The sequence below is a fragment of the Rhizobium sp. C104 genome (assembly GCF_022354505.1).
GTDB lineage: Bacteria > Pseudomonadota > Alphaproteobacteria > Rhizobiales > Rhizobiaceae > Rhizobium > Rhizobium redzepovicii.
In genome coordinates this window covers 2,501-60,171 of record NZ_CP092348.1, presented here as the reverse complement: position 1 = coordinate 60,171, position 57,671 = coordinate 2,501, and the positions used below count along the sequence as shown (strand labels likewise).

At 60.2% G+C, this 57,671-nt stretch carries 46 protein-coding genes, 1 tRNA gene, 2 rRNA genes and 2 pseudogenes (1 of these 51 cut by a window edge); 25 read left to right on the top strand and 26 right to left on the bottom strand.

The window, feature by feature from the left end; all coding sequences use genetic code 11:
- The 3 genes in view from MF410_RS01370 to MF410_RS01360 are tightly spaced (at most 53 nt apart) and all read left to right on the top strand, a layout consistent with a single transcriptional unit that may run on beyond the window.
- Positions 1 to 87: the end of a LysR family transcriptional regulator gene (locus MF410_RS01370; RefSeq protein WP_097629146.1), read on the top strand. Its footprint begins 822 nt before the window's first position; 87 of the gene's 909 nt are visible here — the last part of the coding sequence; its start codon lies beyond the left edge, outside the window; its stop codon occupies positions 85 to 87.
- Between the two features lie 39 nt (positions 88 to 126).
- Positions 127 to 441 carry a hypothetical protein gene (locus tag MF410_RS01365; protein ID WP_097629147.1) on the top strand — a complete coding sequence of 105 codons (315 nt, stop codon included), beginning with the start codon at positions 127 to 129 and terminating at the stop codon, positions 439 to 441.
- 53 nt (positions 442 to 494) lie between these two features.
- A complete protein-coding gene (locus MF410_RS01360; RefSeq protein WP_097629148.1) occupies positions 495 to 1,112 on the top strand; it encodes a DNA-3-methyladenine glycosylase in 618 nt (205 codons plus the stop codon).
- Between the two features lie 60 nt (positions 1,113 to 1,172).
- Here the strand turns inward: MF410_RS01360 and MF410_RS01355 are convergent, their stop codons facing one another.
- From MF410_RS01355 to MF410_RS01345, 3 genes are read right to left on the bottom strand one after another with little or no spacing between them, the layout of a single operon-like run.
- Positions 1,173 to 2,714 (bottom strand): DHA2 family efflux MFS transporter permease subunit, encoded by a 1,542-nt coding sequence (locus tag MF410_RS01355; protein WP_097629149.1) that lies wholly within the window; start codon positions 2,712 to 2,714, stop codon positions 1,173 to 1,175.
- Complete coding sequence (locus MF410_RS01350) at positions 2,707 to 3,930, bottom strand: HlyD family secretion protein (protein WP_097629150.1); 1,224 nt, start codon at positions 3,928 to 3,930, stop codon at positions 2,707 to 2,709. The genes MF410_RS01355 and MF410_RS01350 overlap by 8 nt, the downstream gene beginning before the upstream one ends.
- Positions 3,923 to 4,387 (bottom strand): MarR family transcriptional regulator, encoded by a 465-nt coding sequence (locus MF410_RS01345; protein WP_003590495.1) that lies wholly within the window; start codon positions 4,385 to 4,387, stop codon positions 3,923 to 3,925. The genes MF410_RS01350 and MF410_RS01345 overlap by 8 nt, the downstream gene beginning before the upstream one ends.
- Before the next feature lie 244 nt (positions 4,388 to 4,631).
- On the opposite strand from MF410_RS01345, the gene MF410_RS01340 reads away from it, so the two are divergent.
- The 3 genes from MF410_RS01340 to MF410_RS01330 all read left to right on the top strand — a co-directional run bounded on the left by MF410_RS01340 (position 4,632) and on the right by MF410_RS01330 (position 10,797).
- A complete protein-coding gene (locus MF410_RS01340; protein WP_097629151.1) occupies positions 4,632 to 6,176 on the top strand; it encodes a cation:proton antiporter in 1,545 nt (514 codons plus the stop codon).
- A gap of 260 nt (positions 6,177 to 6,436) precedes the next feature.
- On the top strand, positions 6,437 to 7,615 hold the full coding sequence (locus tag MF410_RS01335; protein WP_097629152.1) for an efflux RND transporter periplasmic adaptor subunit: 1,179 nt from the start codon (positions 6,437 to 6,439) through the stop codon (positions 7,613 to 7,615).
- Positions 7,612 to 10,797, top strand: a complete 3,186-nt coding sequence (locus tag MF410_RS01330) for a multidrug efflux RND transporter permease subunit (RefSeq protein ID WP_097629153.1) — start codon at positions 7,612 to 7,614, stop codon at positions 10,795 to 10,797. Before MF410_RS01335 ends, MF410_RS01330 begins: the two co-directional genes overlap by 4 nt.
- 32 nt (positions 10,798 to 10,829) lie before the next feature.
- On the opposite strand, the gene MF410_RS01325 is transcribed toward MF410_RS01330, so the two are convergent.
- A complete protein-coding gene (locus tag MF410_RS01325; protein WP_172643269.1) occupies positions 10,830 to 11,606 on the bottom strand; it encodes a metallophosphoesterase family protein in 777 nt (258 codons plus the stop codon).
- A gap of 261 nt (positions 11,607 to 11,867) precedes the next feature.
- On the opposite strand from MF410_RS01325, the pseudogene MF410_RS01320 reads away from it, so the two are divergent.
- Positions 11,868 to 12,994: pseudogene (locus MF410_RS01320) on the top strand (monooxygenase).
- Between the two features lie 68 nt (positions 12,995 to 13,062).
- Here MF410_RS01320 and MF410_RS01315 read toward each other — a convergent pair.
- Together MF410_RS01315 and MF410_RS01310 are read right to left on the bottom strand one after the other, a co-directional pair.
- Entirely contained in the window at positions 13,063 to 13,527 is a 465-nt protein-coding gene (locus MF410_RS01315) for an Rrf2 family transcriptional regulator (protein WP_003590486.1), read from the bottom strand.
- Positions 13,528 to 13,728: 201 nt separating this feature from the next.
- The gene (locus MF410_RS01310) at positions 13,729 to 14,517 is read right to left on the bottom strand and encodes an SDR family oxidoreductase (RefSeq protein ID WP_097629155.1); all 789 of its coding nucleotides are present in this window, start codon (positions 14,515 to 14,517) and stop codon (positions 13,729 to 13,731) included.
- A 143-nt stretch (positions 14,518 to 14,660) separates the two neighbouring features.
- Here MF410_RS01310 and MF410_RS01305 point away from each other — a divergent pair, with 143 nt between their 5' ends.
- On the top strand, positions 14,661 to 15,431 hold the full coding sequence (locus MF410_RS01305) for a TIM barrel protein (RefSeq protein WP_097629156.1): 771 nt from the start codon (positions 14,661 to 14,663) through the stop codon (positions 15,429 to 15,431).
- Here the strand turns inward: MF410_RS01305 and MF410_RS01300 are convergent.
- Positions 15,428 to 15,964 carry a hypothetical protein gene (locus MF410_RS01300; RefSeq protein WP_097629157.1) on the bottom strand — a complete coding sequence of 179 codons (537 nt, stop codon included), beginning with the start codon at positions 15,962 to 15,964 and terminating at the stop codon, positions 15,428 to 15,430. The two genes, MF410_RS01305 and MF410_RS01300, sit on opposite strands and share 4 nt — an antisense overlap.
- Positions 15,965 to 16,054: 90 nt before the next feature.
- Here MF410_RS01300 and MF410_RS01295 point away from each other — a divergent pair, with 90 nt between their 5' ends.
- Positions 16,055 to 16,528 carry a cupin domain-containing protein gene (locus MF410_RS01295; RefSeq protein ID WP_097629158.1) on the top strand — a complete coding sequence of 158 codons (474 nt, stop codon included), beginning with the start codon at positions 16,055 to 16,057 and terminating at the stop codon, positions 16,526 to 16,528.
- A 16-nt stretch (positions 16,529 to 16,544) separates the two neighbouring features.
- Here the strand turns inward: MF410_RS01295 and MF410_RS01290 are convergent, their stop codons facing one another.
- The 5 genes from MF410_RS01290 to MF410_RS01270 form a co-directional block, all read right to left on the bottom strand.
- Positions 16,545 to 17,654 (bottom strand): sn-glycerol-3-phosphate import ATP-binding protein UgpC, encoded by a 1,110-nt coding sequence (locus tag MF410_RS01290; RefSeq protein ID WP_239620094.1) that lies wholly within the window; start codon positions 17,652 to 17,654, stop codon positions 16,545 to 16,547.
- 12 nt (positions 17,655 to 17,666) lie between these two features.
- Positions 17,667 to 18,581 (bottom strand): ABC transporter permease subunit, encoded by a 915-nt coding sequence (locus MF410_RS01285; protein WP_097629160.1) that lies wholly within the window; start codon positions 18,579 to 18,581, stop codon positions 17,667 to 17,669.
- Between the two features lie 10 nt (positions 18,582 to 18,591).
- Entirely contained in the window at positions 18,592 to 19,476 is an 885-nt protein-coding gene (locus MF410_RS01280; RefSeq protein ID WP_012485023.1) for a sugar ABC transporter permease, read from the bottom strand.
- Positions 19,477 to 19,604: 128 nt separating this feature from the next.
- Positions 19,605 to 20,960 (bottom strand): extracellular solute-binding protein, encoded by a 1,356-nt coding sequence (locus tag MF410_RS01275; protein WP_097629161.1) that lies wholly within the window; start codon positions 20,958 to 20,960, stop codon positions 19,605 to 19,607.
- A gap of 364 nt (positions 20,961 to 21,324) precedes the next feature.
- The gene (locus MF410_RS01270; protein WP_097629162.1) at positions 21,325 to 22,530 is read right to left on the bottom strand and encodes an ROK family transcriptional regulator; all 1,206 of its coding nucleotides are present in this window, start codon (positions 22,528 to 22,530) and stop codon (positions 21,325 to 21,327) included.
- 197 nt (positions 22,531 to 22,727) lie between these two features.
- On the opposite strand from MF410_RS01270, the gene MF410_RS01265 reads away from it, so the two are divergent.
- From MF410_RS01265 to ugpC, 6 genes are all read left to right on the top strand, one after another.
- Positions 22,728 to 23,966 (top strand): extracellular solute-binding protein, encoded by a 1,239-nt coding sequence (locus MF410_RS01265; protein WP_097629163.1) that lies wholly within the window; start codon positions 22,728 to 22,730, stop codon positions 23,964 to 23,966.
- Between the two features lie 74 nt (positions 23,967 to 24,040).
- On the top strand, positions 24,041 to 24,925 hold the full coding sequence (locus MF410_RS01260) for a sugar ABC transporter permease (RefSeq protein WP_097629164.1): 885 nt from the start codon (positions 24,041 to 24,043) through the stop codon (positions 24,923 to 24,925).
- Positions 24,925 to 25,770 carry a carbohydrate ABC transporter permease gene (locus MF410_RS01255; RefSeq protein WP_097629165.1) on the top strand — a complete coding sequence of 282 codons (846 nt, stop codon included), beginning with the start codon at positions 24,925 to 24,927 and terminating at the stop codon, positions 25,768 to 25,770. Before MF410_RS01260 ends, MF410_RS01255 begins: the two co-directional genes overlap by 1 nt.
- Entirely contained in the window at positions 25,767 to 26,789 is a 1,023-nt protein-coding gene (locus MF410_RS01250; protein ID WP_097629166.1) for an aminotransferase, read from the top strand. The genes MF410_RS01255 and MF410_RS01250 overlap by 4 nt, the downstream gene beginning before the upstream one ends.
- Entirely contained in the window at positions 26,790 to 27,719 is a 930-nt protein-coding gene (locus tag MF410_RS01245) for a PfkB family carbohydrate kinase (RefSeq protein ID WP_097629167.1), read from the top strand.
- A complete protein-coding gene (gene ugpC, locus MF410_RS01240) occupies positions 27,716 to 28,795 on the top strand; it encodes a sn-glycerol-3-phosphate ABC transporter ATP-binding protein UgpC (RefSeq protein ID WP_097629168.1) in 1,080 nt (359 codons plus the stop codon). The genes MF410_RS01245 and ugpC overlap by 4 nt, the downstream gene beginning before the upstream one ends.
- Positions 28,796 to 28,823: 28 nt before the next feature.
- Here the strand turns inward: ugpC and MF410_RS01235 are convergent, their stop codons facing one another.
- The 5 genes from MF410_RS01235 to MF410_RS01215 form a co-directional block, all read right to left on the bottom strand.
- Entirely contained in the window at positions 28,824 to 29,651 is an 828-nt protein-coding gene (locus tag MF410_RS01235; RefSeq protein WP_097629169.1) for a glycoside hydrolase family 16 protein, read from the bottom strand.
- A gap of 54 nt (positions 29,652 to 29,705) precedes the next feature.
- Complete coding sequence (locus MF410_RS01230; protein WP_097629170.1) at positions 29,706 to 31,187, bottom strand: lipopolysaccharide biosynthesis protein; 1,482 nt, start codon at positions 31,185 to 31,187, stop codon at positions 29,706 to 29,708.
- Between the two features lie 78 nt (positions 31,188 to 31,265).
- Complete coding sequence (locus MF410_RS01225) at positions 31,266 to 32,510, bottom strand: glycosyltransferase family 4 protein (protein ID WP_097629171.1); 1,245 nt, start codon at positions 32,508 to 32,510, stop codon at positions 31,266 to 31,268.
- Positions 32,507 to 33,853, bottom strand: coding sequence for a glycosyltransferase family 4 protein (locus tag MF410_RS01220; RefSeq protein ID WP_097629172.1), 1,347 nt, complete (start codon positions 33,851 to 33,853; stop codon positions 32,507 to 32,509). Before MF410_RS01220 ends, MF410_RS01225 begins: the two co-directional genes overlap by 4 nt.
- Positions 33,853 to 34,590 carry a Crp/Fnr family transcriptional regulator gene (locus tag MF410_RS01215; RefSeq protein WP_097629173.1) on the bottom strand — a complete coding sequence of 246 codons (738 nt, stop codon included), beginning with the start codon at positions 34,588 to 34,590 and terminating at the stop codon, positions 33,853 to 33,855. Before MF410_RS01215 ends, MF410_RS01220 begins: the two co-directional genes overlap by 1 nt.
- A 469-nt stretch (positions 34,591 to 35,059) precedes the next feature.
- Here MF410_RS01215 and MF410_RS01210 point away from each other — a divergent pair, with 469 nt between their 5' ends.
- The 5 genes and pseudogenes from MF410_RS01210 (at position 35,060) to MF410_RS01190 (ending at position 41,584) form a co-directional block, all read left to right on the top strand.
- Positions 35,060 to 35,761, top strand: a complete 702-nt coding sequence (locus MF410_RS01210; RefSeq protein ID WP_097629174.1) for a sugar transferase — start codon at positions 35,060 to 35,062, stop codon at positions 35,759 to 35,761.
- 116 nt (positions 35,762 to 35,877) lie between these two features.
- Positions 35,878 to 37,638 (top strand): annotated as a pseudogene (locus MF410_RS01205) (Wzz/FepE/Etk N-terminal domain-containing protein); the annotation flags it as partial.
- 3 nt (positions 37,639 to 37,641) lie between these two features.
- On the top strand, positions 37,642 to 38,604 hold the full coding sequence (locus tag MF410_RS01200; protein ID WP_097629176.1) for a glycosyltransferase: 963 nt from the start codon (positions 37,642 to 37,644) through the stop codon (positions 38,602 to 38,604).
- 4 nt (positions 38,605 to 38,608) lie between these two features.
- The gene (locus MF410_RS01195) at positions 38,609 to 39,988 is read left to right on the top strand and encodes a polysaccharide biosynthesis/export family protein (RefSeq protein ID WP_097629177.1); all 1,380 of its coding nucleotides are present in this window, start codon (positions 38,609 to 38,611) and stop codon (positions 39,986 to 39,988) included.
- Positions 39,989 to 40,114: 126 nt separating this feature from the next.
- The gene (locus MF410_RS01190) at positions 40,115 to 41,584 is read left to right on the top strand and encodes a hypothetical protein (protein ID WP_097629178.1); all 1,470 of its coding nucleotides are present in this window, start codon (positions 40,115 to 40,117) and stop codon (positions 41,582 to 41,584) included.
- Between the two features lie 188 nt (positions 41,585 to 41,772).
- On the opposite strand, the gene MF410_RS01185 is transcribed toward MF410_RS01190, so the two are convergent.
- Positions 41,773 to 42,069 (bottom strand): hypothetical protein, encoded by a 297-nt coding sequence (locus MF410_RS01185; protein WP_097629179.1) that lies wholly within the window; start codon positions 42,067 to 42,069, stop codon positions 41,773 to 41,775.
- The gene (locus MF410_RS01180) at positions 42,063 to 42,308 is read right to left on the bottom strand and encodes a hypothetical protein (protein ID WP_165503929.1); all 246 of its coding nucleotides are present in this window, start codon (positions 42,306 to 42,308) and stop codon (positions 42,063 to 42,065) included. Before MF410_RS01180 ends, MF410_RS01185 begins: the two co-directional genes overlap by 7 nt.
- Before the next feature lie 69 nt (positions 42,309 to 42,377).
- Here MF410_RS01180 and MF410_RS01175 point away from each other — a divergent pair, with 69 nt between their 5' ends.
- Together MF410_RS01175 and MF410_RS01170 are read left to right on the top strand one after the other, a co-directional pair.
- A complete protein-coding gene (locus MF410_RS01175; RefSeq protein WP_097629181.1) occupies positions 42,378 to 43,289 on the top strand; it encodes a glycosyltransferase in 912 nt (303 codons plus the stop codon).
- 129 nt (positions 43,290 to 43,418) lie between these two features.
- Complete coding sequence (locus MF410_RS01170) at positions 43,419 to 44,441, top strand: glycosyltransferase family 2 protein (RefSeq protein WP_097629182.1); 1,023 nt, start codon at positions 43,419 to 43,421, stop codon at positions 44,439 to 44,441.
- Positions 44,442 to 44,520: 79 nt separating this feature from the next.
- Here the strand turns inward: MF410_RS01170 and MF410_RS01165 are convergent, their stop codons facing one another.
- Positions 44,521 to 45,273 carry a Crp/Fnr family transcriptional regulator gene (locus tag MF410_RS01165; RefSeq protein WP_097629183.1) on the bottom strand — a complete coding sequence of 251 codons (753 nt, stop codon included), beginning with the start codon at positions 45,271 to 45,273 and terminating at the stop codon, positions 44,521 to 44,523.
- A gap of 454 nt (positions 45,274 to 45,727) precedes the next feature.
- Here MF410_RS01165 and MF410_RS01160 point away from each other — a divergent pair, with 454 nt between their 5' ends.
- On the top strand, positions 45,728 to 46,378 hold the full coding sequence (locus MF410_RS01160) for a sugar transferase (RefSeq protein WP_097629184.1): 651 nt from the start codon (positions 45,728 to 45,730) through the stop codon (positions 46,376 to 46,378).
- Positions 46,379 to 46,409: 31 nt separating this feature from the next.
- Here MF410_RS01160 and MF410_RS01155 read toward each other — a convergent pair whose 3' ends face one another.
- Both MF410_RS01155 and MF410_RS01150 read right to left on the bottom strand, forming a co-directional pair.
- Positions 46,410 to 46,709 (bottom strand): hypothetical protein, encoded by a 300-nt coding sequence (locus MF410_RS01155; RefSeq protein WP_097629185.1) that lies wholly within the window; start codon positions 46,707 to 46,709, stop codon positions 46,410 to 46,412.
- Between the two features lie 372 nt (positions 46,710 to 47,081).
- A complete protein-coding gene (locus MF410_RS01150; RefSeq protein WP_097629201.1) occupies positions 47,082 to 48,191 on the bottom strand; it encodes an acyltransferase in 1,110 nt (369 codons plus the stop codon).
- A 252-nt stretch (positions 48,192 to 48,443) separates the two neighbouring features.
- On the opposite strand from MF410_RS01150, the gene MF410_RS01145 reads away from it, so the two are divergent.
- The gene (locus MF410_RS01145) at positions 48,444 to 50,762 is read left to right on the top strand and encodes a membrane-bound PQQ-dependent dehydrogenase, glucose/quinate/shikimate family (RefSeq protein ID WP_097629186.1); all 2,319 of its coding nucleotides are present in this window, start codon (positions 48,444 to 48,446) and stop codon (positions 50,760 to 50,762) included.
- A gap of 57 nt (positions 50,763 to 50,819) precedes the next feature.
- A complete protein-coding gene (locus MF410_RS01140) occupies positions 50,820 to 52,616 on the top strand; it encodes an adenylate/guanylate cyclase domain-containing protein (protein ID WP_097629187.1) in 1,797 nt (598 codons plus the stop codon).
- Positions 52,617 to 52,671: 55 nt separating this feature from the next.
- On the opposite strand, the gene MF410_RS01135 is transcribed toward MF410_RS01140, so the two are convergent.
- The 4 genes from MF410_RS01135 to MF410_RS01120 form a co-directional block, all read right to left on the bottom strand.
- Positions 52,672 to 53,697 (bottom strand): DUF808 domain-containing protein, encoded by a 1,026-nt coding sequence (locus tag MF410_RS01135; RefSeq protein ID WP_097629188.1) that lies wholly within the window; start codon positions 53,695 to 53,697, stop codon positions 52,672 to 52,674.
- 272 nt (positions 53,698 to 53,969) lie between these two features.
- A tRNA-Met gene (locus tag MF410_RS01130) sits at positions 53,970 to 54,046 on the bottom strand.
- A 127-nt stretch (positions 54,047 to 54,173) separates the two neighbouring features.
- A 5S ribosomal RNA gene (gene rrf, locus MF410_RS01125) occupies positions 54,174 to 54,288 on the bottom strand.
- Between the two features lie 191 nt (positions 54,289 to 54,479).
- Positions 54,480 to 57,280: ribosomal RNA gene (locus MF410_RS01120) — 23S ribosomal RNA — on the bottom strand.
- Positions 57,281 to 57,671: the final 391 nt, after the last annotated feature.

Genomic DNA, 57,671 nt, shown 5'->3' with positions numbered 1-57,671 from the left:
CGCCAGCTTTCGCCGCGCGTGCGCGTCTTCATCGACTGGCTGGTAAAGGTCTTCGCTCGACAAAATTCCGAAAACGCGCTTCACTAAAATGCGCCTTGCTAATATGAGCGCCCGCGGAGAACGGCCATGGCACTCAACGATATCACCGTCTACCAGACGGAAGACGGCTTCGTCGTCGAATTCGGCGGCGAAGGCGAAGACAGCATTGCCGTGACGCTGCGCAGCACGCCTGAGCTGACGTCGGAAAACGCCGTCCTGCGTGCCAAGGCCCTGCTTGCCGCAGCGATCGAACCTGCCCATGGCGACGGCGCGCGCAGCAAGGACCCCGCTTTGCTCGAGGAAGAGCTGGAGGAGGGCCTGGAAGACTCCTTCCCAGCGAGCGACCCGGTCTCGGTCACATCATCCTCGATCCCGATGCGCGATCCGAGCGCCGGCCGCTGACCCCTGTCGCGCAAACAGATGAAACGGTTTTGGGATGACGATAGGCGCGTTGAATGTTATCTGCGTCTGATATGACCGATGGTGGAACGATATCAGGTGGGATCGGCACCGGCACGCTCACCGGCGAAAGCCTCAGGAAGTTTTTCGAGCGCGATGCGATCACCGTCTCTCGCGACCTGCTCGGCTGCCATCTGACCGTGGACGGCGTCGGCGGACGCATCACCGAGACCGAAGCTTATTTCCCCGATGACGAGGCTTCGCACAGCTTCCGCGGCCCGACCAAGCGCAACCTCGCCATGTACGGCAAGCCGGGCAACGTCTATATCTACCGCATCTACGGCATGTACTGGTGCCTGAATTTCGTCTGCCATCCGGGCTCGGCTGCACTCATCCGCGCCCTGGAGCCAGAAACGGGAATTCCTGTGATGATCGAGCGGCGCGGCACCGATATGCTGACGTCGCTCTGCAGTGGTCCCGGCAAGCTCTGCCAGGCACTCGGCATCGATATCGAGATCAATGACAGGCTGCTCGATCGCCCGCCCTATGCGATCACGCCGTCCGCACCGGTGCCGATCGTCTCGGGAAAACGCATCGGCATCACCAAAAATGCCGAAGCACTATGGCGCTTCGGCATTCAGGGATCGCGTTATCTCAGCAAGCCGTTCCGCTAGAGCATGATGCCGAAAAGCGTGACGCAGTTTTCCGTCCAGAAGTGCGGCAACGCCTGGAGTTCATTCCATCACGGCGCTGTGGTCGACGGCAGGTGCTGCCTTCGGTTTGCGTAGCAATAGCACCAGCGGGATGACTGCAAGCGACATCAGCATCAGCAGCTTGAAATCGTCCATATAGGCAATGATCGTCGCTTGCAGGGTGATGACCTCGTTGAGCGAGGCGCGGCCGGCCGCAGTCACCGGGCTGAGCCCCTGCGCAGCCACCGCATTGAAAGCGTGATTGAACGGCGTCACATAGGCCGCGATCGATTCATGATTGCTCTGCGTGTTCTCGACGATCAGCGCCGAGACGATCGAGATGCCGACCGCCGAGCCGATGTTTCGCGACAAGTTGTAGAGACCGGTGCCGTCGCCGCGCATATGGGGGGGCAGCGTGGAAAAAGCGATCGTAGTCAGCGGCACGAACAGAAAGCCGAGACCGGCGCCCTGGATGAAGCCGACCGAGACGATCGTCCATTGCGAGACGTCGGGTGTCCAGCCGGTCATGTCATACATCGCCCATGCGGTGAGCCCGAGGCCCAGCGCCAGCAAGGCGCGCGTATCGACCTTGCCGACCAGCCGCCCGACGATGAACATGCAGAGCATGGTGCCGAGCCCGCGCGGCCCCATGACGATGCCGGCGGTAATGACGGGATAGCCCATCAGCGTCTGCAGATAGGGCGTCATCAGCGCCAGCGAGGCGAGATAGGTAATACCGATCACGAAGATGAAGACCATGCTGATCGAAAAATTTTGGTCGAGGAACAGCTTCGGATTGACGAAGGGTTTCTCCGCCGTCAGCGTATGCACCAGAAGCAGATAGAAGGCGGCGGCGCAGATGATCGCTTCCAGCATGATCTCACCGGAGGAGAACCAGTCGAGTTGCTCACCGCGGTCGAGGAAGAGCTGCAGCGAGGCGATGAACAGGCTCATCATCCCGAAACCGAACCAGTCCAGCTTGGCGAGCACATCCCTCTTCGTCTCCGAAACGAAGACGACGATACCGGCAAAGGCAAGCGCGCCGATAGGCACGTTGATGTAGAACACCCAGCGCCAGCTGATATTGTCGGTCAGCCAGCCACCGATGACGGGCCCGAGGACCGGTCCGACCATGACCGAGACGCCGAAGAGGGCCATGGCCGAGCCGCGCTCCTCGACCGTATAGATATCGAGGAGGATGCCCTGGGAAAGCGGCACCAGCGATGCGCCGAACAGCCCTTGCAGCAGGCGGAAGGCGACGATCTGATTGAGCGATTGCGCCAGGCCGCAGAGAACGGAGGCCGCCACGAAGCCGGCGATGGCAACGAGCAGCACGCGCTTGCGGCCGAACTTGGCGGCGAGGAAGCCCGACGGCGGCGTCATGATTGCCGCCGCGACGATATAGGAAGTCAGCACCCAGTTGATCTGGTCGGCAGAGGCCGACACGCTGCCCTGGATATAGGGCAGCGCGACGTTGGCGATCGTCGTGTCCAGCGCCTGCATGATGACGGCGAGAATGACGCAGGCCGTGATCGCACCGCGATTGGCAACCGGGCTCGCCGGAGAAGCAGAAGCGTTACTCATCATCCTTGCCCTGAGGCCGACCCAGAAGCTTGTTGACGAAGTCGGGCAGGCCGCGGGCATGGCCGGTCTCGACATCGACCACCGTGCTCATGCCGACGCGCAGCGGCGGCTTGCCTTCGCTGTCCTCGATGCTGACGCGCATCGGAATGCGCTGGACGACCTTCACCCAGTTGCCCGTAGTGTTTTGCGCCGGCAGCAGCGAGAAGCTGGAGCCGGAGGCCGGGCTGATGCTCTCGACCTTGCCCTTCCACATCACGCCCGGGTAGGTGTCGACATAGATTTCGGCCGTCTGGCCTGATTTGACATAGGTGAGCTCGGTTTCCTTCGGGCTGGCGGCGATCCAAAGGTGATCGGTGGCGACAAGCGAGAAGGCCTGCTGCGAAGCCTGCAGGTAGGAGCCGACCTGCAGCGCGTTGACATTGGTGACGATACCGTCGAACGGCGCCTTGACGACGCTGTGGTCGAGTTCGCGCTGGGCGTTGTCGACATTCGACTTGGCCTGCAAGTAGAGCGGGTTCTCCTCGATCGGCTGGTCGGCCGAGCCGCCGAGCTGGGCAAGCGTGGTTGCAGCTTCCGCCTTGGCGACGGCAACCTTCTGCTGCGCGGCTTCGAGATTGTGCTTGGCCTCGTCATAGGCCGACTGCGTCGCGCTGCCATTGTTGACGAGGTTCTGCTGCCGGTCGAACTGATCCTGGTAATAGGGCAGGTCGGCTTGCGCCTGCGTGATCTCGGCCAGCGACTGCTGATAGCTGGCCTTGAGGTTCATGATCTGGTTGCGCTGCACGCCGAGCTGCGCCTTGGCGCCATCGAGCGCGATCTTGAAGGAATCGGCCCTGAGGCTGAAGAGCACCTGCCCTGCCTTGACCGCCTCGTTCTCATGCACGTCGATCTTTTCGACGATGCCTGAGACATCGGTGGTGAGCCCGACCATATCGGCCTGGAGATAGGCGTTGTCGGTCGACATCACCTGGCCGCCATTGACGTAATAATAGCCGCCGACGACGAGCGCGACCGGCAGCAGGGCGAACAGGATCGGCCGCGTGAGACTGCGCCGGCGGCGGACCTTGTTGCCGCCAGGCGCAGCCACGGCAGCAGCCGGCGCTGAATTGGATGGAGGCGCTTCGGCTACCGTTTCCTGCTGTTTGGCTTGGTTTTCTTCGACAGGTGTCTTGGCATTGGCGTCGGCAACGACGCGGAGGGGGGATTGATCAGCCATCGTTCGTCTCATTCTCGTCGACCGGGCTCCGGCATGCCTGAACCAGGTTCGTCTTCATTACGGATAGGATGTGGAAAAGCTGCTCGCGCTGCTCGGCCGTAATGCTTTGCAACGCTTCTGCGCGGGTGGTGTCGCCAAGCTCGCGCATTTCGGCGAGCAGCGGGTGCGCCTCGTCGCGCATGTAGAGCAGCCAGATCCGCCGATCGGTCGGGTGCTGGCGGCGCTCGATCAGCCCACGTTCGGCGAGCTTGTCGAGGATGCGCACCAGCGTGATCGGCTCGACCTCGAGGATTTCGGCAAGGCCGCCTTGATGGATGCCTTCGTTATTCGAGAGATAGGCAAGCGTCTGCCATTGCGACCGGGTCAGCCCAAGGCACTTCGCACGTTGCTCGAACCGCTTGCGCAGCAGCCGTGCGACGTCGTGGAGAAGGAAGCCGAGGGTCGGAGTAGCGCTCATGAAGACCTGCGATCATTAATTTATAAGCATACTTATAATATCGGTAGATATATTGAGCATGCCGAGCGCGCAAGGGCACGGTCGCAGGATTTCGCAAGCGCAGCCAAAATGCCGCAGCTGCGACCGGAAGGCTCGCAATTCGCCACTCTTGTCCGTGCAAGACTTCCGTCCAGTGGCGGCAGCCCGGCTTCAGCCCTAGTTTCGGGCAGACATCGCCTCCGCCGGAGGTGCGCAGGAGGGTTCGATGGCGTTCTTCGAAAGCATGCTGACGCTGTTGCTGGTGGCGATCGTCTTCCTGCAATTCTCCAGGAAATTCCGCATCCCTTATCCAACCATGCTGGCGATCGCCGGCATCATCGTCGCCGCCGTCCCCTGGGCACCCGAGGTCGCGATCGATCCTCAGCTGGCGCTGGCGCTGCTGATCGCGCCGGTGCTTTTCGACGCCGCCTATGACCTGCCGCCGCGAACGTTGCGACGCAACTGGCTGCCGCTCTTCTCGCTCGCCGCCATCGCCGTGGTCCTGACAACCGCTGCCGTTGCCACCGTCAGCGTGACCATGGCCGGCCTGCCGCTCGCCGCAGCCGTCGCACTCGGCGCTATCGTCGCACCACCGGATGCGGCGGCGGCGACCGCCATGCTCGACCGTTTCGACCTGCCGCGCCAGACCTATGTGATCCTGAAAGGCGAGAGCCTTCTCAACGATGCCGTCGCGCTCCTGATCTTCAGCGCCGCGGTGGCGGCCGCCGCAAGCCCCGCCTTCTTCACCGGCGCCCTGGCGGAGCTGGCGCTCGCCGTGCCAGGCGGCCTCATCCTCGGTTATCTCCTTGGCCGTCTGTACATGGTGATCGGGTTGAAGCTCGCCGGCACGCTCGGCGGCACCCTGCTCGAATTCGTCGCCACCTTCGGCACCTGGATCATCGCCGAGCGGCTGCACCTTTCGGCGATTCTCGCCATCGTCGTCTATGCGATGGTGATCGCCCGCTACATGCCCGAGCGCCAGACCGCCCGCCACCGCATTCATTCCTATTCGGTCTGGGAAGCCGCGGTCTTCCTGCTCAACGTGCTCGCCTTCCTGCTGATGGGCCTGCAGGTCCGCCAGATCGTCCTCGACCTCGATCCCGGCCGGCTGAATTTCGCAATCACCCTGGCCGCCGCGGTCTTCGTCACTGTCATCGGCGTGCGCCTGGCCTGGGTGCTCCTCTATAACCGCGTGATCACCTTCCTCGCCGAGCGCGGCTACACCAGACAGGCCGTTCCCACCTTTGCGACCAGCCTGCTTGCCGGCTGGTGCGGCATGCGCGGCCTCGTGACGCTGGCGACTGCACTCGCGCTGCCGATCGACTTCCCCGATCGCGACATCATTCTGCTCAGTGCGCTGGCCGTCGTTCTCGGCACCCTCATCGTCCAGGGCCTGACGCTCGGACCGCTGATCAGCGTCCTGAAATTCGAGCCGGACACCTCGCTCGACCGCAACCTCACCAGAGCCCGGGTCGCGTTGATCGATGCGGCACTGGCCGAACTTGCCGGCGGCGAGGGTAAATCCACGCGCATCCTGCGCGACGTCTACACCTCCGAGCGCGAGATCACCGCCGACGGGAAACATCCACGCGAAGTCAGCAGCCTCGATAAGCAGCGCCGCAGCGTCATTGCCGCCAAACGCCGCAAACTGGCAGCGATGCGCCGCGCCGACGAGATCGACGACGATGTCTTTCACATGCTGGAACAGGAGCTCGACTGGGCCGAACTCGCCGTCCTGCCGCCCGGCCGCGACGAGATCGTCGAGAGCTGACGCCATCCATGAAGTTTTGATGGATTTCGCAATCCCGGCCAATTGGCATTTGCTATTTTTCGCCGCTGCCGTTTATATCCGGTTCCACAAGTTACGATTTTTCCGATGTGCATTGCGTGCCGGCCTTCCCTCCTATGGATTGAACGCCGGGGGAAATCGCGGGGGCCACGCCTTCGTTCAAAGCAGCAAAACATGAAATAACATCACCTTATCTTAGGTTCGGCGGCAGTCTATCGGCCGTCGCGATTGGAGGGACCGGTATGACTTACGTGCTTCGACGGATATTGATGCTCGGCTGCATCACCACGTTCATGCCCCTGGCCGCCATGGCACAGGGCGCACCGTCCGCCCCTCCTCCCGTCACCGTTGCCAAGCCGGTCGTTCGCGATGTCGTCGACAGCGACGAGTTCATTGGCCGCTTCGAGCCGGTCGACGAAGTCTCCGTTCGCTCGCGTGTCGGTGGATACTTGCAGGAAATCCATTTCCAGGACGGCGCATTGGTCAAGCAGGGTGACCTGCTGTTCGTCATCGACCAGAGGCCGTTCGTCACCGCGCTTAGCCAGGCGAAGGCGACGCTCGAAGCGTCGCAATCCGCTCTGGTCTTTGCCGATGCGCAGTTTAAGCGCGCACAATCGCTCACCGCGAGCGGCAGCCAGGCGGCGCAGACGCTGGACGATCGCCGCCGTGAGTTCGATTCGGCCGAGGCCAATGTCCGCGGTGCGCAGGCCGCCGCCGATCGCGCTTCTCTCGACATGGAATATACCGAGATCAAAGCGCCGCTCAGCGGCCGCATCGACCGCCGGCTGATCTCGGCCGGCAACCTTGTGCAGACTGACCAGACCGTGCTGACCACCATCGTATCGCTCGACCCGATCGATTTCTATTTCGACGTCGATGAGCGCCGCCTGCTGAATTTCGCCGACACGGCGCGCAAAATGGGTAAGGAACTTCAGCAGGGCGGCGGCGGATTGGATGTATCCGTCACCATCTCGGATCCTTCTGCCAAGCCATTCAAGGGGAAACTCGACTTCGCTGAGAACCGGGTCGACAATGAGAGCGGCACCATTCGTCTGCGCGCCCGCTTCCCCAACCCCGATCTCGTCCTTCAGCCCGGACTCTTCGGCCGCATTCAGGTTGAAGCCTCCAACACATACCAGGCCATTCTCGTCCCGGACGAAGCAATCGGCTCGGACCAGAATGAACGCGTCGTCTATGTGGTTGACGCGCAAGGAAAGGTTTCGACCAAGCCCGTGAGGCCCGGCCCGCGGCTCTACGGCTATCGTGTGATCCGCGAGGGCCTCGACGGCACCGAGACGATCATCGTCAACGGCCTGATGCGCGCCCGCCCGGGATCGACGATCACGCCTCAGATGACCAAACTGCCGCAGGAGCGCCAGGACACCCCGCCTGAAGCCGCCAATGCGGAGAACGGACAATGAGATTTGCGCACTTCTTCGTCGACCGGCCGATCTTTGCGGCCGTCATCTCGATTCTCTTTCTCGTCGTCGGCGGCATCGCATATACGCAATTGCCGGTCTCCCAATATCCGGAGATCGCGCCACCGACCATCGTCGTGCGCACCTCCTATCCCGGCGCCGATCCGCAGACGATCGCCGACACCGTTTCGACCCCACTCGAACAGCAGATCAACGGCGTCGAAGACATGCTTTACATGTCGTCCTATTCCAGCGCCGACGGCGCCATGTCGCTGACGATCACCTTCAAGCTCGGCACCGATCTCGATAAGGTCCAGGTGCTTGTCCAGAACCGTGTTTCGATCGCGCTGCCTCGCCTTCCGGAAGAGGTGCAGCGGCTCGGCGTCACCACCGACAAGAGTTCTCCGGACCTGATGATGGTGGTGCACTTGCTGTCGCCGTCGCACCGCTATGACCAGCTTTACGTCTCGAACTACGCCCGCAACCGCATCCGCGACGTCCTCGTTCGCCTTGACGGCGTCGGCGACGTGCAGCTCTTCGGCGAGCGCCAGTATTCGATGCGCATCTGGCTCGATCCGGAAAAGCTCTCGGCCTACGGCATGACCTCGGACGACGTCGTCTCCGCCTTGCGGGACCAGAACGTCCAGGTCTCCGGCGGCAAGATCGGCGCGCCGCCTGTCACCGGCAAGAACGCCTTCGAATATACGGTGCGAACGGACGGACGCTTCTCCGACGTCCGCGAGTTCCGCTACGTCATCGTCAAATCGACGGGCGCCGGCCGGCTCGTGCAGTTGCAGGATGTCGCCCGTATCGAACTCGGCGCCCAGGACTACGTCACCAACAGCTACCTCAACAACGACCCGGCGGTCGCCCTTGGCATTTTCGCCCGGCCGGGAACCAATGCACTGGATACGGCCCATCAGGTCCAGACATTGATGAAGGATATCTCCCAGAATTTCCCCGAGGGGCTGGAATATCGCATCGTCTACGACACGACCGAATTCATCTCGGATTCGATTAGCGAGGTCTATAGAACCATCGCCGAGGCCGCCATCCTGGTGGCGATCGTCGTTCTCGTCTTTCTGCAATCCTGGCGAACCGCGATCATACCGATCGTCGCCATTCCGGTCTCGCTGATCGGCACCTTCGCCATCCTGCTGGCGTTCGGCTTCTCGCTCAACATGCTCACTCTGTTCGGGCTGGTACTGGCGATCGGTATCGTCGTCGACGATGCGATCGTGGTCGTGGAAAATGTCGAGCGCAATCTGGCGCGCGGCATGACACCGAAGCAAGCTTCCCATGTGACGATGGACGAAGTCGGAACCGCCGTCATCGCCATCTCGCTGGTGCTGATCGCGGTGTTCGTGCCGACAGCCTTCATTCCCGGCATATCGGGCCAGTTCTACAGGCAGTTCGCCGTGACGATCTCGGTCACCACCGCGATATCGGCGTTGAATTCGCTGACACTGTCGCCCGCCCTCGCCGGCATATTGCTGAAAACCCACGACCACGAAACCCGGCGCGCGAATATCGCCGCACGGTTTGGCAGAGGTCTCGCGGACGGTTTCAATCGCGGCTTCGACAGGATGAGTTCCGGCTATTCATGGATCGTCCGGCATCTGGTCCGTAGTTGGGTCGGATTGACAGCCGCGATGATTGCCTTCGTCTGCCTGCTCGGAGCAACCTGGTACATGGGCACGCGCGTTCCCGCGGGCTTCATCCCGACCATGGACCAGGGTTACGCGATCGTCGTCATACAGCTTCCAGACGGCGCCTCGCTGGCGCGTACCGACGCCGTCGTCAAACAGGTGGGTGATATCGCCCGGACCGTGCCGGGTGTCGGCAACGCCGTGCAATTTGCCGGCTTCAGCGGGGCAACGTTCACCAATGCCTCGAATTCGGGCGTCGTCTTCGTGCCGTTCAAATCCTTTGCCGAACGTGAGGAAGGCGGAGAAAACGCCAACAAGATCATCGGCGAGCTTTACGGCAAACTGCAAAGCATCCAGGAAGCCTTCATCATTGCCATCCCGCCGCCGTCCGTGCGTGGCGTCGGCAACTCCGGCGGCTTCAAGATGCAGATTTCCGATCTTGAAAACGCCGACATGACGCGCGTGCTCGGCCTCGCCCGCCAGATGATGGGTGCCGCGGCCACCACCGAGGGGCTGACCGGCGTCTTTACGACATTCTCCGATGCAAGCCCGCAATACTTCCTGGCGATCGACCGTGACAAGGCACGCTTTCTGAATGTGCCGATCCCCAATATCTTCAACGCGCTTTCCATCAATCTGGGCGTCGCTTACGTCAATGATTTCAATGCGTTCGGCCGCGTCTACCAGGTTCGCGCGCAGGCCGACCGGCAATATCGCATGGACAGGGAAGACATCCTCGCCCTGAAGGTTCGATCGGCGACCGGCGCGCTGGTTCCGCTTGGAACGTTAATGGATATCCAGGATGCCAGCGGCCCGGCACTTGTCCAACGCTACAACATGTACGTCTCGGTGCCGCTTCAGGGCAATCCGACGCCTGGCACATCGACGGGCGACGCCATCGCAAAGATGGAAGCGCTGGCAGCGAAGATCCTGCCGCAGGGGACAACCTTCGAATGGACGGAACTCGCCTATCAGGAAACCCATACCGGCAACACCGCCGTCTACATCTTCGCCCTCTCAGTCGTCTTCGTCTTCCTGGCGCTGGCGGCACAATATGAAAGCTGGGTTCTGCCGCTCGCGATCATTCTCATCGTGCCGCTTGCGGTGCTCGCGGCGCTGATCGGGGTCTCGCTGAGGGGAATGGACAACAACGTCCTGACCCAGATCGGCCTGATCGTGCTGATCGGTCTTGCGGCCAAGAACGCCATTCTGATTGTCGAGTTTGCCAGGCAGGCGGAAGACGAGGGCAAGTCGCCAGTGGAAGCGGCCATCGAGGCCAGCCATCTTCGCCTGCGCCCGATCCTGATGACGGCATTCGCCTTCATCTTCGGCGTTCTACCGCTTGCCATCGCGACCGGCCCCGGCGCGGAAATGCGCCAGTCGCTCGGCACCGCCGTCTTTTCGGGAATGCTTGGCGTGACGATCTTCGGCCTGTTCCTGACGCCGGTCTTCTACGTCGTGCTGCGCGGCTGGCGCCGCAAGCAGCCGGCGGAAAAAACGGTGGAGGCCGTCCCGGTTGAAAGCGAAACGGTCTGATCCGCTCCGGCGGGAGGCCGAGAAGGCGGAAGTCAGGTGGAAAACAGATGCACCTGACCCTGCCACAGGCGGGCGACGGTCAGCTTGCCGCTGCGGTAGGCGCGCGTATCGAGATTGAGCCGTCTCGGCCGTATGTCGGGCTCGTCGTTCGGCGTGTGACCGTGAACGACGAGCTTCGGCAACGGCACCCGGCTTTCGAGAAACCGCTGTCGGATCATGACCAGATCCTCGTCCGTCTGCTCGTCGAGCGGCAGCTTCGGATTGATGCCGGCATGCACGAAAATCACATTTGGAGTCTCCAGCATCACAGGCATCGCCCGCATGAAATCGATATGCGTGCGCGGCAGCGACTGGCGCAGGAAGGAATCGAGCTTTGCGCCTGAAGGAAAGACCAGCGGCAGATGCTCCGGATCGAGGCCGTAGGATTTCAGCGACTCCGCCGAACCCATCCGCATCCACTCGTCATAGGAAATCCAGCCGTCGATATAGTCGAGCATGGCGATTTCATGATTGCCGGCAAGGCAGATACGGTCGAAATCATCCGGCGGCGGCGCCATGAGATGGGTGATGACCTGGGCCGATGCCGGTCCGCGGTCGATATAGTCGCCAAGCGTCACGATCAGTTTACGCCCCGGCAGCCGCGCGGCATCGCGCAGGATCGCCGCCTCGGCTTTCGCAAGCAGATCGAACCGCCCATGAATGTCGCCGATCGCATAGGTTGGGATCGCGGCAATATCCAGCGTCAGACGTGGTCTCGACTGGCGTGCCATTTTCGAAACCTCGCCGTTGCGAGCAAGAGTATCGCTCATCATGTTTCTCAATCAAGGAAGCCCCACTTGCCGGTAAGTAGAGGCGAAAACAAGGCAATCAAGCTGGTAAGAAAATTCAAAGCCTTGGAGTTTTGTAGAAAAACCGGCCTTATCATTCGAGGGCCGATCCCTCACTCCTGTATGCCTGCCATCGGCCCGACGATTGGAGCGATTTTCGGAAGGCACGAGGCGCCGAGTCAAACTGTTGCAGCGTTCTTCGCCATCCGAAAAGACGCAGAGCGCCGTAGGAAAGAGTGACCGATGGGAACGGTATCGCAGTTTCAGGATAGAAAAAGGCCTCCCGCGCATCGCATCGAAAGTGAAGAGGAGGCGATATCCACCGCCCGCGGCCTTGCTGCCGCATTCCGGCACCAGGCGAGCGAACGCGACATCAACCGCGTACTGCCCTTTGCCGAACTCGACGCGCTGTCGGCATCGGGACTGACGGCGATCACTGTTCCGCCCGACCATCAAGGGCTCGACGTATCGAACGCGCTGCTCGCCGAAATCGTCGCAATCATTGCCGAGGGCGATGCCTCGATCGGCGAGGCGCTGGAAAACCATTTCTGTGTGCTGGAAACGCTGCGCACCCAGGCGACCGAGGATCTGCAGGCATCGCTGTTTGCCCGCGTGTTGCTCGGGGACCGCTTTGCAGGCGCCACCTTTATCGAAGGAACCGAGCTTACGGCCGAAGGCCCAGGTTACCGCCTGAGCGGGCGAACGCGACAGGCGTCCGGTATTTTGTTCGCCGACTGGATCGCCGCTGTCGCCGCCGCTCCACCCAGCCGTCCAGTCACCCTTTACCTGGCAGGCGACGACGAAGGCTTGCAGGTGGTCGACGATTGGGATGGCTTCGGCCAGCGCACCAATGGATCGGCTACGGCCATCGTCGGCACGCTTTACGTCAGTGCCGATGCGATTGCGCCGCCCCCTCCTCCGACGTTTCGACCGGTGTCTCGCTCAGCCTGCTGCTCAAGGCAAGTGTCAGCCTCGGCATCGCCCGGGCCGCCTGGAGCGACCTGATGACAGCAATTGGCGATCCCGGCACGACGGTCCTTCCCCGCATCGGCGAACGCGCCATCCGCATCGAAGCGACGGCGGCAGCCTTAGAACGGGCTGGCCGTAAACTCGACATTGCACAGGTCAATCCCGTCGAGGCCGCGATGGCGGACGCGCATTTCTCCGCCTCGGCGGCCGCGATCCTCGCCGGGGAAACGTCACTCGACACCGCAAACGCGCTGTTCGAACTGGCAGGGGAAACATCGGCCGGCATCGGGCTCAATCTCGACCGGCATTGGCGCAATGCCCGCATTTACGCTCTATCGCTGCCACGGGACAGGCTGGTGCGTGCTGCAGGCGAATATCGGTCGAAGCCCGGCGACGTCTAAAGCTCTTTGTCTTGATGCATGTCGTTATCCCGGAACCGCTACACACTTCCGAGCGACATGCATTCAATTCAGCTGGCGGCGGAGATCGGCAATTCTTCCTTGGGGCCGTCGATGCGGCCGCCGGCGGCGACGAATTGCTCGAGGCTCATATTGTCGAGAATGGCGGCGATCGCGTCACGAACATCGGTCATCGAGCGCCGCACCTGACAGGTTTCCGGATCGGCGCAGTCGTCGCAGGCCTCGTAAGCCGTACGGCTGGCACAGCGGATCGGCGCCAGCGGCCCGTCGAGCGTGCGGATGACATGGCCGATGCGGATTTCGGAGGCCGGCCGCGACAGGGAATACCCGCCGCCCGGCCCCTTCTTCGAGCGCAGAATGCCGACATTGCGCAGTTCGAGCAGGATCGTATCGAGAAACTTCTTCGGGATATTATTACGGGCGGCGATGTCATTGATGAAGGCGGTCTCGCCGGGCGCCAGCCGCGCCAGGTCGACCAGCGCCTTCAGCCCATATTTTCCCTTTTTCGTCAGCATCGTCATTGCCCTGTAGAAAACGCAGTATTCACCCCTGCCAATAGCAGGCAAATAGCGTCAAAAGCGTGAACATACAACAAAATAGCTATTATTTATAGCTTATATCGGCAACGTCACAGGCCGCCCGGCAGTCTTGGAACCGACCGAGCAATGCCGCTACCGCTAAGTTCAAAGTGTTACAGCGCTGCGCTGTCGTCTCGCTCAGATCGTCTTCAGCATACCGCCATCGACAAAATAGGTCGAGCCGACGCAATAACTCGCCCGCTCCGAACTCAGAAAGACGAAGACGTTTGCCAGTTCCTCCGGCGTGCCGAAGCGTTTCGAGGCGGCATGCTCGTTGGCGACGCTCTGCAGGTAGCCCTCCCAGTTGCCGCCGGTTTCGGCGGTCAACTGCTTGGCGGTCTTGATCCAGTCGGGGGTGAGGATCAGGCCGGCATTGACGCAGTTGACGCGGATATTGTCCGGGATGAGTTCGGTCGAAAGCGTCTTCGAAAACATCATCAGCGCCGACTTGCTGACATTGTAGATCGGCTCGTACCAGAGCGGCTGGACGGCGCAGATCGAGGCATTGTGCAGGATCACGCCGCCGCCGCGCCTCTTCATCTGAGGGGCGATGCCGCGCGCAAGCCGCACCGCGGCCATCACATGCAGGTCCCAATAGCTCTGCCACTTCTCATCGGGCGCCTCCATCACCGTCTCGTTCGATCCGGTGCCGGCATTGTTGATGAGGATATCGGCGCCGCCTCTTTCCGCCGCCGCCGCAATGATCGCCTTCGTTCCGTCGACTGTCGCCAGATCGGCGGCAACAGCGACGGCGCTGACGCCGTACTTCTCGGCGATACGGGCGGCCTCCGCCTCGAGCCGTTCGCCGCCGCGGGCCGCCAGCACGAGATTGGACCCCTCAGCCGCCAGCCCCTCGGCGATCGCCAAGCCGATCCCGACAGACGCGCCTGTTATAACGGCGGTCTTTCCCTTCAGTCCCAGATCCATATTTTCCTCCGCGCAAGCGACTGGCGGTTCCGGCCTGATGTGCCAAATGTTCCGCCAATGAAACCTCGCGTCAAGCACTGAGATGCCTCTTGCGGAGGGCACCGATCTGTCGCAGCCTGCATCCCCACATGCGAGGAGTTTTCATGCGACGTTATTCAGCCTGCATAGAGTGGCTGTTTGCCGAAGAAGGCGACAGCTTTCCCGATCGCATCCGCCGCGCCCATGCCGGCGGCCTGACGGCCATCGAATTCTGGCGCTGGACCGACAAGGATCTGGACGCGATCGAGGCGGTTCTGAGGGAAACCGGCCTTGCCGTCACCAGCCTCGTCGCCGAGCCGATGATCGCGCTGACCGACGCCGGCAACCGGCAGGCATGGCTGAAAGGCCTTACCGAATCCGTCACGGCCGCAAAGCGTCTCGGCGCGCCGGTGCTGATTGCCCAGGCCGGCAACGATCTTCCGGGCGTGAGCCGCAAGGAGCAGCGCCGGGCGCTCACCGAAACGCTGAAGGCCGGCGCCGATATTCTTGCAGGCGGCGGTGTGCGCCTCGGCGTCGAGCCGCTCAACATCCGCATCGATCATGTCGGCTATTTCCTCGATTCGACCCGCGAAGGTCTCGACATCATCGATGACATCGCCCGCCCCGAGATCGGCATCGTCTACGACATCTACCATTCCGCGGTGATGGACGAACGCACCGAAGAGGTGCTGGACGGCCGTCTCGACCGTGTCTTCCACGTCCATGTCGCCGATCATCCCGGCCGCAACGAACCTGGCTCCGGCGGCATCGACCTAGCCCATCGCCTCGGCTGGATCTTCGCCAACGGCTATGACGGCGCCGTCGGCCTGGAATACCGGCCGACCAGACCCGGCGCCGACGCAGTCATGGCCGCGATCGCCTCGCTCGACGGTTAGGTCGGGTTTGCGCCTTCGGCAAAGGCTTCAAGCTCGGGGTCGAAATCGACCTCGACGACATTGTTAAAGACGGCAGTGGCCAGCATGATGCCGGCAAAGGCGACGAGATCGACCAGCACCTTGGTGTCGTAGCGCTGTTTCAGCTTCGCCCAGAGTTCGGTCGGGACCGCATTGGAATCGGCGACGATCGCCTTGCCGAAAGCGTCGAGCAAAGCTTCCTCCTCGGACAGTTTGAGCGCGTCGGGATTGAAAGCCTTGTTGATCAGCGCCCGGCGAAAGAAGGTGACGGCGATCTTCGATTTCGCCGCCTTCGAAATCGCATGCGAAAAGATCCAGATCGCCCGGTCGCTGATGATGGGGTCGAGCTCGGCCCGCAGCGTGAACCATTCGGCGTAGATGCGATGGGCGGCCGGCGAATGCAGCAGCGTCCGCTTCATATTGGTCATGCGTCCGCGCAGCCTGACTTCCTCGTCATGCGCCGCCCGAACCTCTTGTGAAGCGGTGTCGTAATCGATCTGCGGGAGGTGGCTCATTGGGTCCTCTTTCTGACGCACAAAGATAAATCCGCTTGGCCGCCGTGCCGCGCCCACTTAAGTTCCTCATATCGAAGGTGGAGGCAAGGCATGAGCGACGATCACGAGCATCACCACATCGACTGGCGGGAGCATGGCGTCAAGGTCATTCCCGGCAATTCGCTCGATCCGAACACCGCCCAGACGCCGGGGATGAACCGTGCGACGGCAATCAACAACGCCCGCGCCGGCGCCGAGAAGATCTGGGCCGGCACCGTGACGATCCACGCCAATGCCAAGACCGGCGCTCATCATCACGGCGATCTCGAAAGCATCATTTATGTGGTCAAGGGCAAGGCCCGCATGCGCTGGGGCGAGCACCTGGAATATACCGCCGAGGCCGGTCCCGGCGATTTCATCTATGTCCCGCCCTATGTGCCGCACCAGGAGATCAACGCCAGCCGCGACGAGACGCTGGAATGCGTGCTCGTCCGCTCAGGCCAGGAACCCATCGTCGTCAATCTCGATATCGAGCCGGTGGAAAAGCCTGAAGACGTGCCCTGGATCGACCCGATCCATCGCTGATGTATGCCGACATCCGTCAGGCGTGAACCGCATTCGCCCCACTCATGGCCGAGTTTTCGATGATCCGGCCGGTATCGGCGGCATAAAGATGGATCGCATTGTGGTCGATCGCGATGCCGATCGGATCGCCCGACTTCACGGTCACGGCCTCGGTCAGCGCCACAGCGAAGGGCAGCCCGTCGAAATCGGCGTGAACGACGCGGCTCGCGCCGAGCTCCTCGATGAAGTCGGCCGTTGCCACTAAGGCGCCGGGCGCATCCGGGGCCACCAGACGGGCAGCCTCGGCGCGCATGCCGAGCACGACGCGTTTGCCTTTCAGCGCTGCGGCGCGTTCGCGCGGCAGCGCGATCTTGCGGCTCTGGTCATAGACGAAGACGCCTTCATCGTTGATCGTGCCTTCGAGCAGGTTCATCGCCGGCGTGCCGACGAAGCCGGCGACGAAGCGCGAGACCGGATGATGATAGACTTCCTCAGGCGTGCCGACCTGCTCCACCCTGCCGCCATTCATCACCACCAGCCGGTCGGCCAGTGTCATCGCCTCGGTCTGGTCATGCGTGACGAAGATCGAGGTGGCGCCGAGGCGGCGGTGCAGGCGGCGGATTTCAGCGCGCATGGCGATGCGCAGCTTGGCGTCGAGGTTCGACAGCGGCTCGTCGAAGAGGAACACCTTCGGTTCGCGGATCATCGCTCGCCCCATGGCGACGCGCTGGCGCTGGCCGCCGGAAAGGGCGGCCGGCCGGCGGTCGAGGAAGGGTTCGAGGCTGAGCGCTTTGGCGACCTCGGCGACGCGGCGGCTGCGTTCGGCCTTCGCCACACCGGCCACCTTCAGGGCATAACCGATATTCTCGGCGACGGTCATATGCGGATAGAGCGCATAGTTCTGGAACACCATGGCGCAGCCGCGCTCGCGCGGCTCCAACTGGTTGACGACCCGGCCGTCGATGGCGATTTCACCGCCGCTGATTTCCTCGAGGCCGGCGATCATGCGCAGCAGCGTGGACTTGCCGCAGCCGGACGGGCCGAGGATGACGATGAATTCGCCGGACTGGATCTCCAGGTCGACGCCGTGAACGACGGAAGTCTTGCCGTAGCTCTTCTTCACATCACGGATTGAGATCGGTGCCACAGGACTGCTCCTTCATTTCTCGGTAGAAATAAGGCCGCGCACGAACCAACGCTGCATCAGGATGACGAGCACCAGCGGAGGCGACATGATGATAAGTGTACCTGCCATGGCGACGTTCCAGTCGGGCAGGCCGAATTCGGATGGGATGAGGGTCTTGAGCTGCGTCACCGCGATGCCGAAACTCGGGTCGGTAGTAATCAACAACGGCCAGAGATACTGGTTCCAGGCCCAGACGAACATGATGGTAAACAGTGCGATCATGTTTGGTCGCGACAGCGGCAGCAGAATGTCCCAGAAAAACCGGACCGGACCCGAGCCGTCCATCTTCGAGGCCTCGGCAAGCTCGTCCGGAACGGTCAGATAGAACTGGCGGTAAAGGAAGGTGCCGGTCGCGGTTGCGACGAGCGGCGCCACCAGGCCGGTATAGGAATTCAGCAGACCCCATTCGAGCTTAATCTGGATGCCGGACACCCAGGCGACCAGCGCGGTAATTCCGGTGATATCGAGAATCGTCTGGAAAGGCTGCAGCGCGTTGGCCGCGATCGAATAGGTCGGCACGATGCGGACTTCCAGCGGCAGCATCAGGGTGATGAAGATGATCCAGAAGATCAGATGCCGACCGCGGAAACGGAAGTAGACGATCGAGAAGGCGGCCATGGCGGAAAGGATAACCTTGCCGGCACCAACCGCAGCCGCGAAGATGATGCTGTGAATCAGCTTGTTGCCGAGATCGGCGCGGATCCAGGCGGCCTGAGCATTTTCCCAGAAATGCGAGCTCGGGGTCAGCGGTAGCGGCACTCGGTTGACCGTCTCCAGATCGAGCGTCGATGCGATAATGACGATGACGAAAGGCAGAAGCGCGATCACCATGCCGAGTGCCAGAAGTGTATAGCAGATGAAGTTGAATATCGGCGTGCGTTCGATCATGTCCGCGACCTCACTTGTAGTGCACGCGCCGCTCAATGAAGCGGAACTGGAAGATGGTGAGCAGGACGACGAGCGCCATCAGGATGATCGACTGGGCGGCGGCGCCCGAATAATCGAGCCCCCTGAACCCGTCGAAATAGATCTTGTAGACCATGAGTTCGGTCGCACGTGCCGGCCCGCCCTGCGTCATGACGTCGACGATGCCGAAGGAATCCTGGAAACTTTCGGTGATGTTGATGACGAGCAGGAAGAACAATGTCGGCGTCAGCAGCGGCAGCTGGAGATCCCACATCCGGCGCAGCGGCCCGGACCCGTCCATGGCCGCAGCCTCGATCAGCGAGCGCGGAATGCCCTGAAGCGCCGAAAGGAAGAAGATGAAATTATAGCCGATATATTTCCAGGAAAAGGCGATGATGACGGCGATCATCGCGTCCTTGCCGTCGAGTGCCGGGTTCCAGAGACCGGGCCAGACATGATTGATGACCGACAGGAGGCCGGCCTCCGGCGCCAGGATGAAGCGGAAGGCGAGACCGAGAGCGGGAGCGGCAATCGCATAAGGCCAGATGAAGACCGACCGGTAGATCTTGTGGCCGCGCAGCTCGCGATCCGTCAAAAGCGCCAGGATGAGCGCCATCCCCATGGCGATCGCCGTCGAGCTGAAGCCGAAGATCATGCTGCGGGTGATCGACTCCCAATAGATGGGGTCGCTGAGCAACTGCTTGAAATTGTCGAAACCGACCCAGGCGTTGCCGCCGCCCCATGGCTGCTCGAGCGTGAACGCCCAATAGAGCGCTTGCGCACTCGGCCAATAGAAGAAGACGAAGATCAGTAGCAGCATCGGAAAGGCGAAGAGCAGTCCGATCGTCGTCGAGGAGAAAGTGACGCGCTTTTCCATGAGTGGTCGTTTTCGCCATGATTTCGTTTAAAGCGGGCAGCAGCTTTGCATCCGCGACCGATGAAGAGAACTTGCGAAGACGCACCCGGCGCGCGCAAGGCGGGCCGGGTGCGTCTGATATCAGCCGATCAGGGGAGCTGAACGTTCTTATAGGTCTGCTGGAAGCGGCGCAGCAGCTGGTTGCCGCGTTCGGCAGCGCCGTCGAGCGAAGCCTGGACGTCGGCATTGTTGACGAAGATCGCCTGCAGGCCGTTGGCGATTTCGGTGCGGACCTGCAACAGGCCGCCGAGACGGATGCCGTGCGGCGCCGTGTCGTCGGCAGGCGATGCCGTCAGGCTCTGAATCGCCAGCTCACGGCCGGCATAAGGAGCCTTGTCGTAGAAGCCCTGCTTCTTGAGATATTCGAAGCCGGAGTTACGAACCGGGATATAGCCGGTGACCGTCGACCAGGTCAGGGCTTCTTCCGGCTTTGCGATGAAGTTGAAGAAGGCAGCGGCAGCCTTGTATTCGGCGTCGGTGTGACCCTTCAGAACCCAGAGCGACGCGCCGCCGACATAGGAGCTGTGGCGGGTTGCAGTGCCGTAGGTCGGGAGCATGGCAACGCCCCAGTTCATGCCCTGCTTGGCGGTGCGGCCGATATTGCCGTGGTCGCCGACCGAGGTCAGGATGACCTGGCAATCGCCGGCGGCGAAGGCTTCGACGAAGGTCTGGCCGACGGCCTTGTTCTTGATGAAAGCCAGCTTGTTGTCATACCAGGACTTGAGGTCCTTGATGTAGCTCACGAGCAGCGGGTTCTTGTTGTAGGTCAGTTCGGCGTCGAGGCCTTCAAAGCCGTTCTTCTTCGTCGCGATCGCTTCGCCGTTAACGGCTTCGAACTGCTCGACATATTGCCAGACTTCGTTGTTGGAGATGTCGAAGGCGAGCGGGCAAGCATAGCCTGCATCCTTCAGAGCCTTGAAATCTTCGCCGGCTTCCTGCCAGGTGGCCGGAGCATGGTCCTTGCCGATCTTGGCGAAGGCATCCTTGTTCCAGTAGAGCAATGCGGTCGAGGAGTTGAAGGGGAAGGAGTACATCTCGCCCTTGGACGTCGCGTAATAGTTAGCAATGCCGGAGAAGTAATCTTTCCAGTCGACGGTGTAGCCCATGTCCGTCATCAGCTGGTTGGCCGGGTAGTAGGCGCCGGAAAGCATGATGTCGAGCGTGCCGGCGTCGGAGACCTGAGCGATGGTCGGCTGCTTGCCGGCGCGGAAGGCGGCAATGGTGTTCTGCAGCGACGCGTCGTAGCTGCCCTGGCTGGTGCAGGCGACTTCGTAATCGGCCTGCGACTGGTTGAAGCGATCGCACTGTTCCTGGACACGCTTTGCGATGTCACCGGAATTGCCGAACCAGAAGTCAATCTTGGTCTTATCGGCGGCGGCAGCGGGACCGGCAAGAAACGCTGTAGCGAGAAGGGCGCCAACGGCGCCGAGAAGCTTGGCTTGCATGAGAACCTCGAACGTAAAAAAGGACGCGCACTTTCGGCGCACGCCCTATTAGCTGGTTCAAATTGCCGCGGCCAATGAATATTACATGACATGAAACGATCGAAATCGTTCCGTCACAAAACCTTCATGCGGATGTTATTTGCCACGGCCGAGGCTATATTTAGAGAAGCCTCGCCAGCCTCCCCAGCGCACTGCCGAACATTTATATTTGTATTCGAATATTTATGAATTTCAAGGGTTTTCAATATTTGCCTATATTGCGACGCAGCATCATTATTCGAAGCTACCGCCGCATGAAAACTTGCAAAATCGCCTATCTCGCCGCCATTGCACTGCTGTGCAACGCCTGGTTTTAACCCCAGATTTAAAGGAAATCCTTCAAAATTGCAGCGAACCGGGGATCGAATGCACGGCTGATCGGTCCGGCGGCCGCACCGATCGCCACCGACCAGGGATCGGCCATGCCGGGCTGCAGGCGCGGGAGCATGCGGCCAGGTCGTTCGGCGATCGAGGGCAGCAGCGGGCCGATGGCGGCGATCAACCTTTTCACCAGCGCTTCCGGGGCACTGCCGCACAGGATCACAGTCTGCGGATCGAAGACCGTTTCGATGAGATGGATGCTCCAGCGCAGGTCCACTGCCGCCGCCTCGATCCAGGTCTTAATGTTTGGATCGCCCCTTGAGGCAAGGTCGTTGATGCGTGCATGGAGATGGGGATCGGCAGGATCGGCCGAGAGATGCTGATAGAGCGAGGCGAGCGAAGCGCGATGTTCGAGCGGCGTCGATTTGCCGTCGGCAAACAGCAGCGCCATGCCGATCTCGCCGGCATTGCCGTTGGCGCCACGGTAGAGCTCGCCGTTCAGAATGAGGCCGGCGCCGATGCCGTAGCCGACGAAGAGGCAGACCGCATGGTCGACACCATGGGCGGCTCCCACCATGCGCTCGGCGGTCGCCGCAGCAGCAGCATCGTTCTGCAGGCCAACGTCGAGCCCGGTGCCGGCGGCCAGCCTTTCCAGCAGCGGGAACTTTTGCCAGGCCTCCATCATCCACGGATCGTCGCCGCTACCGGCGACCCCGAAGGGCCCGGGCATGGCGACACCGAGACCGACCATTCGCTTTTCCGACTGCTGGACGATCCCGGCAAGCTTGGAGCGCACATCGGCGACCAGATCGAGGATGACCTTTGCTCCCGTCGAGGGACCTCCGGGCGGAAGGCCGGCTTCTGCGCGCATCAGAACACTGCCGATGAGATCGACGGCGACCGCTCGCGTCACATGCCGATCGATCTGCAGGCCGATCGCGAAGGCGCCTTCGGGCACGAGCCCGTAGGGCGTCGAGGGCTGCCCCCTGCCCTTGCGCACCGGCTCCTGCGAACGGACGAGACCATCGCGCTCGAGTTCCTCGATGATATTCGACACCGTCTGCTTGGTCAGCCATGTCGCCCGCGCCAGATCGGCGCGTGAAAGTTCACCATTGATCCTCAAGGCATCGATCATCACGCGCCGGTTATGCGCGCTGGTGCCTTCGTGGTTGGTGCCGCTCTTGGCCCGGATCGGCCGGCTGTCATTCATGTGCAATTGCCTCTTGACTCCAGTAGAATGTTGAAGAAGTAATAAGTCAAGACAATTGACTTAATAAGGGACCGGAGAGTTCCAGGGAACGCAGGACGCCGACACGGGCTCCGACGACGCTCCGAGACGACTTCTCGAACACCGATGGCGGAGGGCCGCCCTTGGCAATGCGTAAATGTCAAAAACTGGAGGCTGCAATGCTGAAATCCTTTACCAAGACGCTTCTGGGTGCGGCCTTGATCGGCGCATCTCTTGCGCCGCATGCTTTCGCCGAAACGACGCTGAACGCGCTTTTCATGGCGCAGGCCGCTTACAGCGAGGCCGATGTGCGCGCCATGACCGACGCCTTCGCCAAGGCGAACCCCGATATCAAGGTCAATCTCGAATTCGTTCCCTATGAGGGCCTGCACGACAAGACGGTGCTGGCGCAGGGTTCCGGCGGCGGTTACGACGTCGTGCTCTTCGATGTTATCTGGCCGGCCGAATACGCCACCAACAAGGTGCTGGTCGATGTCTCCTCCCGCATCACCGACCAGATGAAGAAGGGCGTGCTGCCTGGCGCCTGGACCACCGTGCAGTATGACGGCAAATATTACGGCATGCCGTGGATCCTCGATACCAAATACCTGTTCTACAACAAGGAAATCCTCGAAAAGGCCGGCATCAAGGCGCCGCCGAAGACCTGGGACGAGCTGACCGAGCAGGCAAAGGCGATCAAGGACAAGGGCTTGCTCGCCACGCCGATCGCCTGGAGCTGGTCGCAGGCCGAAGCCGCGATCTGCGACTACACCACGCTCGTCAGCGCCTATGGCGGCGATTTCCTCAAGGACGGCAAGCCGGCCTTCCAGAGCGGCGGCGGCCTCGATGCGCTGAAATACATGGTCTCCAGCTATTCCTCCGGCCTGACCAACCCGAACTCCAAGGAATTCCTGGAAGAGGATGTCCGCAAGGTCTTCGAAAACGGTGATGCCGCCTTCGCTTTGAATTGGACCTACATGTATAACATGGCCAACGACCCGAAGGACAGCAAGGTCGCGGGCAAGGTCGGCGTCGTGCCGGCGCCGGGTGTTGCCGGTAAAAGCCAGGCGTCTGCCGTCAACGGCTCGATGGGCCTCGGCATCACTTCCGCCAGCCAGCATCCCGACGAGGCCTGGAAATACATCACCTTCATGACGTCGCAGGCGACGCAGAATGCCTATGCCAAGCTGAGCCTGCCGATCTGGGCATCCTCCTATGAGGACCCGGCGGTCACCAAGGGCCAGGAAGAGCTGATCTCCGCCGCCAAGATCGGCCTTGCGGCCATGTATCCGCGTCCGACGACGCCGAAATATCAGGAGCTCTCGACCGCGCTGCAGCAGGCGATCCAGGAATCCCTGCTCGGCCAGTCCTCTCCGGAGGATGCGCTGAAATCGGCGGCCGACAATAGCGGCCTCTGATCAAACTCAGAAACCCGGGCGCCGCCTGCCGTCGCCCGGCCTCCAAAACTAAAGAATGAAGAAGGGTCGCCTCGATGTCGGGCACTTGGCTGACAACTCGCGCGTGGCTGTTGATGCTGCCGCTTCTCGTGGTCATGATATCCGTCATTGGCTGGCCTTTGATCGATACGGTCGGCCTCTCCTTCACCGATGCCAAGCTCGTCGGCACCGAGGGCAGCTTCGTCGGCATCGACAATTACGCCAAGATGATTTCCGGCTCGAATTTCCAGCGCACGCTGATCACCACCACATGGTTCGCGATCGTCTCGGTTGCCGCCGAAATGGTGATCGGCGTCCTTGCCGCCCTGCTGCTGAACCAGCAATTCCGCGGCCGTACTGCGCTTCGCGCCCTGATGATCCTCCCCTGGGCGCTGCCGACCGTCGTCAACGCCACGCTCTGGCGGCTGATCTACAATCCGGAGTACGGTGCGCTGAACGCCGCGCTGACGCAGCTCGGTCTTCTCGACGCCTATCGCTCCTGGCTTGGCGAACCCGGCACGGCGCTGGCCGCTCTCATCGTCGCCGACTGCTGGAAGAACTTCCCGCTGGTGGCGCTGATCGCACTGGCCGCGCTCCAGGCCGTGCCGCGCGACATCACCGCCGCCTCCCTCGTCGACGGCGCCGGCCCCTTCGCGCGCTTCCGCTTCGTTATCCTGCCCTATCTCGCCGGTCCGCTGATGGTGGCGCTGGTGCTGCGCACGATCGAAGCCTTCAAGGTATTCGACATCATCTGGGTGATGACCCGCGGCGGCCCTGCCAATAGCACCCGCACGCTGTCGATCCTTGTCTATCAGGAGGCCTTCTCCTTCCAGCGGGCGGGCTCGGGCGCCTCGCTGGCCCTGATCGTAACGCTGCTGGTGACCCTGCTGGCCGCCGGTTATGCCGCCCTGGTGCGCAAGACTGCCGGGAGTGCGGCCTGATGGAACGCCAAAATCCACTCTTTTCTGCCTTCATCTATGTCAGCGCGCTGCTGCTTGCCGCCGTCATCCTGGCGCCGATCCTTTGGCTGTTCATCATGAGCATCTCGCCGGCCGCCGATCTTGCGGCAAAGCCGCTGCGCTGGTGGCCGCAGGCGGCGGATTTCTCTCGCTACGCCGTGCTGCTTTCGACGCTCGAAAACAGCGCCGGCGCCGCGTTTACTTCGTCGTTGCGCAACAGCATCGAGGTGGCGGGCATGGCGACGATCGCCGCCATCGCCCTTGCCATTCCGGCCGGCTGGGCCGTGTCGCGCACGCCTTCTGTCGGATGGTCGCTGTCGATGGTGATCGCCACCTATATGCTGCCGCCGGTGGCGCTTGCCGTGCCGCTCTATATGGGTCTCTCTCATCTCGGCATGCTGAACAACGTCTTCGGCCTTGCCTTGGTCTATCTGACAATCCTAGCACCCTTCACCACCTGGCTGATGAAATCGGGCTTCGATTCCATCCCGCGCGAGATCGAATCCGCCGCGATGATCGACGGCGCCGGCCTGTTCCAGACGCTGAGGATTATCACGCTGCCGCTCGCAGCCCCTGTCGTCGCGACATCCAGCCTCTTTGCATTCCTGCTAGGCTGGGACGAATTCTTCTATGCGCTGCTCTTCACCTCCGACCAGCGCGCCAAGACGCTGACCGTCGCCATTGCCGATCTCGCCGGCGGCCGCGTTTCCGATTACGGACTGATCGCCACGGCAGGCGTGCTCGCCGCCCTGCCCCCGGTGCTGATCGGTCTCGTCATGCAACGCGCCCTGATTTCAGGGCTCACCAGCGGCGGCGTCAAGGGATGAAGATGACGACAGAACGAACCCGGCCGGCCGGACTTGCCGCAATTGACCGCGAGATGGCGCGTCAGCACGCCGATGCGCTCGCCTCCTATGATGCCACCGCACCGATGGCGGTAAGAGCCGCTACGTCGCTGAAGAAGACTGGCCGGCTGCTCTTGCTCGGCATGGGCGGCTCGCATGCCGTCAACCGCGCCGTCGAGCCGCTCTACCGCACCCTCGGCATCGATGCCGTCGCCCTGCCGCTCTCCGAACAGCTCGGCCAGCCGCTGCCGATCGCCGGCAAGACGGTCTTCGTCACCTCGCAATCGGGCGAAAGTGCCGAAGTCCTGCGCTGGTTCGAAGAGACCGGCGGCCCGCAGGAGACCTTCGGCCTGACGCTCGAAGCCACTTCCTTCCTTGCCAGCACCGCCCCGTCGCTGGTCGGCAGCGGCGGCACCGAACTTGCCTTTGCCGCGACCCGCAGCCTGACGGTGACCCTCGCCCTGCATCTGGCAATCCTTTCCGCCCTCGGCGAAGATCCCACGGCCGCACTTGCCGTCCTCAGGGCACCCAAAGACCATGACATCGCCGCGGCGCTGGCCGCGCTCGAAAACGTCGCGACCGTCGTCACCTCGGGCCGCCGCCTGCAGGGTGTTGCCGAGGCGCTGGCGCTTGGGTTGACCGAATTATCGCGCCGTCCCTGTTTCTCGCTCGAAGGCGGCCAACTGCGCCATGGGCCGATGGAGATGCTGGGGCCTGAGATCGGTCTGGTGCTGTTCCGCGGCCTGGACGAGACGGCCGGCTTGGTGACGGCTATGGCGGTCTCCGCGGTCGACACCGGCGCGCCGGTCATCCTGTTCGACGCATCCGGCCAAGCGCCGGTCGCCGGCGCGGTGACGATCCGCTTTACCCCTGCGACGGGCCTTGCGGCGATCTTCGCCATGCTGCCGGTCGCCCAGCGGCTGATGATCGCCTTTGCCGACGCCCGCGTGGATAATGCCGGAATGCCGGTCCGTTCCACCAAGATTACCCGGAGCGAATGAATGCGGCCGCTTGCAGTCATCGGCAACGTCAATGTCGACCTCATCCTCGGACCGGCGGCCCCCTGGCCGAAAGCCGGGACGGAAATCATCGTCGATCATGACGAGCTCAGGGTCGGCGGATCGGCCGGCAACAGCGCGCTCGCCTGGCAGGCGCTCGGCATCGAATTCGAGATCGCCGCCAATATCGGCAGCGACCAGTTCGGCCGCTGGCTCGCCGAAGCCTTCGGGCATCGTTCCGTGAACTGGCCGGTCCGTCCTGAGAAGACGACGCTCTCCGTCGGCATCACCCATCCGGATGGCGAGCGCACCTTCTTCACGACGACGGGCCACCTGCCGCGCTTCGCGCTTGCCGATATCTTCGCCGTCATCGACGGCGCAAGACTCCGGGGCGGCTACGCGCTGCTCTGCGGCGCCTTCCTGACCGAAGATCTGACGAGAGAATACGACGCTCTCTTCGATTGGGCCGATAGCCATGACATCACCGTCGCGCTCGACACAGGCTGGCCGCTCGACGGTTGGAAGGAAGAGAACTGCACGGCGACACGCGCCTGGCTCTCCCGCAGCGGCATCGCATTGCTGAACGAGGTCGAGACGACAACGCTTGCCGGCATCGCCGATCCGATCGAGGCTGCCCACGAAATCAGGTCGCACATGCCGGAAGGTGCGATCGTCGTCGTCAAACGCGGCCCGGACGGCGCCGTCGCCATCGGGCCAGACGGCCTGCCGGCTTCGGTGCCTGCACCCGTCGTCAAGGTCGTCGATACGATCGGCGCCGGCGATGTCTTCAACGCCGCCTTCCTCGCCGCGCTCGCAAAGGACGAGCCTTTGATCTCCTGCCTGAAAGCGGGTACCGAGATCGCCTCGCGCGCCATTTCCACCCTGCCCCGTAGCTACGGTAATCCGTCATCCCTTCAGGAGCCCGTGTCATGAGCGCGCTCGACATCCAGAACATCCGTAAGACGTATGGCGAAGTCGAGACGCTGAAAGGCATCGACATTTCGCTGGAAAGCGGCGAATTCCTCGTGCTGCTCGGCTCGTCTGGCTGCGGCAAGTCCACGCTCCTGAACATCATTGCGGGCCTTGCCGAGGCAACGAGCGGCGACGTCAGGATCGGCGGGCGCTCGGTGCTCGGCGTGCATCCGAAGGACCGCGACATCGCCATGGTCTTTCAATCCTATGCGCTCTATCCCAATCTGACGGTGCACAGGAACATCGGCTTCGGCCTGGAAATGCGCAAGGTGCCGGCGCCCGAGCGCGACAGGGCGGTGCGCGACGCTGCAAAACTGCTGCAGATCGAAAACCTCCTCGAGCGCAAGCCGAGCCAGCTTTCCGGCGGCCAGCGCCAGCGCGTCGCGATCGGCCGCGCGCTGGTGCGCAAGCCGGAGGTCTTCCTCTTCGACGAGCCGCTCTCCAATCTCGACGCCAAGCTGCGCATGGAGATGCGCACCGAGATCAAGCGGCTGCACCAAATGCTGAAGACGACGGTAGTCTACGTCACCCATGACCAGATCGAGGCGATGACGCTGGCAAGCCGCATCGCCGTCATGCGCGACGGCCGCATCGAGCAGCTCGGCACGCCGGAAGAGATCTACAACCATCCGGCAACGCTCTATGTCGCCACCTTCGTCGGCGCGCCGCCGATGAACCTGCTGAAGGCGACGGTGCGTGACGGCCGTCTAGCGCTTTCAAGCTCCGATGCCACCCTGCCCCTACCCGCTTGCTTCCGCGATACCGTCGGCAATGGCCGCGATCTCGTCCTCGGCATCCGTCCCGAGGCGCTTCGCACCGACGGCAACGGCCTGTCTATCAAGGCAACCACCGAGGTTTCGGAACTGACCGGTCCGGAACTCGTCGTCACCGCGCTTACGGGAAATCAGCGGCTGATGGCTTGCCTGCCGCCGCGCACGCCGATCCGGGACAACGAAAAACTGACCCTCTTCTTCGACGAAGAGGCCATGCATCTCTTCGACCTGGAAACCGGTCTCAGCTGCCTCGGCGAGCAATAGGCCCACCAAGCACCCTGAGTCTCCCCGTTCAGTTCGCCGCTTCGGCGGGCTTTCGCTTGTAAACATGGATATAATCGACCAGCAGAATGGAAGGGTTCGGCGTTTCATCGATCGGCCATCCCGAGCCGAGCGCCAGATTGACCAGCGGATAGAACGGCATGTGGAACTCCTTCGGGGTGTCGAAGCTCCAAAGGTATTGCCGATCCAGATAGAAGGTCGTCTTGTCGGCCTGGATATCGACGCCGTAGGTATGATACTCGCTGTTTAGAATTCCGTCCTCGACCGTTTTCCAATAGCCGCCGGTCGAGTTCTGGCCGCCTTGGCTCTGACGCCAGATATGAAAACCCATGCTGAATTCGTAAGGCGCGCGGCCGTAATATTCCAGTACGTCGATCTCGGCTGTATATTTCGACCGGTCGAGCCCGATGAGCCAGAAGGCCGGCCAGACACCCTTGCCCGGCGGCAGCCTCATCCGTGCTTCGAAATAGCCGAACTGCTGCGAGAAACCTTCGCCCTTCGGGTTCACCGACGACAGCAAGCCCGAACGCCAGGTGCCGTCGGCCTCCTTGCGCGCTTCGATCTTCAAAATTCCTTGATCGGTTGTAAACGGAAAGCCGGGAGCCGGATCGGTGAAACGGGCATCACCGAAATCGCCGTTCCAGGGCGTATGGGCGATCCAGCGGGAGCTCTTCTCTCCCCAGGCCGAAACGTCGAGGCTGTCGAAACTCTCGTCGAATGTCAGCTGGTATGCATCGATATTGAGCGGTTCCTGGGCCACGCTGGGCTGGCCGGGCAGCGCGCCTAGACCGAGAACGACGAGCAGACCGAGCCACTTGGCAGATATCCCGTAACGCATTGTTACTCCCTTGAAAACGCTTGAACACAATCGGCGGGGGGGCATTTGCCTCGATCATGAGGTGAGAACCTCGTTTCGTCGCGGCATCAGCCTTTGAACGACAATGGTCTCGATGCCGTCGGGCTTTCCGACCATCTGCCACAGCAGCAAGGCGACAGCCCAGAAAATGCCCGCTGCCACCCCGCCGCAAAGCGCGACACAGACGACAAGAGTGACGCCGACAGGCATGGCGACGAGCATTGGCCCCACCCAGAGCAGGAAGGCGATCATCGGCAGGCTCGCGGCCAGCGGCCGGAAAAAGGAATTCAATTGCGCGGCAAAACTCGCGCCGATCAGCCGCCGTGTGATGACGAGCGATGCGCCATAGGCGACGAGGACTGCCACGATCCGCGCGCCGAGTGCCCCCGACACCTGAAAATAGGCGATGCCCAAAATGGTGACCGGGACCCTGACGGCGAACTCGACAAACATCCTGAGAGCGACATAACGGGTATTGTTCATGACCATCGCCAATGGTGGCATCATGTTTGTGGGAAGACCAAGCAGGCTGACAAGGCACAGCCACTGCAGGATTGGCGCGGCCGATGCCCATTTCTCGCCGACGAGGATGCGCACGGTCGGCTCGGCCAGAAGGGCAAGCGCAATGAGAATGGGTGCCGCGACGAAGGTGATCGCATTCGTCGCCTTCAGATAGGCGGCGATCAGGTTGCGGCGGTCTTCCACCGTGGAGAAGGCCGCCATCAGCGGGCGCAGCAACGGTCCGACGAAGGTTTGATACGGAATACCGGCGATATTGTCGGCGACGCTGAAGGCGCCGAATGTCGACAGGCCGGTAAAACGCGGCAGAAGCAGCCGGTCCAGCTGCCAGTTGATCGAACTCAACACCTGCGACACGGTATTCCAGCTGATCATGTCCTGAAAATGCTTCCATTCGGAAAGGCTGAACGTCGGTCGCATCGGCGCAAGAACATAGGAGGTGATCATCGCCGCGGTCGGGCCGGCGACCGCTCCGATCGCCAGCCCCCAATAGCTGCCTGTTGCGACAGCTACCCCCACCCCGAACAGCAATGTCGATCCCTTGGCGATGAGATCGAGCGCGAACTCGCGTTTGAAATCGAACCGCTGCATGAAAAGAACCATGCGCGGGCTGACCACGCTGCGCATCGCAGGCGCAATCGAGAGAACGGCGACAAGGGCGAAAAGCCGAGGATCGTTGTAGACCAGCGCCATTGGCCAGGAGATGATCATCATCAGCAGGCTGATGGCCAGCCCTCTCAGCAGGCTGAGGGTGAAGGCCGTGGCGAACATCTCGTCCGAAGGCGACGATTGACGCATCAGCGCCTGGGTCAACGGCAGGTCCAGGATTGCCTCGACGATAACCAGGACCGACGTCGCGATGGCGACTAGGCCAAAATCCGCAGGACTCAGCAGCCTTGCCAGGACAAGGAGGCTGACGAAATCAAGCATCCGCGCGAGGAATTTTCCACTGATCGTCCAGATGCTCGCCGTCGCCGTCCTCTGAGATACGCTTGACATGATCGGTTTATCTATTTCTCGTCGAGGGGTTGAGAGGGCGGTCGGGGCTGCAAGGCGGGCTGCTCCGTTCTTTTCCCCTCAACCCGCCCGTCTTCTGAAGACGCCGGCAGCTCCGTCTGCGTGGCTGGACAGTTGTTGCTCAATCAGACCGGACAGACGATCGCGGAATACGGCTGAGGAGAATTTCAGCGAATGCGCGCGGATTGCATGCGGATCGATATCGTCCTCGACCTCTTCGAATGCTGCCATCGTTTCCAAAAGGGCTTCCGTCGTCTGCTCGGCAAAGCGAAAGCCGACCTGCGGGGCGGATACGGTTTCCCGGGCGCCGCCCGCATCGAAGGCCAAAACCGGCCGCCCTGATGCCATCGCTTCAACCGGCAGGATGCCGAAATCCTCCGTGCCCGGAAACAACAAGGCCCTGCATCGCGACAGGTGGTCGCGCAGCACGTTGAAAGGCTGATGGCCGAGAAACTGAACGGTCGGTCCGGCGATCGACTTCAGGTAAGGGAGTTGTTCGCCTTCACCGATCACCACCAGTTTCCGGCCGGCCTCGGTGCAGGCGCGCACGGCGATATCCGGCCGCTTGTAGGTGGTCAGCTGTCCCGCATAGAGGTAGAATTCGCCTTTTCCCTTGCCCACGGCAAAATCATCGGTCGCAACCGGCGGATGGATGACGACGGAGTCCCGGTCGTAGAACCGTCGGATGCGGCTTGCGACATATTCGGAGTTGGCGACGAACACATCGACGCGCGAGGACGTCGTCACGTCCCAGGCGCGCAGCATGGGCGCGGTAATCGACATCAGGGCACGTCCCACCCAGGGCAGGCCATGGCGATAGACATGGAACTGATCCCAGATATAGCGCATCGGCGAATGGCAGTAGCAGACATGGAGAGCGTCGGCGCGTGTGATGATGCCTTTGGCGGGGCCGGATTCGCTCGACAGCACTAGGTCGTAATCCTGCAGATCGAACTGCTCGAGCGCAAAGGGCATCAACGGCAGCATCTTGGTGTAGTGACGCTGCGCGCCGGGGATCTTCTGCAGGAAGGACGTGCGGATGTTGCGCGTCTTCAGAAAATCGCTGATGCGATCCCGGTTGCAGACGAGGGTGAAGATATCCGCTTGCGGAAACATCCGGCACAGCTCTTCCAGAACCTTCTCGCCGCCGCGCATCGAAACGAGCCAGTAATGCACGATGGCGACACGAAGTTGCCCGCTCTCTTTTGAGGTTCCCGCCTCGGTGACGCGTCTTTTCGCCATAACAGGCGCATCGGGGAGAAATGCCCTCGCGTCGGGGAGAGAGGTCGCTGCTTTAAGGGTCAACTGAGTACTCCTTGTATCGCCACACCGTCTGCCGGCTCGGAAACCGCGTTCGTCGAAATCAGGCTTTGGTATTCGGCAAGAAGCGCATCGCGCCATTCCTCGTGTGTCGAGGCGAGATCCGGCGACAGCTGCAAGGCCCGCTCGCTCATGGCGCGAACCTCTTGCGCGGACATTTGACTGAATCGCGTCAAAGTCTCGGCAAAGGCGCTTTCATCGGCCGTATCGCAGGCAAGCGCCATGCCGGCTCTTTCCATTTCTTCGGCGAGAAAGGCGCTACGCGACATGATGACCGGCAGACCGCTCCTCGCCGCTTCGATAGCGACGAGACCGAACGGCTCGGGATAACGCGAGGGCATCAACAGCGCACGCGCCTTGCGGATGATCGGGCCGATCTCCGCATGCGACTGCCAGCCGACCGCCCTGACGTGATCTCCCGACGCTGCGACCCGCGACATCAGCGGCCCGTCGCCGATCACGCAGAGCCTGACAACGGCTCGGCGCGTGGCGGCGACGGCGTCCTCAACGCCTTTTTCCTCGTCTAGCCGTCCGATGAACACGAACTCGTCGTTGGCTTCCGCTTCGATGCGATTGATGGAGAGTGGAGCGACGGGATTGCGGATCGTCGTCAGCCGTTCCGGCCGATAGCCGGTGTCGACGAGAAAGCTCGCCATCTTCTCATGCAGCAGGATGATCCGGCCGAATTCGGCCTGCCCCTTCAGGAGCCGGAGGATATTCGAGCCGCGGGCAACCCGCCACAATTTGTGCGAATAACTTCTCTTGTCGCAGGCCGTCGCAATACAGCCTCCGCCAAGCGGGCGTCGCAGGCAGATTTCCTGCGCCTGATAGTCGAAGAAGGCGCCGTTGGGGCAGGCCGTGAAGAAATCATGCGCGTGAACCACGCATCGTCCGGCGACCGGCGCCAGCGCCTTGAAAATCGCGGGAGACAGGATCTGGTGCCAGCCATGCACATGGTAGACGGTGTTGGCGGTATCGTTTTCGGCAATCCAGTTCGCCACCATGCGGACGGCGGCTCCATTGTGAATGCCGGCGACGAATGCCTTCGCACGCTCGGCGCTGAGCAGGTCGCGGCTCTTCAGCCCGACCATCGAGACGCCGAGTGCGACAAGCTCCGCATTGGCCGCGTCATCCCCGCTAATATAGGTAACGGGGATGTCGAGCCCGCGAAAAAGCTTGGCTGACAGTACCGCCAGGCCTGTCGCGCCGCCTCTGGCCACCGAATAGTCGTCGATGACGACCACGCGATCGATCTTTGCCGTGCGGGGGCCGGGAAAGCGGCCAATGCTTGCAGTGGATCGGAGGCCCTCGGAAAGCGACGGGCGCATTACTTCACCAAAACCGCGCCGTTGGCACAGGCCTCAAGCGCCTTGCGGTTGAGAATGCGGATCTTGCCCTGCCCCCCGTCGATGATCTTGCCTTCCCGCAGGCGCCGAAGGCATTGATTGACCTTCTCGCGCGACGCCGGCAACGTCGCGGCCAGGTCATTTTGGGAGATGATCAGTTCGTCCCCGTTGTTTGCTGCGTCTTTTCCATAAACAGCCGAAAGCCGGAGCAGTGTGCTGGCCAGTCTCGACTGCAGGCTCGACGCCGCATTCGAAATGATCCGGAGTTCAAGCTCCGAAATACGCGCCAGCGCCCTGGAAAAGACCTTTTCGCGGAAGGAGGCATCGCTGGCGTACATGTCGCGCAACAGGCGACCTTCGAAGAAATGCAGCTCGCAGTTGGAGCCGGCTCGGTATTCGAGGCTCAGCGTCTGCCTGCGCAGAACCTCGAGCTCGCCGATCAGGCCTGATTTCGGAATGATCTCGACAATGAATTCCCTGCCGTCGGGCAGCATCGTGCTTGCGCTGACCACCCCGGAATGTACGCGCGCGAACATATCGATCAGGACGCCGGCCCCGGCAATGACCTCGCCGCGCCGGAAACGCCGGACGCTCGATCGGCAGGAAAGAAATTCATCGTCAAGCACGATGCGGCTGCCGAGATGAATGCCGCCGCTCGCCGATATCGTCGGCTTGCCGATGCCGGCCCTGCGGTCTGATGCGTGCGTCACCCCGTCCATGCGCATAACTCCAATACTCGAATAACGATAAGAATGCTGCACTGCATCATTTATATTGCCTTAATATCGAAGTCAAATAACATCGCCGAGAGTTTACGTAAATATTGAGATTACAATTAGTTGAAAACACAAAAATACATCATTTGTCTCATTAATAGCCTCGATAAGTTCAAATAAAGCCCATTTTACGGAAATTTTCGCTTATTAAAAAGTCTTGCTGATTAAAAATATCACTAATCCGAATGATGATATCATAAATATAGGTGTATCTACGCGCCTTAACCACGACTGGGTAGTTTATATCCTGATTTAGAATGAAAATAATTTGCCAGACGCCACGATCGGATCTCTCTTCTGCGGTTTCGTAGCATAAAGTATTTATTAAGGATTATGACTTTGGTAACAGACAACAAGAGTGCGGCGCAGCAAACTTTGAACGGTTCTTAATCGGAAAGTTTTGGAGACCCCAATGGCATGGGATGCACATAGTTTCGAGGCATGGTCGCGTGTCGGAAGGCCTGCGAAAGACGGCGGCCTCCATGCGTCCCGACCTCGTGCAGCGGGTAGATCGGTCAAGCGCGCGCTCGACCTTCTGTTGGCGATCACCGCCCTGATCCTGCTTTCCCCGCTTCTGCTGCTCGTCGCAATGATCGTGAAATTCTCCGACCGCGGCCCGGCCTTCTATTCCCATACGCGCATCGGCTTCGGCGGAGCGCCGTTCGGATGCCTCAAGTTTCGCACGATGAAGACCGATGCGAGCGCGCAGCTTGCCGAATTGCTGCAAAACAGCGCGGCTGCGCGCAGCGAATGGGAAGCGACGCGCAAGCTGAAGGATGATCCGAGGATCACCGCCGTCGGCGACATTCTGCGACGGTCGAGCCTCGACGAGCTCCCCCAGTTGTTCAATGTCCTGCGCGGCGAAATGAGCCTGGTCGGCCCGCGGCCGATCACCGCTGAAGAATTGCCGCGCTACGGCGAGCACATCTGGGCCTACATGGCCGTCCGTCCTGGACTGACCGGTCACTGGCAGACCAGCGGGCGCAACGATGTCAGCTATGAACACCGGGTTTCCCTCGACGTGCACTACCTCAATAACTGGTCGCTCGGCCGGGACTTGATCATCATCGCCAAGACCATCCCAGCTCTGTTTTCGCAGCGTGGCTCGTACTGAGCATTAAAGGGGAAAGCTGCCGATCATGTCCGTCGGAAGATACGCTACCCCTTCGTCCTCTCCAGGCTGCCAGTATCTCGTAACTCCGTAATCTCGCCATTTTGGATTTGGACGACATGACCTCAAGCACGATCTTCAGCGGTGTTTCCCCGATATCCCTGCCTGCCGCCGCAGCCGCTGGCGGGAACTCACCGCTGACCCTGCGGGACATGCTGTTTTTTCTCAGAATGCGCTGGCTATGGATCCTGGCCACGACCTTTGCCTTCCTTGTCATCGCCGGCAGCTACCTTCTCACCGCCGCGCCGACTTATGTTGCCAGCACGCAACTTGTGATCTTCCCTCAGGTGAACAGCTCCGAAGCTCAAAGAGCCTTCGCGGAAGACGCATTCATCGAAGGGCAGCTGGAGATTGCCAGATCAAGCGATGTCGTCGACGGAACGGTAAGAGCGCTCGATCTTGATAGCGATCCCGACTTTGTCGATTGGAAACCTTCGCTTCTGGACAAGTCGAAGGACTGGCTTCTGGGAGTTTCTGCTCAAGTGGATACGGGGCAGGAAGCGGCTGGCATCAGAGCGAGTGATACGCCATCCAGACCGCGGACGGAGCAGGAACAGCTGCACGACCTGGCAATTGCCACGCTGCAGAACATGATGGCCTTACGCCGGATTGGGAATTCCACGATCATCGAGATATCAGCCGCAGCGTCGACCCCTCAGAAGGCGGTCGCCATCGCCGATACGCTCGCAAGGCAATATATCCAGAAGAACATCGCAATGAAGGCCGATTCCTCCCGGCAATATAGCGACTGGCTGGAAAAATTCGTGAGGGAGCAGCAGCGCGGGCTCGCCGATGCCTCCAGCGCCCTGAACACATTCAACAGCAACCCGCGCGACCAGTTCAAGCTTGCGGAGCTGCAGAGCGCGACCGATGCCCGCCGCACGCTTTATGAAAGCACGCTGACCCAGCTTACCGAGGCCAAGCAGCGCATAACCTACCCCGTATCCGACGCCACGATCGTCTCGCGCGCCACGCTGCCTCTTTCGAAGGCGAGGCCGCGCAGCACGCTCATCCTCGCCTTTGCCGGGGCGGTCGGCCTCGGCGTCGGCCTGGCACTCGCCATGGTAAGGCACGCCGGCGACCGCCGGATCGTCCGTCCTCAGCAGATCGCGGATGTCGGCGGAGTGTCCATCGTTACCTTGCTGGCAAGATCGAAGCAGAACCGCAGTGGGCATCCAGCCGGCGTCCTCGCCGCCGACGCGGGCAGCATCGATACGGCCGCCTATCCCGTTATTCCCGGCATGGCGGAATTGAGCGCAACCGTCGTCGGCCTTCGGCGCAAACGCCGCGTCGTCATCGGAATCGTCGCCGTCGATCCCGGCAGCGGGACATCGACCATTGCATGCGAACTGGCAGTGCTATCGTCGATGTCAGGGGCGCACACACTGCTCATCGATGCGGCAGCGCAGAATTCCTCGCTCAGCAAATCGATCGCGCCTGATAGTTCCACAGGTCTCGTCAATGTGCTCGACAATGGCGAACTCATCCGGACGGCGGCGTTGCCCCTCACCCCGACCCTGAAATTCCTTCCGCTCGGCAAGGTGGAAGCCGTGACGCCGGCCGTTCGGCTAAGCTCCCGACGTACGCAGTTGAGCTTCGCCGACCTGAAAAAGGAATTCGACGCCGTATTTGTGGATATTTCCGCCTTCTCGACTTCCCCCGATGCCAATGCGATCGCGCCGGAGCTGGATGGCGTCCTCGTCGTCACCTCGCATGGGCGCACCTCGATCGACGATACCCTGCGCGTCATCGAGACCATGCGCAATGTCGGCGCTGAGATCCTCGGCGCGGTCATCAACCATGCACCGAAGAGAATAGAGTTCATGATCTCACCTTCGGCAGGAACAGCAAAACAGGGCCGTCCATTGCGAATTGCCTTGGGGATCGCCTCGGCGGGTCGCCCTTCGATATTGCGGGAGACGATCGATTATCTCACCGGCTTGCCGGATCAGGCGGAACGGCTCATCGTCTGCGTGCCCGTGATCGAGGACGCGGCCGGGCTTGCCGACCGCCGCGATTTGGACGTCATCGTCGGCAGCCGCGGCCTGACCGCCCAGCGCAACAGGATCATCCAGGCCGCTGCGGCTGATACAGACGTTCTGATCTTCCTCGATGACGACTTCATTCCCGCCGCGACTTTCCTGTCGCGCATGGCGGCCGTCTTTGCGGCAAAGCCGGAGGTGGCAATCGCCACCGGCGAGGTGCTGGCCGACGGCGTCCTCGACGGGGGCCTCAGCATGGCGAAGGCCTTGGAGGTTCTCCATACAGCAGGCGAAGGCGCCGAGCATGTGGCGGATGTCTACAACGCCTATGGATGCAACATGGCGGTTCGCCTTGCGCCCGTTGTCGAGCACGCCCTGACCTTCGACGAGCAGTTGCCGCTTTACGGCTGGCTCGAAGATGTCGATTTCAGCAGATCCATCGCCCGCCACGGCCGGTCCGTCTATGTCGAAGGCGCCCGCGGCGTGCATCTCGGCGTCAGATCCGGACGCCAGCCCGGCCGAAGGCTTGGCTATTCGCAAGTCGCCAATCCTGTCTACCTGATCCGCAAGGGCACGATGTCGAAAGGCCGTGCAATCGCGCAGATCGGCCGCAACATCCTGGCCAATATGTCAGGCATCCTATTGAAGGATCGGCTGATCGACCGGTGGGGACGTTTGAACGGCAATTTACTAGCGCTATCCGACCTTCTTGTCGGTCGCGCCTCTCCGTCCCGCATTCTCGAATTCGGCACTCCGTCGCCGCGCGAAATGCGTTCACCGTCGATCGCAACGAAGCGGAGATAGACCAATGCAGCCGAGATCCTTGTTCGATCGCCTCGTTTCCACGGCACTCACCCTGCTGGCATTCGCCTGCCTGACCGGCTGGAGCGTCGCCCACGCGCAGACATTCACTCTCGTGCCGGAAGACAAGGTCAGACTGCGTGTCGTCGAATGGCGGTCGTCGGATTCCCGCTATGCCAGCTGGGAGGCCCTCGATGGCGTCTATACCATCGACGATGCCGGCAATCTGTCGATCCCGATCGCTGGCCACCTGCAGGCGAATGGAAAGACGACCGAGCAGCTTGCCGATGCCATTGCCAGCGCGCTGGCCGAAAAATCCGCACTTCCGGGCAAGCCGTATATCGCCCTGGAGATTGCCGAGCATGCACCGATTTTCGTGACCGGAACCGTGCAGACCCCCGGCCGCTATCCGTTTGAACCCAACATGACGGTGATGAAGGCCGTCAGCATCGCCGGCGGCTTCCTCAGAGAACGCGAGGACAACACCTATTTCGAGCGCGACCGGATCCAGGCTGCCGGCGCCTACCGGACGGCCGTTATCAACCGGCGCGATCTCCTGATGCGACAGGCGCGGTTGCGCGCCGAGATCGCCGGCCAACAGAGTTTCGAGATCCCCGACGAACTGGTGGGAACGCCCGACGTCGACAAGTTGAAGGCACAGGAATTGAACCTGATGCGGTTGCGGCGCGTCGATATCGACAGCCGGATCGAAGCGGCGAATGACCTGACCCGCCTCTATGGCCAACAGGTCGAATCGCTCACGGCCAAGATCAGTTCGCAAAAACGGCAGATCGACCTCGCCCAGAAGGAACTGGACAATGTCAACAGCCTGGTGAGCAAAGGCCTCGTCAGCAATTCCCGCCAGGTCTCTGTCGACCGCTGGGTGGCGGATGCGCAGGGCACCTTGATCGATCTCGAAGTCGCCCTGACCACGGCTCGCCAAGGCCTCAGCGAAGCCGACCGTTCCAAGATCAACATCGTCAACAGGCAGAACAGCGAAAACCAGGACCTACTGAACCAGGTCAATCTCGCGATCGGCAGGGCGGCGATCGATATCCAGGTAGCCCAGCTCCTCGGCGAACAGGCCGGCTACGACGCTCAGCTCGCCCAGATCAACACGGACGCGCCGGGGCTCGGCCGGGCAAAAAAGAACTACAGGATCGTGCGTCGCAACGATGACGGAACCTCCCGCGACATCGTGGCGGACGAGCAAACCGCATTGCTACCGCATGACCTCGTCGAGGTCGGTCTGGACACGGCCCCTCAAGCGCCATCCTCATCGCCGCAGACAGCACCGCAGAAGCAGAGCTCGACGGTCCCGTCATCCGATGTGGCCCGAGACAATCGCTCCGCTCCCGGCTGGATATCCCGGACCGGATCGAATTAGGAGGCGATTGTGATCATCGACGACAGCCGGCGGGCTTTCGCCTCGCACATCCTGCCGAAAGCTGGATGCCACTTTTCGGCAAATGCCAGGCCTCGGCCGCTCATTCTTCTGCTTGGGATCTGAAGCATGTCGATAGAGCCGATCGGTTTCGTGGTTCTGCTGCTTGGCGTGCTCAGCATGCTGAACGGCGCGCGTTTTGCCGTCACCGCCCTTTGCCTTTCGACGCTGCTCGGTGCCGCAGCGGCTCTGCAGTTGCCGGCGCTCGGCGGCAGCAGCATCCAGCCGAGCCATCTTCTGGTGCTCTTTCTGGTCATGACGGTCTTGCTGCGCCCGGTTCAGATGCAAGCGACGCTCGCCAGCATCGCCTATCCCGGCCCCGGCTTCTGGTTTGCCTGCTACATCCTGTTCTCCGTGGTGTCGTCCTTCTTCCTGCCCCGTATTTTTGCCGGCGCGACCCTCGTTTACTCCTCCGCCAGAGACCCCTCGGGGATGATGTCGACGGTAGCGGCTCCACTGGCTCCGGGTTCATCCAATATCAGCCAGTCCGTCTATCTTCTCGGCGACCTCGCCTGCTTCGCCGTCGTCGCCGGACTTGCCCGGTTGGGATATGGCCGGTTCATCGCGCGGCAGCTGATCGTCGCATCGATAGCATGTTTTGCCTTCGCGCTGATCGACCTCGCAACGTTCCAGATCGGCCAGGCCCAGTTGCTCGATATCATCAGAAATGCGAATTATACGATGCACACGGCCGAGACCATCCACGGTTTCAAGCGCATCGTCGGCCCCTTTCCCGAAGCAAGTGCTTATGGCGCCGTTGCATTGGCCTATTTCGCCTTCACACTCATGCTATGGCTGGAGCGCGTCCAAAGCCGCATGGCGGGGTTGGCAACTCTTCTGATCGGACCGACCATCGTGCTCTGCACCTCGACAACCGCCTATGTCGCGGGCGTCTTTCTTGTCTGCATGTTCGTGTTGTTCTGCCTGAAACGACTGATCGGCGGTTCCGCCACGACCCCGCACGTGACTTTCCTTGCGATCACGCTTTTTTTCATACCCTGCGCCATCACCGCGCTCAGCCTTGTCCCCGATGCGTGGAATTCCATCGCCGGTCTCCTGACCACCACCGTATCGGACAAACTGCAATCGCAGTCCGGCGAAGAGCGCACCGCCTGGAACACCCTGGCATTGATTGCATTCGTCGATACCGCCACTTTCGGCGCCGGATTGGGCACGGTTCGAGCTTCCAGCTTCATCGCCGCGTTGCTGTCCAATGTCGGATTGACCGGCACCGCCCTGTTCGCCGTCTTCGTGTACAGCTTGGTGAGGGCAGCCGGCCGGCACAAATCCGGCGACCGGGAAACCCACGCGATCGGAACCTCCGCTGTGATGGCATCCATCGCACAGATCGGCTCCGCAGCGATATCGGGAAGCGGCACGGATCTCGGCTTGCTGTTCAGCACTTCGGCGGGGCTGGCCGCGGGCTGCCTTGCCGGAGCTTATGTGCCGCGGCATCGGGCGGCCTCATCGCCGGCGAACCGACGTCCCCTGGAGGCATCGGCATCTCCTTTGAGAGCGCCGATGTTTTCAACACCATGACGCCCGCTCGGGACTTTCGCGATGGCGCCGAATGGCGGCTTGGCGCAGCCGGACTCGGGCGAACACAGGTTCGCGGCTGCTCGGCCGCGCCACATCCTCCAGGGATTACCGGTGAAATCAGGCTGCCGGTCGCAAACGATCCCAGACCGCGATCCGGGGAAGGATATGCTGCAGCATCCGTCTCAATTTCAGCTCTGCTGACGCTCGCTGGCGGCAGAGACCCTGTTTGCGGAATTGCTCTGCCGCAGTCTGGCATTCCGTCGCAGGGCACCCGACAGGAAGACGCCCGTGAGATAGCCGATCTCCATCAGCACGAGGATCGCGATACCGGATCCGATCGCCGCTACCGTGGAGGACCCATCCACGAAGGCCACGCCGCCGAAGCCGATTGCCACAAGCAATGCGAAGATCGCGAAAGCCCAGGCGCGGATGCAAGCACCGGCAGCTATCGAAATCACGGCGGCGATGAACGCGGTGATCAGCATCCAAATACCTCTTCTCGCTGCAGCCCAACAAGCGCTCCGACCCCCATCGTCGTGCCAGGCAAGAAGATATCGAAACGCAGCGTCATCGCAGGCAGGGCATTCTTCATGGTGAATATCTCAACAATGAAACACACGAAAATCGCCGGCAGCCATACGCCGATCAGCCAACGACCGAGACTGCATCTCGGCAATATATACCGGACCGGGCTTTCATACGACAGGCCCTTTGGCTCAATCAACAACTGTTCCCTCGACTTGGAAGGCGACAGCGATTCATTCCTGTTGCGGACAATCGGAAAGGTGAAGACATGAACAATCAGTGCGTCGTCTACGTCACGGATGTCGAATATTCATTTCCGACTATTCTCTCGGCGCTGCAGGCTCGCAAATTCACAAGCCCCGCGACCGATGTCTGTGTCCTCATGTCGGAACATCTCGATAATTTCGACGAACTGAAAGCCCTGCTGGCAACGAGCGGGGTCGACTTGATCGATGCGACCGAAGCGCTGCAGGATTCGCTCGGCAAGCTCGATGGATCGCATTTCCAGGGACGTATCAGCGTCAGCACCATGGCCAAGCTGGTGCTTTGCGAGATCCTGCCTGCCAACTATACCCAGATCATCTACCTCGATGGGGACACACAGATCGTCAGCGATCTCGGCGGGCTCGAAAATGCGGTTGTGCCCGAGGGCAGGTTTTTCGCGGCGCGCGATTACACGGCGATCCACGACTTTCTCGACACCGGAAAGAACAGCCACTATTTCAACGCGGGTGTCCTGAAATTCCACCGTAACGGCTGGATCGGACAGGAGGCGCTTGAGCTTTTTGCTAGAAATCCCGAGGCCTGCGAGGGCAAACATGACCAGGGCGCATTAAATTATGTCTGCGGTTCATCGCTCATCCTCGTATCGAACCGCTGGAACTTTCCCAAACAGTTCCTTCACCTGGTCAACATGTCCGCCCTGTCGATCGTCCATTATATGGCGCATCCAAAGCCCTGGCATGGCACCTTCTTTCCCTGGACCGATCGGGAAAGCCAAGTCTATGTCGACCTGCGCAAAGCACATCCGATTTATGACTCGCTGTATCGCGGCATAAGCATCGATCGTAAGGCCCTGTATAAGTACCGGTCGATGCGGGCGCGCATCAAACACGCAATCGAGGCGAACGGCCCCAATCCGCGGGTCCAGAGCCTGCTGGTTGGCGATTACGCCGTGTGAGCATTGTGGTCCGCCTGGGGGTGAATAGCCGCGCACCTGATATCAGCATGGCGGTCGACCCTTGGATGGCAGGCGGACGCGCAACTATTCATTTCTTCATTGCAGGATGGATAATGGTCAGGACAGAATATGAGTTATAGGGCTTCCGCCGCCAGTATCTCGCATTACGCAAAAGCCCGCCTGCGCCGCTCGCTCAAGGCTCGGCAGGTTCGCTACGACCTGCTGCGCATCGGGCTCAAGCAGGCGCGTCACGTCGTCATCTGCGTCATCCGCGACGAGGGGCACCGGCTGGCATTTTTCCTGCAGTATTATCGCGATCTCGGCTTCGAGCACTTCATCTGTATCGACAACGGCTCGACAGATGGCACGGTCGAATTGCTGGCCGGCTTCGACGATGTGTCCCTTCTTTCTGCCCACGGATCCTACAAGGCGGCGAGATTCGGTAATGACTGGATCAACGAAGTCATCAACCGGCACTGCCAGGAGAAATGGGTTCTCTATGTCGATGCCGACGAGTTCCTGGTCTATCCGCATTGCGACACAAGGCCGATCGATCAACTGACCGCCTATATCGATTCCACCGGCGGCCATTCGCTGCGCTCGGTGATGATCGACATGTACAGCCCGCATCCCGTTCTAGAAAACATATGCGAACCCGGCCGCAATCCGCTTGAGGTCTGCAATCTCTTCGACCGGTCCGGCTATGTCGCGCATTTCGACGAACGCAACTGGACTATATGGATCAAGGGAGGTGTTCGTGGACGGGTCTATTTCCACGACCGGCTCTGGGACGGTCCCGCGCTCAACAAGATTCCTCTCGTCTATATCGAAGGTGAACGTCTTTTTCTCAAATCATCGCACCAAGTCTGGCCGCTCTCCCTGAATTTGGGCGACATGCGCGGAGCGCTCGGCGTCTCCGGCGCCCTTCTGCATTTCAAGTTCCTGTCGACCTTCGTTCACAAGGTTGCGGATGCCGCGCACCGGTCCCAGCACACGGAGGAATATGCCGTATATTCCTCGAGCAAGGACAAGGATGATTTCGTCTACGACGATACGGGCACCTACCGCAGCTGGAAGGATCTCTCCAATCACGGACTCATTCAGGGTGAAGGCTGGAAATACTGGAAGAATGCCTCCGAAAGCGACGTCTAACCACTATTATCGGGAAGCCGCTTCAGCCGAGGCGGGTTTTGTTGAGGCTTCACTGCCGCATTCTTTCGTCGAGGCGTCCTCAAGCGATGGACGCCACACCGTCGGCATCGGCTTCCAGCGCCTTCCGATTGAGAATGCGGATTTTGCCCTGCGTCCCGTCGACCACTTTGCTTTCGCGCAAACGCCGCAGGCATTGATTGACCTTTTCGCGCGACGCCGGCAGCGTCGCTGCCAGATCATGTTGGGAGATGATCAGCTCATCGCCGCCATGTTGCGCATCCACTTTGTACACGGCAGAAAGGCGCAGCAGCGTCCGGGCCAATCTCTGCCTCAGGCTCGATCCGGCGTTGGAAATGATCCGCAGTTCGAGTTCGGAAACACGCGCCAGCGCCTTCGACAGGATCTTCACCTGAAATTGCGGATCGTTCGCACACAAGTCCCGCAGCAAACGACCATCGAAGTAGTGCAGTTCGCAGTCTGATGAGGCGCGATATTCCAGGCTGAGGGACTGCTTGCGCAACACCTCCAATTCGCCGATCAAGCCGCCTTTTGGAATCATCTCCACGATGAACTCCCGTCCATCGGCAAGCGGCGTGCTTGCGCTCACCATTCCGCGCTGGACGCGGACGAACATGTCGATGGCGTCCCCGGCGCCTGCAATCACGTCACCCCGTCGAAACTTTCGAACACTCGAACGGCAAAACGGGAACTCGTGATCCAGATCACCACGGCCGCCGTATATGACATCTGCAGGCCCTGAAGTAACCGCTTCGCCTACTCGCGCCGCGCCCGCGCCAGTCTTGTTATCTCTGATGTTAATCGCTCCGTCCATACGACGCAACTCCATGCAGATTAATTTAGCTATTGCTATTCGGCGATATTCGTAATTCATTAAATTGTAAAGTTAAATGATAATACTATAAAATAGTCATCCGGATTTATACACAAATAGTGACTGATACTCACATTAATATATAACAAATTCATATTTAATTCTATCTCATCGATCGATCTTAAACCACGACTTGACTTTTATACGTTTCATGACGATCAGCAAACTGAAGATCAGGTCTACAAAATAGAAGAATAATATCGTCTCCACTAATTAATATTAATAACATTTTGTTTATGGATCCTCAAACGCAAAACAGTATCTTAAAATTTCAAAAGAAAATCTTTGGGAAATAAAGAATTTATTCACCATTATGACCTCGGTCACAGACATCAAACCTGTATTGAAGCAAGCTTCGGATGGTATTTCTGGGATTCGCCCAACGGAGACGCGGATGGCGGGAAAAAATCAGGGCATCAACCCGGCTGACCCTTGGCGGCGTAGCACCGGGGCGCGCAAGGAAGGGCGTCCATTCAATTCGTCAAAATCCCATACGATCAGCAGAATTCTGAAGCGCGCGTTAGACCTTGTCATTGCGGCATCTCTTTTATTTCTTCTGTCGCCGCTACTTCTGTCGGTAGCAGTCATTATAATGCTCAGCGATCGGGGCGCCGCTTTCACATCCCATCGGCTTATCGGCTATAAGGGAAAAGAGTTCGGTTGCCTCAAGTTTCGGACGACACGATCCGACGCAACGGCCAGCCTGCATGCGACGATCGTCGGCGACATCCTGACGCGATCGAGCCTCGACAAGCTTCCGCAACTGATCAACGTGCTACTTGGGCAGATGAGCCTCGTCGGGCCTCGCGCCATTGCCAAAGAAGAGCTGCCCCGTTACGGCGAACACACCTATGCCTACGTCGCAGTCCGTCCTGGCCTGACCGGTCATTGGCAGATCAGCGAACACGTCAGTTATCAGAATAGAGTTTTCCTCGACGTCGAGTATCTGCGCAATTGGACACTCGCGTTGGATTTCATGATCATGGCAAAGACTCTGGCGGCCCTGCTTTCCAGGCACGCTTTACTGCCCAAGACGGACCTGTAGGGTCATTCGATTTTCCCTCATGCTCATAGCATTATCCGTGGGGGCGCTTGCCGGTCATAGGAGCGCGCTCGGCAACAGAGTTCCGTTTCCGGCGCTTTTGCATATGCTCCCACAACGAGTAGGCGAATAGACCCGCCAAATAGCTTACTTCCATCAAGACGAGCGCTTGGAGGCAGTAGGCGATCGCATCCGAAAAGGAGGAGCCTTTCAACAGGATCACGGCACCCAAGGCAACGACCAGCAGAAATGCAAAGATTGCAAAGGCCCAGGCGCGAATGGTCGCTCCAGCAGCGATGGAGATGGCAACCACGACAAGCGCGCTCTTCAGCATTAATCCGCTCCTCTCTTCACACCTCCTTTAAGCCGCCGGCTGCCTCAATGACATGGCAAAAGCTCAAAGTCGAAACGAAGTTCGATTAAAGTATTTTATCTATTATTGTTAAAATATTCCTAAGACACGCTCAGTAAGCCGACCGAACCAAGCGCAGAATATTCGACTATTCATCCGCCAGGACCGTTCTATCGTCCGGGACCAAGAGATCTTTCAGCACGCAGCAAGATTAATGCACGTCGTCAACAAGCGTGTAGCAAGCCTCCTCCTTACCAAGACAGGTGATGATCCTCCCCCGACAATCGCCACGGTTCAACGAAACAGGGCTCGCCGGTGATTGGCGAGCCCTGCTGATGTCCGGCATTGATAAGGCTATTTCGAGACTGCGGCGGCCAACTGCCGTTTTGCGCCGCGTTGGATGCTGAAGTTTTCAAGCCATGTGACCTGTTTCCTCAATTTCAACGCCGGCTTTTCGATGAATCTCCACGAGAAGGCGGCAAAGCAGGTCGCAACGATGCTGCAGACAATGCCATTCAACCACCAGTTATGCGCCCAGGGTCCGAGCGCTACGAACGCCTGTTGAATGGGATAGCCGTATAGGAAGACGCCATAGGAATAGTCGGCCCCACTGAGAATGCCAAGCTTGCGGGGCGAGGTCAGGCCGAGGAAGACCGTGACATATCCGATTGCCGGAATGGCAATGAAATCCCCAAAGGAAGTGAACCAGTAGGCCCATAATATGATTGCCACCGAAGCAAGGAAAATTCTCACATCCCAGAGAACCTTGTCCTTGTACAGATAGAAGGTCACCCCCACGAGAAACGCGCAGATGAGCAGATTGCCCGACGCTGTCGTGGGCATGGTTGCCCAATCGCTCGAGTGTTTCCAATACCTTGCGATACCGAAGCTGATGATCAAAGCCGGCGTTGCGATCAGGGCGATCACCCGCCGCCTGACCACGCCGAGCAGAAACAGGGCGGCGATCGCGGCGTAGCACTCCAGCTCGAAGGGCACCGTCCAGAGCTGCCCATTGACCATTGCGGCGTCGGGATTATTCAGGAATACACCGGGGAGATTGAAGTGGATGTGGCCTGTGACATTCAGCAGATAGGTAAAGAACTGAGGATCGGTGAAATAGTCACGCAGGTCATACTCTGTATAGATTGCTCCGAGTATAAAGGCCGCCAGCAATACCTCCACCGCAAGAGCAGGGTAGATCCGGATAAATCGGTTGCCGAGAAAGGAGATCAATGTTTTCGACCGTTCAAGACTGCCAGCCACCAGGAATCCGCTCAAGACGAAGAACATCGGCAGCACTGATTTGATGGCAGGACGGAAAGGTGACTCCCAGAGAAACAGGTCATCGCCGTATGTAACGCGGGCCGTATGTATCCAAAGTACTGAAAAGGCTAACAGTAATCGCATATAATCGAATCCTGTCGGTCGCCCTTTCGCTAGATCAAGCTTTTCGCCGAGAAACATCTGTGGCCCTTTCAGAAGTATTGACTCGATTTGGATTGGCAAGCTGTCGCCGCAGAGCAGCGGCGGCATGATTGCCGGGTCGGGACCGCGTGTCAGTGACCAGAGCTACATTAGGAAAAATTGAACGAGAGAGCGCCCCTCTCCCGAAGAAGAGGCAACTGACCACAACCCAATAGCCCTGCGCTTTCCGCGGCGCCATGCGACGGTTGGAGTGGACCAGGCGATCGGGCGGCGAATACAAATGAGGAAACCATGAAATTTCTGGCTGGCCTGTTTTTTATTGTTCTCGCCTTTATCGGATTGGGCCTGATAGGAGGCGGCACCTTGCTGCTCAGCCTCGGCGGCTCGCCCTATTACGCAATCGCCGGGCTTGCCTATCTGGCTGCCGCGCTTCTGCTGTGGCGCCGGCAGGTGTCAGGCGCCCTCATTGTCCTGCTTGTCGCCGTTCTCACCCTTCCCTGGGCACTATGGGAGTCGGGTTTCAATTTCTGGGCGCTCTTTGCGCGTTTGATGTCCCCCATCGCGCTGGCGGGCTTTGCACTTCTCTTTGCGCCGTCGCTGTCGCCAACTGCCAACCGGAAACTCTTTTATGGCGGCACTTTGCTTGCGGCCATCCTGTTCGCGGCGGGGTTCAGCCTTGCTTTAACGCCGCATGGGCTGATCCGCCCTTCTACCGATATCCCCGCCTATAAGACCGCCAAAGGCGACAACTCACCCTCCGACTGGACATCCTATGGCCGCAGCACGGCCGGGGATCGCTACTCCCCATTCGATCAGATCAACCGCGGCAATGTTGCCAAGCTCGATCTTGCCTGGACATACCGCACCGGGAAAAGCGATGGCGCCGATCAAAACACGCCGCTGCAGATCGGCGACACGATCTACACCTGCACGCCGACGGACGTGATCGCAGCGCTTGACGCAGATACGGGCAAGCCGCGCTGGACCTTCGATCCGAAGGCGACGGCGCCATACTGGCAACGCTGCCGCGGCCTCGGTTACTACAAGATGCCACCGGAGGCCCAATCGGCCGACGGCCTTTGCAATGAGCGTCTGGTGCAGACGACGATCGATGCCCGCCTGCTGGAGATCGACAGGAAGACCGGCGCACCCTGCAACGGCTTCGGAGACAATGGCACCGTGCAGCTTTCCCAAGGCATGGGTGAAGTCAAGTCAGGTTATTATTTCCAGACATCGGCGCCGCTGATTGCCCGCAATCTGATTGTCATCGGAGGTTGGGTCATCGACAATCAGGAGGTTGGCGAACCCTCGGGCGTCATCCGCGCCTTCAATGTCGTTACCGGCGAGCTCGAATGGGCATGGGACCTCGGCAATCCCGAGATCACCAAACTCCCGCCTGAGGGCCAGACCTATACAAGGGCCACGCCCAACATGTGGACGACGGCGGCATTCGACGACAAGCTCGGCCTCATCTATGCACCGCTCGGCAATACCACCCCAGATTATTACGGCGTCAATCGACCGGCTTTCGCCGATCAATACAATGCCACGTTGGTGGCGCTCGATGTCACGACGGGACGGGAGAGATGGAAGTTCCAGACCGTGCATCACGATATCTGGGACTATGACTTGCCGGCCCAGCCGGTTCTGCTCGACCTGCCCGATGGCAATGGCGCCACCGTGCCGGCTCTCCTGCAGACCACCAAACGGGGGCAGCTTTTCCTGCTCAACCGTCAGACCGGTGCACCCCTTGCTGAGGTTCAGGAGAGGCCGGTGCCGCAGGAAGGCGGCGCACCGGAAGAGAAATTGTCTCCGACGCAGCCCTATTCCGTAGGCATGCCGACAATCGGCGCCGAACGGGTGACGGAGCAGACGGCCTGGGGACTGACGATGTTCGATCAGTTGGCATGCCGCATCGCCTTTCGAAAGATGCGCTACGACGGCGATTTCACCCCGATCGGCCCGCAATATGCGATCCAGCAGCCGGGAAATCTTGGCGGCCTCAATTGGGGGAGCGTGTCGATCGACCTGCCCAACAACCGGGTCTTCCTGAACGATATCCGCGTGCCCAGCCTCTTCGCGCTCATTCCCCGCGAGGAGTATGTCGATTTTGCCCTGACCACAACCGCTCACGGCCCCTCCGCCCCGCAGCGCGGCACGCCTTACGGCATGGCCACCGAAATGTGGACCTCGAGGCTCCGCGTTCCCTGCACGCAGCCGCCCTTCGGCACCGTCACAGCCGTGGATCTGAATACCCGCAAGATCGCATGGCAGGTCCCGGCCGGGACCGCCGAACAGCTCGGGCCGTTTAAGATCAAAACCAATCTGCCGATGCCGATGGGCTTGCCAAGTTATGCCGGCACGTCGGCGACTGCCGGCGGTGTCGTCTTCTTTGCTGGCTTCCAGGACTATTACATCCGCGCTTACGACGCTGCGAACGGTGATGAGCTCTGGAAATATCCGCTGCCGGTCGGCTCGAGCGCCACGCCGATGACCTACGTCTCGCCGAAAACCGGCAAGCAATATGTGGTGATCTCGGTTGGCGGAGCGCCATATTCCAGGGACAACGGCGACTACGTGTTCGCCTTTTCTTTGAAAGACGAAGATTAGCGCCGCCGCCGGTCACACTGTGCTATTTTGGTCCGATGAGGAACTGAGGCTACGAGCGTGACGCGAAAATTGGCGGCGATCCTGGTCGCGGATGTGGTCGGCTACAGCCGTCTCGCCGGTGCGGACGAGGATCGCATCCTGGCGCGCCTGAGAACCCTGCGCAGCGATTTGGTCGATCCGACGATCGCCGTGCACAATGGCCGTATCGTCAAGCGCACCGGCGATGGAAGCCTTATCGAGTTTCGCAGCGTCGTCGACGCCGTGCGCTGCGCGATCGAGGTGCAGACAGCCATGGTCGAGCGCAATATCGGCGTGCCTCCCGAGCATCGCATCGAGTTCCGGGTTGGGATCCATCTGGGAGATGTTGTCGAGGAGAACGACGGCGACCTGATGGGCGACGGCGTCAACATCGCCGCGCGGTTGGAGGGAGTTGCCCGGCCCGGCGCCATCTGCCTCTCCGAAGATGCCTACCGCCAGGTGAGAACGCGGCTTGAATGTGCCGTGACCGATCTTGGCAAAGTCCCTCTCAAGAATATCGCGGAGCCGATGCGGGTCTATCTACTTCAGGTCGGAACCGTCTCGCAGCCGGCGTCGGCACGGCAACCGGGAGAGCAGCCGGCGCCGAAACGGCCTTCGGCTATCGCCGTTCCCGACAAGCCCTCCATAGCCGTACTGGCCTTCAACAATATGAGCGGCGACGTCGAACAGGAATATTTCTCCGACGGGATCAGCGAAGACATCATCACCGATCTCTCGAAGCTGTCCGAATTGCACGTGATCGCCCGCAACTCATCCTTCGTCTACAAGAATGTAACAACCTCGGTACCTGAGATGGCCAAGGCGCTCGGCGTCCGTTACGTTCTCGAAGGCAGCGTGCGCAAGGCCGGCAACCGCGTGCGTGTGACGGCCCAATTGATCGACGCCAGCAATGGCGGACATATCTGGGCCAGCCGCTACGATCGCGATCTCACCGACATTTTTGCGGTTCAGGATGAGCTGACACAGGAGATCGTCACAGCGCTGAAGCTCAATCTCACGCATGGCGACCAGGACCGCTTGGCCCAGGGGCGCGCCGTCGATGTCGGCGCTTACGAGCTGTTGTTGCGTGGCCGTGAGCAGGCGTCAGCCCATAACCGAACCGGAAATAGAGCCGCCCGCAGCCTGGCGGCAGACGCTCTCGCCGTAGACCCGGACTATGCGGCGGCCCGAGCCCTCATTTCCTTCACGCATGTGCTCGACTACGTCAACGCCTGGAGCGACGATCCGGAGGGTTCGCTGCGGACCGGGCTGGATCTCGCGCAGCAGGCAGTTGATATGGCCGAGGAACAGCCCAATAGCCACTTCGCATTAGGCATGGCCTGCATGTGGAACCACGACCTGGACCGGGCGCGGGCAGAAGTCCTGCGCGGTCTGGCGCTGTCGCCCAACTCGGCTGAACTCCTGACACTGATGGCGCATATCCAGATCTTCTCCGGCGATCCCGCAGGCGCCTTGGAAACGCTCGATGCATCGATGCGGCTTGACCCGCACCATCCGGAACTTCTGTTCCAGTTTCTCGCCGATGCGCGCTTTTCTCTCGGTGAATATGAACAAGCCATCGCCGCGATCGCGCAGCGGCTCCAACAAAACGCGCAATCGGAAACGGCTTACGCCCTGCTGGCATCATGTTATGGCCATCTCGGCCGCGCGGAGGATGCCCGACAGGCGTGGGAGAAGGCGCTCCAGATCAACCCGGACTTCTCCATCGAACGCCGCCGCCGCGTCCTGCCATTTCGAGACCCCGAGGACTTTAACCGCCGCGTCGAAGGACTCCGCAAGGCGGGACTGCTGGTTCCGGATCTCCGTCAATGCTGACAGAAACTGCGGCTCAGTCCGATGTCGCGTCGCCGCCCGTCGATGCCCGCAGCATTCATTTTTTCCCGTCAGCCGCCAGCGCCTCTTTCCGCCGGCGACTCGGCAGGAGTGATTTGAGGCACCGCCACATTGGCGAAATGATGTAGCCTGCAACCGGAATCGTGATCAAGCCGGCGACAATACCGACGATGCCGGCACCTGCCGCCTCGACGGTCCAGCGCAGCACGGACGCCAGGACGGGAACGGCATGGACGGCCACCTCCCCGGCATCATGGATAAGATGCGCTAGGCCGGCCACGCCATAGGCTTCGAGGCCGTGAACGATGATGCCGCCGCCGACCCAGATCATCGCAGCCGTTCCGACAATGCCGAGCGCTTTCAGAAAATAAGGCATGCCTGTGACCAGCCCTCGTCCGATCACGCGCAGCAAAGGCCCCGTCGGATGCGCCGTCTGTGCACGAGCCATCATCAGCCCCAGATCATCGGCCTTCACGATCAGCGCCACGCCGCCATAGACCATGACCGTTATGCCCAATCCAACGACGGCAAGGATGAAGGCCTGCGCGAAGATGCTGCCTGCCGGAACCGCGGCGAGCGTAATCGCCATGATTTCCGCCGAGAGGATGAAATCGGTCTTGATCGCACCGGCGACCTTCTCGTCTTCGAGCGATTGCGCATCGAGGCTTGTCGCCTCGAGTGCCGATTCATGGGCGTGGGCTGCATGCGGCAGCACCAGTCCGTAGACTTTTTCCACGCCCTCATAGCAGAGAAAAAGTCCGCCGATCATAAGCAGCGGTGTTATCGCCTGCGGTGCGACGAGGCTCAGAATAAGCGCCGCCGGAAGCAAGATCAGAAGCTTGTTCTTCAGCGAACCCACCGCAATCTTGCCGATGATCGGCAATTCGCGTGCGGCCGAAAATCCGGTGACATACCGAGGCGTGACCGCCGCATCGTCGATGACGACGCCTGCCGCTTTCGCGCCCGCCTTGGCTGCCTGGCCGGCAATATCGTCAAGCGAGGCCGCAGCCACCTTGGCCAATGCGGCGATATCATCAAGAAGGGCGATCAAGCCAACGCTCATTCAAGACTCCGTTGAGAAGACACTCAGCAAAAAACGGAAAACCCGTCATCATCTCGAAGCGACACGCGGCATCCACCGCCGGGAAGATGCCACGCACAGATCGTGACGGCAATGCCGTTATTCGGCCGGCAACGGGCTCAGCCCGCTCTCATCCAGCGGAGGACGTGCCTGAACTGACGGATCCCGCTGTTGCGCGCTGAATCCCACGACCGTTCCCAGCAACGCCAAAACCCGCCGAGAGGCGGGTTTTGGGGTGTTGTGCTAAGGGAATTTGGTTGCGGGGGCAGGATTTGAACCTGCGGCCTTCAGGTTATGAGCCTGACGAGCTACCGGGCTGCTCCACCCCGCGCCATGGCAAGTCTGATTGACTTGCTTGATTATAACACGAAAGGCCGCTTTGTGAGCGGCCCTTTGATCGGCTTTGGGCCGTTAGTTTTGTGTGAGAAGATTTTATTTCAAGAAGTTGCGTTTTGCAGACCTGGCAGCGACCTACTCTCCCGCGTCTTAAGACGAAGTACCATGGGCGCAGGGGCGTTTCACGGCCGTGTTCGGAAAGGGAACGGGTGCAGCCACCCCGCCATAACCACCAGGTCGGCAAAGCGCAACTTTATGTTTGAGAAGCTGGTACACGAGTGACTAGTGATTAGTGACTAGTCGGTAGTGTTTTGTTTTGAACACGTCTTTGAGGCTTGTGAGGAAAGAGGCGGAGCAGTTTTCACTACTTGCTACTGCCTATTCACTACTCACTATCGAACTTCGTTCGATGAGCACAGTCAATGAGAACGATCAAGCCGATCGAGCTATTAGTACCGGTAAGCTTCATGCGTTGCCGCACTTCCACACCCGGCCTATCAACGTGGTCGTCTTCCACGGCTCTGATAGGGAATACTCGTTTTCAGGTGGGTTTCCCGCTTAGATGCCTTCAGCGGTTATCCCGTCCATATATAGCTACCCTGCTATGCCCTTGGCAGGACAACAGGTCCACCAGAGATATGTCCATCCCGGTCCTCTCGTACTAGGGACAGATCCTGTCAATATTCCTACACCCACGGCAGATAGGGACCGAACTGTCTCACGACGTTCTGAACCCAGCTCACGTACCGCTTTAATTGGCGAACAGCCAAACCCTTGGGACCTGCTCCAGCCCCAGGATGCGATGAGCCGACATCGAGGTGCCAAACAACCCCGTCGATATGGACTCTTGGGGGTCATCAGCCTGTTATCCCCGGCGTACCTTTTATCCGTTGAGCGATGGCCCTTCCACGCGGGACCACCGGATCACTATGACCGACTTTCGTCTCTGCTCGACTTGTCAGTCTCGCAGTCAGGCGGGCTTATGCCATTGCACTCGACGACCGATTTCCGACCGGTCTGAGCCCACCATCGCGCGCCTCCGTTACTCTTTCGGAGGCGACCGCCCCAGTCAAACTACCCACCATACACTGTCCCGGACCCGGATGACGGGCCGCGGTTAGACATCCATGACGATAAGGGTGGTATTTCAAGGATGGCTCCACGGAAACTGGCGTCCCCGCTTCAAAGCCTACCACCTATCCTACACATGCCGACACGAATGCCAGTGTAAAGCTATAGTAAAGGTGCACGGGGTCTTTCCGTCTGACCGCAGGAACCCCGCATCTTCACGGGGAATTCAATTTCACTGAGTCTATGTTGGAGACAGCGGGGAAGTCGTTACGCCATTCGTGCAGGTCGGAACTTACCCGACAAGGAATTTCGCTACCTTAGGACCGTTATAGTTACGGCCGCCGTTTACTGGGGCTTCGATTCAAAGCTTGCACCTCTCCTCTTAACCTTCCAGCACCGGGCAGGCGTCAGACCCTATACGTCGTCTTGCGACTTCGCAGAGCCCTGTGTTTTTGATAAACAGTCGCTACCCCCTGGTCTGTGCCACCCCATCATACTTGCGTAAAATGGGGTCACGCTTCTTCCGAAGTTACGCGTGCAATTTGCCGAGTTCCTTCAACATAGTTCTCTCAAGCGCCTTGGTATACTCTACCTGACCACCTGTGTCGGTTTCGGGTACGGTCTATACGGTGGAGCTATTTCCTGGAACCGCTCCGCTGCCCATCCAATCCAATAAGAATGAACAACTTGTGCAATCCGTCACTACCACCAGGCCCACGAATATTAACGTGGTTCCCATCGACTACGCATTTCTGCCTCGCCTTAGGGGCCGGCTAACCCTGCTCAGATTAACTTTAAGCAGGAACCCTTGGTCTTTCGGCGAGAGGGTCTCTCACCCTCTTTATCGTTACTCATGTCAACATTCGCACTTCCGATACCTCCAGGAGCCCTCACGGGTCTCCCTTCATCAGCTTACGGAACGCTCCGCTACCACGTGTATTGCTACACATCCTCAGCTTCGGTGCATGGCTTCAGCCCCGTTACATTTTCGGCGCAAAGACCCTTATTTAGACCAGTGAGCTGTTACGCTTTCTTTAAATGATGGCTGCTTCTAAGCCAACATCCTGGTTGTTTTGGGATCCTCACATCCTTTCCCACTTAGCCATGACTTGGGGACCTTAGCTGGAGGTTAGGGTTGTTGCCCTTTTCACGACGGACGTTAGCACCCGCCGTGTGTCTGCCGAGTAGTACTCCCCGGTATTCGGAGTTTGGTTAGGATCAGTAAGACGGTGAGTCCCCATAGCCCATCCAGTGCTCTACCCCCGGGGGTATTCGCTCGACGCTCTACCTAAATAGATTTCGCGGAGAACCAGCTATTTCCGAGTTTGATTGGCCTTTCACCCCTAGCCACAAGTCATCCCAATCTATTGCAACAGATGCGGGTTCGGTCCTCCAGTTGGTGTTACCCAACCTTCAACCTGCTCATGGCTAGATCACTCGGTTTCGGGTCTAATGCAACAAACTAAATCGCCCTATTCAGAACTCGCTTTCGCTTCGCCTACACCTACCGGCTTAAGCTTGCTTGTTACACTAAGTCGTTGACCCATTATACAAAAGGTACGCCGTCACCCTTTCAGGCTCCGACTGTTTGTAGGCATCCGGTTTCAGGTTCTATTTCACTCCCCTTGTCGGGGTGCTTTTCACCTTTCCCTCACGGTACTTGTTCGCTATCGGTCATGCACGAGTACTTAGGCTTGGAGAGTGGTCTCCCCATGTTCAGACAGGATTTCTCGTGTCCCGCCCTACTCTAGGACAATCATGATATCTACGCGTACGGGGCTGTCACCCACTACGGCCGCACTTTCCAGAGCGTTCCACTTTAATCACAATTGCCACTGGCCTGGTCCGCGTTCGCTCGCCACTACTTGCGGAGTCTCGGTTGATGTCCTTTCCTGCAGGTACTTAGATGTTTCAGTTCCCTGCGTTCGCTTCTTACACCCTATGTATTCAGGTGTAGATACCTTATCACAATGCTTGGAAACCCAAGCCGACCTTACAGTCAGTTTGGATTTTCCAAGCATTTAAGGTGGGTTGCCCCATTCGGAGATCCATGGATCAAAGCTCATTCGCAGCTCCCCACGGCTTTTCGCAGCGTATCACGTCCTTCATCGCCTGTGCATGCCAAGGCATCCACCAAATGCCCTTACGACACTTAATCGTTCTCATTGCCAATGCTCATCATCTCGTTGCTCGCTCCATAAGAAACGGCAACAGACCGGGTTACCTTTTACAACCCAGTCAATCCAACAATGCCATCGACGTGTTCGACCTGATCACTTTATTGGAGCTACGCCGAGCAGCTCGCTTGTGTCAGGTCTTAAGACCAGCTTCTCGAGATTGGATCCGATACCGCGCGGTCAGGCAACGGTAATCAAGCCGTCCGTCAGATGCTCATCCCTAAAGATGACCAAACAACAACGACCCAGAGCGACAAGCTTCCTTCCTACCTCCAATTCCTCCACCATATCCGGCCGGCTAGGCCATCCATGGTTTCACAAGAACTGGGCTCGGACGCTTTGGGCAAAACCCAAAACACCTGGAAGCCTCCA

Excerpts from the sequence above, each read along its gene's own strand:
- MF410_RS01365 (WP_097629147.1), top strand. The coding sequence starts at position 127 with ATGGCACTCAACGATATCACCGTCTACCAGACGGAAGACGGCTTCGTC.
- MF410_RS01360 (WP_097629148.1), top strand. The coding sequence starts at position 495 with ATGTTATCTGCGTCTGATATGACCGATGGTGGAACGATATCAGGTGGG.
- MF410_RS01355 (WP_097629149.1), bottom strand. The coding sequence starts at position 2,714 with ATGAGTAACGCTTCTGCTTCTCCGGCGAGCCCGGTTGCCAATCGCGGT.
- MF410_RS01350 (WP_097629150.1), bottom strand. The coding sequence starts at position 3,930 with ATGGCTGATCAATCCCCCCTCCGCGTCGTTGCCGACGCCAATGCCAAG.
- MF410_RS01345 (WP_003590495.1), bottom strand. The coding sequence starts at position 4,387 with ATGAGCGCTACTCCGACCCTCGGCTTCCTTCTCCACGACGTCGCACGG.
- MF410_RS01340 (WP_097629151.1), top strand. The coding sequence starts at position 4,632 with ATGGCGTTCTTCGAAAGCATGCTGACGCTGTTGCTGGTGGCGATCGTC.
- MF410_RS01335 (WP_097629152.1), top strand. The coding sequence starts at position 6,437 with ATGACTTACGTGCTTCGACGGATATTGATGCTCGGCTGCATCACCACG.
- MF410_RS01330 (WP_097629153.1), top strand. The coding sequence starts at position 7,612 with ATGAGATTTGCGCACTTCTTCGTCGACCGGCCGATCTTTGCGGCCGTC.
- MF410_RS01325 (WP_172643269.1), bottom strand. The coding sequence starts at position 11,606 with ATGAGCGATACTCTTGCTCGCAACGGCGAGGTTTCGAAAATGGCACGC.
- MF410_RS01315 (WP_003590486.1), bottom strand. The coding sequence starts at position 13,527 with ATGCTGACGAAAAAGGGAAAATATGGGCTGAAGGCGCTGGTCGACCTG.
- MF410_RS01310 (WP_097629155.1), bottom strand. The coding sequence starts at position 14,517 with ATGGATCTGGGACTGAAGGGAAAGACCGCCGTTATAACAGGCGCGTCT.
- MF410_RS01305 (WP_097629156.1), top strand. The coding sequence starts at position 14,661 with ATGCGACGTTATTCAGCCTGCATAGAGTGGCTGTTTGCCGAAGAAGGC.
- MF410_RS01300 (WP_097629157.1), bottom strand. The coding sequence starts at position 15,964 with ATGAGCCACCTCCCGCAGATCGATTACGACACCGCTTCACAAGAGGTT.
- MF410_RS01295 (WP_097629158.1), top strand. The coding sequence starts at position 16,055 with ATGAGCGACGATCACGAGCATCACCACATCGACTGGCGGGAGCATGGC.
- MF410_RS01285 (WP_097629160.1), bottom strand. The coding sequence starts at position 18,581 with ATGATCGAACGCACGCCGATATTCAACTTCATCTGCTATACACTTCTG.
- MF410_RS01280 (WP_012485023.1), bottom strand. The coding sequence starts at position 19,476 with ATGGAAAAGCGCGTCACTTTCTCCTCGACGACGATCGGACTGCTCTTC.
- MF410_RS01275 (WP_097629161.1), bottom strand. The coding sequence starts at position 20,960 with ATGCAAGCCAAGCTTCTCGGCGCCGTTGGCGCCCTTCTCGCTACAGCG.
- MF410_RS01270 (WP_097629162.1), bottom strand. The coding sequence starts at position 22,530 with ATGAATGACAGCCGGCCGATCCGGGCCAAGAGCGGCACCAACCACGAA.
- MF410_RS01265 (WP_097629163.1), top strand. The coding sequence starts at position 22,728 with ATGCTGAAATCCTTTACCAAGACGCTTCTGGGTGCGGCCTTGATCGGC.
- MF410_RS01260 (WP_097629164.1), top strand. The coding sequence starts at position 24,041 with ATGTCGGGCACTTGGCTGACAACTCGCGCGTGGCTGTTGATGCTGCCG.
- MF410_RS01255 (WP_097629165.1), top strand. The coding sequence starts at position 24,925 with ATGGAACGCCAAAATCCACTCTTTTCTGCCTTCATCTATGTCAGCGCG.
- MF410_RS01250 (WP_097629166.1), top strand. The coding sequence starts at position 25,767 with ATGAAGATGACGACAGAACGAACCCGGCCGGCCGGACTTGCCGCAATT.
- MF410_RS01245 (WP_097629167.1), top strand. The coding sequence starts at position 26,790 with ATGCGGCCGCTTGCAGTCATCGGCAACGTCAATGTCGACCTCATCCTC.
- ugpC (WP_097629168.1), top strand. The coding sequence starts at position 27,716 with ATGAGCGCGCTCGACATCCAGAACATCCGTAAGACGTATGGCGAAGTC.
- MF410_RS01235 (WP_097629169.1), bottom strand. The coding sequence starts at position 29,651 with ATGCGTTACGGGATATCTGCCAAGTGGCTCGGTCTGCTCGTCGTTCTC.
- MF410_RS01230 (WP_097629170.1), bottom strand. The coding sequence starts at position 31,187 with ATGTCAAGCGTATCTCAGAGGACGGCGACGGCGAGCATCTGGACGATC.
- MF410_RS01220 (WP_097629172.1), bottom strand. The coding sequence starts at position 33,853 with ATGCGCCCGTCGCTTTCCGAGGGCCTCCGATCCACTGCAAGCATTGGC.
- MF410_RS01215 (WP_097629173.1), bottom strand. The coding sequence starts at position 34,590 with ATGGACGGGGTGACGCACGCATCAGACCGCAGGGCCGGCATCGGCAAG.
- MF410_RS01210 (WP_097629174.1), top strand. The coding sequence starts at position 35,060 with ATGGCATGGGATGCACATAGTTTCGAGGCATGGTCGCGTGTCGGAAGG.
- MF410_RS01200 (WP_097629176.1), top strand. The coding sequence starts at position 37,642 with ATGATCTCACCTTCGGCAGGAACAGCAAAACAGGGCCGTCCATTGCGA.
- MF410_RS01195 (WP_097629177.1), top strand. The coding sequence starts at position 38,609 with ATGCAGCCGAGATCCTTGTTCGATCGCCTCGTTTCCACGGCACTCACC.
- MF410_RS01190 (WP_097629178.1), top strand. The coding sequence starts at position 40,115 with ATGTCGATAGAGCCGATCGGTTTCGTGGTTCTGCTGCTTGGCGTGCTC.
- MF410_RS01185 (WP_097629179.1), bottom strand. The coding sequence starts at position 42,069 with ATGCTGATCACCGCGTTCATCGCCGCCGTGATTTCGATAGCTGCCGGT.
- MF410_RS01175 (WP_097629181.1), top strand. The coding sequence starts at position 42,378 with ATGAACAATCAGTGCGTCGTCTACGTCACGGATGTCGAATATTCATTT.
- MF410_RS01170 (WP_097629182.1), top strand. The coding sequence starts at position 43,419 with ATGAGTTATAGGGCTTCCGCCGCCAGTATCTCGCATTACGCAAAAGCC.
- MF410_RS01165 (WP_097629183.1), bottom strand. The coding sequence starts at position 45,273 with ATGGACGGAGCGATTAACATCAGAGATAACAAGACTGGCGCGGGCGCG.
- MF410_RS01160 (WP_097629184.1), top strand. The coding sequence starts at position 45,728 with ATGGCGGGAAAAAATCAGGGCATCAACCCGGCTGACCCTTGGCGGCGT.
- MF410_RS01155 (WP_097629185.1), bottom strand. The coding sequence starts at position 46,709 with ATGCTGAAGAGCGCGCTTGTCGTGGTTGCCATCTCCATCGCTGCTGGA.
- MF410_RS01150 (WP_097629201.1), bottom strand. The coding sequence starts at position 48,191 with ATGTTTCTCGGCGAAAAGCTTGATCTAGCGAAAGGGCGACCGACAGGA.
- MF410_RS01145 (WP_097629186.1), top strand. The coding sequence starts at position 48,444 with ATGAAATTTCTGGCTGGCCTGTTTTTTATTGTTCTCGCCTTTATCGGA.
- MF410_RS01135 (WP_097629188.1), bottom strand. The coding sequence starts at position 53,697 with ATGAGCGTTGGCTTGATCGCCCTTCTTGATGATATCGCCGCATTGGCC.